Source organism: Ornithinimicrobium sp. CNJ-824, assembly GCF_001942405.1.
In the GTDB taxonomy this organism is placed as follows: domain Bacteria; phylum Actinomycetota; class Actinomycetes; order Actinomycetales; family Dermatophilaceae; genus Ornithinicoccus; species Ornithinicoccus kibberensis.
Map to the genome: position 1 here is coordinate 1 of NZ_MKKA01000014.1, position 56,431 is coordinate 56,431.

The 56,431-nt window shown below is 73.0% G+C and carries 48 protein-coding genes, 2 tRNA genes, 1 rRNA gene, 1 other RNA gene and 10 pseudogenes (1 of these 62 cut by a window edge); 30 read left to right on the forward strand and 32 right to left on the reverse strand.

Annotated features, from left to right (window positions below; genetic code table 11):
• From BJF81_RS07285 to pheS, 8 genes and pseudogenes are all read right to left on the reverse strand, one after another.
• Positions 1 to 147, reverse strand: a 16S ribosomal RNA gene (locus BJF81_RS07285); the annotation flags it as partial.
• Between the two features lie 392 nt (positions 148 to 539).
• Positions 540 to 1,814: a tyrosine--tRNA ligase gene (gene tyrS / locus BJF81_RS07290; RefSeq protein WP_075957781.1), complete on the reverse strand. Its 1,275-nt coding sequence runs from the start codon at positions 1,812 to 1,814 to the stop codon at positions 540 to 542.
• A gap of 89 nt (positions 1,815 to 1,903) precedes the next feature.
• Positions 1,904 to 2,556: pseudogene (locus BJF81_RS07295) on the reverse strand (DNA-3-methyladenine glycosylase).
• A 46-nt stretch (positions 2,557 to 2,602) separates the two neighbouring features.
• Complete coding sequence (argH, locus tag BJF81_RS07300) at positions 2,603 to 4,024, reverse strand: argininosuccinate lyase (RefSeq protein WP_143780720.1); 1,422 nt, start codon at positions 4,022 to 4,024, stop codon at positions 2,603 to 2,605.
• A gap of 52 nt (positions 4,025 to 4,076) precedes the next feature.
• Positions 4,077 to 4,589 (reverse strand): arginine repressor, encoded by a 513-nt coding sequence (argR, locus tag BJF81_RS07305; RefSeq protein ID WP_377465422.1) that lies wholly within the window; start codon positions 4,587 to 4,589, stop codon positions 4,077 to 4,079.
• A 117-nt stretch (positions 4,590 to 4,706) separates the two neighbouring features.
• The gene (locus BJF81_RS07310) at positions 4,707 to 5,486 is read right to left on the reverse strand and encodes an SDR family NAD(P)-dependent oxidoreductase (RefSeq protein ID WP_075957783.1); all 780 of its coding nucleotides are present in this window, start codon (positions 5,484 to 5,486) and stop codon (positions 4,707 to 4,709) included.
• Positions 5,487 to 5,508: 22 nt separating this feature from the next.
• Positions 5,509 to 8,064, reverse strand: a complete 2,556-nt coding sequence (pheT, locus tag BJF81_RS07315) for a phenylalanine--tRNA ligase subunit beta (RefSeq protein ID WP_075957784.1) — start codon at positions 8,062 to 8,064, stop codon at positions 5,509 to 5,511.
• Positions 8,064 to 9,157, reverse strand: a pseudogene (pheS, locus tag BJF81_RS07320) (phenylalanine--tRNA ligase subunit alpha). Before pheS ends, pheT begins: the two are co-directional and overlap by 1 nt.
• A 56-nt stretch (positions 9,158 to 9,213) precedes the next feature.
• Between pheS and BJF81_RS07325 the strand changes: the two are divergent.
• A complete protein-coding gene (locus BJF81_RS07325) occupies positions 9,214 to 10,080 on the forward strand; it encodes a DUF368 domain-containing protein (protein ID WP_075957785.1) in 867 nt (288 codons plus the stop codon).
• A gap of 1 nt (position 10,081) precedes the next feature.
• On the opposite strand, the gene BJF81_RS07330 is transcribed toward BJF81_RS07325, so the two are convergent.
• From BJF81_RS07330 to infC, 4 genes and pseudogenes are all read right to left on the reverse strand, one after another.
• Positions 10,082 to 10,894 carry a TrmH family RNA methyltransferase gene (locus tag BJF81_RS07330; protein WP_075957786.1) on the reverse strand — a complete coding sequence of 271 codons (813 nt, stop codon included), beginning with the start codon at positions 10,892 to 10,894 and terminating at the stop codon, positions 10,082 to 10,084.
• A gap of 29 nt (positions 10,895 to 10,923) precedes the next feature.
• Positions 10,924 to 11,309, reverse strand: a pseudogene (rplT, locus tag BJF81_RS07335) (50S ribosomal protein L20).
• Between the two features lie 46 nt (positions 11,310 to 11,355).
• Entirely contained in the window at positions 11,356 to 11,550 is a 195-nt protein-coding gene (gene rpmI / locus BJF81_RS07340; RefSeq protein WP_075957787.1) for a 50S ribosomal protein L35, read from the reverse strand.
• A 73-nt stretch (positions 11,551 to 11,623) separates the two neighbouring features.
• Positions 11,624 to 12,247 carry a translation initiation factor IF-3 gene (gene infC / locus BJF81_RS07345; RefSeq protein WP_075957827.1) on the reverse strand — a complete coding sequence of 208 codons (624 nt, stop codon included), beginning with the start codon at positions 12,245 to 12,247 and terminating at the stop codon, positions 11,624 to 11,626.
• A gap of 341 nt (positions 12,248 to 12,588) precedes the next feature.
• On the opposite strand from infC, the gene BJF81_RS07350 reads away from it, so the two are divergent.
• Together BJF81_RS07350 and BJF81_RS07355 are read left to right on the forward strand one after the other, a co-directional pair.
• On the forward strand, positions 12,589 to 13,101 hold the full coding sequence (locus BJF81_RS07350; RefSeq protein WP_075957788.1) for a Fur family transcriptional regulator: 513 nt from the start codon (positions 12,589 to 12,591) through the stop codon (positions 13,099 to 13,101).
• Positions 13,098 to 15,170 (forward strand): catalase, encoded by a 2,073-nt coding sequence (locus BJF81_RS07355; RefSeq protein WP_237770095.1) that lies wholly within the window; start codon positions 13,098 to 13,100, stop codon positions 15,168 to 15,170. The genes BJF81_RS07350 and BJF81_RS07355 overlap by 4 nt, the downstream gene beginning before the upstream one ends.
• On the opposite strand, the pseudogene BJF81_RS19360 reads toward BJF81_RS07355, so the two are convergent.
• The 6 genes and pseudogenes from BJF81_RS19360 to BJF81_RS19385 all read right to left on the reverse strand — a co-directional run.
• Positions 15,167 to 15,580, reverse strand: a pseudogene (locus tag BJF81_RS19360) (SseB family protein); the annotation flags it as partial. The gene BJF81_RS07355 and the pseudogene BJF81_RS19360 sit on opposite strands and share 4 nt — an antisense overlap.
• A complete protein-coding gene (locus tag BJF81_RS07365) occupies positions 15,577 to 16,332 on the reverse strand; it encodes a HisA/HisF-related TIM barrel protein (RefSeq protein ID WP_075957790.1) in 756 nt (251 codons plus the stop codon). The gene BJF81_RS07365 and the pseudogene BJF81_RS19360, both read right to left, overlap by 4 nt.
• Positions 16,329 to 17,000, reverse strand: a complete 672-nt coding sequence (locus BJF81_RS07370) for a hypothetical protein (protein WP_075957791.1) — start codon at positions 16,998 to 17,000, stop codon at positions 16,329 to 16,331. Before BJF81_RS07370 ends, BJF81_RS07365 begins: the two co-directional genes overlap by 4 nt.
• A gap of 9 nt (positions 17,001 to 17,009) precedes the next feature.
• Positions 17,010 to 17,612, reverse strand: coding sequence for a [protein-PII] uridylyltransferase family protein (locus tag BJF81_RS19365; RefSeq protein WP_237770099.1), 603 nt, complete (start codon positions 17,610 to 17,612; stop codon positions 17,010 to 17,012).
• 8 nt (positions 17,613 to 17,620) lie between these two features.
• Positions 17,621 to 18,270 (reverse strand): annotated as a pseudogene (locus BJF81_RS21445) (hypothetical protein).
• A 306-nt stretch (positions 18,271 to 18,576) separates the two neighbouring features.
• Positions 18,577 to 19,874: pseudogene (locus tag BJF81_RS19385) on the reverse strand ([protein-PII] uridylyltransferase family protein).
• Between BJF81_RS19385 and BJF81_RS19390 the strand changes: the two are divergent.
• The gene (locus tag BJF81_RS19390; RefSeq protein WP_237770101.1) at positions 19,755 to 20,231 is read left to right on the forward strand and encodes a hypothetical protein; all 477 of its coding nucleotides are present in this window, start codon (positions 19,755 to 19,757) and stop codon (positions 20,229 to 20,231) included. The pseudogene BJF81_RS19385 and the gene BJF81_RS19390 sit on opposite strands and share 120 nt — an antisense overlap.
• On the opposite strand, the gene BJF81_RS07395 is transcribed toward BJF81_RS19390, so the two are convergent.
• On the reverse strand, positions 20,191 to 21,519 hold the full coding sequence (locus tag BJF81_RS07395) for a glutamine synthetase family protein (protein ID WP_075957794.1): 1,329 nt from the start codon (positions 21,517 to 21,519) through the stop codon (positions 20,191 to 20,193). The genes BJF81_RS19390 and BJF81_RS07395 overlap by 41 nt on opposite strands.
• A 4-nt stretch (positions 21,520 to 21,523) precedes the next feature.
• Positions 21,524 to 21,871, reverse strand: a complete 348-nt coding sequence (locus tag BJF81_RS07400) for an MGMT family protein (RefSeq protein WP_075957795.1) — start codon at positions 21,869 to 21,871, stop codon at positions 21,524 to 21,526.
• A 40-nt stretch (positions 21,872 to 21,911) separates the two neighbouring features.
• On the opposite strand from BJF81_RS07400, the gene BJF81_RS07405 reads away from it, so the two are divergent.
• On the forward strand, positions 21,912 to 22,913 hold the full coding sequence (locus tag BJF81_RS07405) for a TIGR03557 family F420-dependent LLM class oxidoreductase (RefSeq protein WP_075957796.1): 1,002 nt from the start codon (positions 21,912 to 21,914) through the stop codon (positions 22,911 to 22,913).
• Positions 22,914 to 22,922: 9 nt separating this feature from the next.
• On the opposite strand, the gene BJF81_RS07410 is transcribed toward BJF81_RS07405, so the two are convergent.
• On the reverse strand, positions 22,923 to 23,156 hold the full coding sequence (locus BJF81_RS07410) for a hypothetical protein (RefSeq protein WP_075957797.1): 234 nt from the start codon (positions 23,154 to 23,156) through the stop codon (positions 22,923 to 22,925).
• Between the two features lie 87 nt (positions 23,157 to 23,243).
• Here BJF81_RS07410 and map point away from each other — a divergent pair, with 87 nt between their 5' ends.
• Together map and ppgK are read left to right on the forward strand one after the other, a co-directional pair.
• On the forward strand, positions 23,244 to 24,104 hold the full coding sequence (gene map, locus BJF81_RS07415; protein WP_075957798.1) for a type I methionyl aminopeptidase: 861 nt from the start codon (positions 23,244 to 23,246) through the stop codon (positions 24,102 to 24,104).
• A gap of 48 nt (positions 24,105 to 24,152) precedes the next feature.
• Positions 24,153 to 24,906, forward strand: a pseudogene (gene ppgK / locus BJF81_RS07420) (polyphosphate--glucose phosphotransferase).
• 57 nt (positions 24,907 to 24,963) lie between these two features.
• Here ppgK and BJF81_RS07425 read toward each other — a convergent pair.
• Positions 24,964 to 26,421: a GuaB1 family IMP dehydrogenase-related protein gene (locus BJF81_RS07425; RefSeq protein WP_075957799.1), complete on the reverse strand. Its 1,458-nt coding sequence runs from the start codon at positions 26,419 to 26,421 to the stop codon at positions 24,964 to 24,966.
• Positions 26,422 to 26,506: 85 nt separating this feature from the next.
• Here BJF81_RS07425 and BJF81_RS20315 point away from each other — a divergent pair.
• The 3 genes and pseudogenes from BJF81_RS20315 to rnpB form a co-directional block, all read left to right on the forward strand.
• Positions 26,507 to 26,590: pseudogene (locus BJF81_RS20315) on the forward strand (MBL fold metallo-hydrolase); the annotation flags it as partial.
• A 116-nt stretch (positions 26,591 to 26,706) separates the two neighbouring features.
• On the forward strand, positions 26,707 to 27,171 hold the full coding sequence (locus BJF81_RS07430) for an MBL fold metallo-hydrolase (RefSeq protein ID WP_269087319.1): 465 nt from the start codon (positions 26,707 to 26,709) through the stop codon (positions 27,169 to 27,171).
• 16 nt (positions 27,172 to 27,187) lie between these two features.
• Positions 27,188 to 27,567: RNase P RNA component class A (gene rnpB / locus BJF81_RS07435), an RNA gene on the forward strand.
• Between the two features lie 83 nt (positions 27,568 to 27,650).
• Here rnpB and BJF81_RS17945 read toward each other — a convergent pair.
• Together BJF81_RS17945 and BJF81_RS07440 are read right to left on the reverse strand one after the other, a co-directional pair.
• Positions 27,651 to 27,809 (reverse strand): hypothetical protein, encoded by a 159-nt coding sequence (locus tag BJF81_RS17945; RefSeq protein ID WP_158068633.1) that lies wholly within the window; start codon positions 27,807 to 27,809, stop codon positions 27,651 to 27,653.
• Positions 27,806 to 29,281 (reverse strand): RNB domain-containing ribonuclease, encoded by a 1,476-nt coding sequence (locus BJF81_RS07440; protein ID WP_075957800.1) that lies wholly within the window; start codon positions 29,279 to 29,281, stop codon positions 27,806 to 27,808. Before BJF81_RS07440 ends, BJF81_RS17945 begins: the two co-directional genes overlap by 4 nt.
• Positions 29,282 to 29,313: 32 nt before the next feature.
• On the opposite strand from BJF81_RS07440, the gene BJF81_RS07445 reads away from it, so the two are divergent.
• Positions 29,314 to 30,063, forward strand: a complete 750-nt coding sequence (locus tag BJF81_RS07445; protein WP_075957801.1) for a YaaA family protein — start codon at positions 29,314 to 29,316, stop codon at positions 30,061 to 30,063.
• Here the strand turns inward: BJF81_RS07445 and BJF81_RS07450 are convergent.
• From BJF81_RS07450 to BJF81_RS07475, 6 genes are all read right to left on the reverse strand, one after another.
• Positions 30,060 to 31,364: a histidine phosphatase family protein gene (locus BJF81_RS07450; protein WP_075957802.1), complete on the reverse strand. Its 1,305-nt coding sequence runs from the start codon at positions 31,362 to 31,364 to the stop codon at positions 30,060 to 30,062. The two genes, BJF81_RS07445 and BJF81_RS07450, sit on opposite strands and share 4 nt — an antisense overlap.
• On the reverse strand, positions 31,361 to 32,098 hold the full coding sequence (locus BJF81_RS07455) for a zinc ribbon domain-containing protein (RefSeq protein ID WP_075957803.1): 738 nt from the start codon (positions 32,096 to 32,098) through the stop codon (positions 31,361 to 31,363). Before BJF81_RS07455 ends, BJF81_RS07450 begins: the two co-directional genes overlap by 4 nt.
• A complete protein-coding gene (locus tag BJF81_RS07460; protein ID WP_075957804.1) occupies positions 32,095 to 33,033 on the reverse strand; it encodes a Nif3-like dinuclear metal center hexameric protein in 939 nt (312 codons plus the stop codon). Before BJF81_RS07460 ends, BJF81_RS07455 begins: the two co-directional genes overlap by 4 nt.
• A 1-nt stretch (position 33,034) precedes the next feature.
• A tRNA-Val gene (locus tag BJF81_RS07465) sits at positions 33,035 to 33,106 on the reverse strand.
• Positions 33,107 to 33,181: 75 nt separating this feature from the next.
• Positions 33,182 to 33,628, reverse strand: a complete 447-nt coding sequence (locus BJF81_RS07470) for a peroxiredoxin (protein WP_237770096.1) — start codon at positions 33,626 to 33,628, stop codon at positions 33,182 to 33,184.
• Between the two features lie 14 nt (positions 33,629 to 33,642).
• Complete coding sequence (locus BJF81_RS07475; protein WP_237770097.1) at positions 33,643 to 34,059, reverse strand: DUF3052 domain-containing protein; 417 nt, start codon at positions 34,057 to 34,059, stop codon at positions 33,643 to 33,645.
• A gap of 157 nt (positions 34,060 to 34,216) precedes the next feature.
• Here BJF81_RS07475 and aceE point away from each other — a divergent pair, with 157 nt between their 5' ends.
• The 7 genes and pseudogenes from aceE (at position 34,217) to BJF81_RS07510 (ending at position 43,362) form a co-directional block, all read left to right on the forward strand.
• Positions 34,217 to 36,976, forward strand: a complete 2,760-nt coding sequence (aceE, locus tag BJF81_RS07480) for a pyruvate dehydrogenase (acetyl-transferring), homodimeric type (RefSeq protein ID WP_075957807.1) — start codon at positions 34,217 to 34,219, stop codon at positions 36,974 to 36,976.
• An 86-nt stretch (positions 36,977 to 37,062) separates the two neighbouring features.
• Positions 37,063 to 38,244 (forward strand): PucR family transcriptional regulator, encoded by a 1,182-nt coding sequence (locus BJF81_RS07485; RefSeq protein WP_075957808.1) that lies wholly within the window; start codon positions 37,063 to 37,065, stop codon positions 38,242 to 38,244.
• A gap of 108 nt (positions 38,245 to 38,352) precedes the next feature.
• Positions 38,353 to 39,375 (forward strand): ACP S-malonyltransferase, encoded by a 1,023-nt coding sequence (locus BJF81_RS07490; protein ID WP_083664066.1) that lies wholly within the window; start codon positions 38,353 to 38,355, stop codon positions 39,373 to 39,375.
• Positions 39,372 to 40,420, forward strand: a pseudogene (locus tag BJF81_RS07495) (beta-ketoacyl-ACP synthase III). The gene BJF81_RS07490 and the pseudogene BJF81_RS07495 overlap by 4 nt, the downstream one beginning before the upstream one ends.
• Positions 40,421 to 40,537: 117 nt before the next feature.
• Positions 40,538 to 40,786, forward strand: coding sequence for an acyl carrier protein (locus BJF81_RS07500; RefSeq protein WP_075957810.1), 249 nt, complete (start codon positions 40,538 to 40,540; stop codon positions 40,784 to 40,786).
• 161 nt (positions 40,787 to 40,947) lie between these two features.
• Positions 40,948 to 42,208: pseudogene (fabF, locus tag BJF81_RS07505) on the forward strand (beta-ketoacyl-ACP synthase II).
• Between the two features lie 35 nt (positions 42,209 to 42,243).
• Positions 42,244 to 43,362 carry a glycosyltransferase gene (locus BJF81_RS07510; protein WP_075957811.1) on the forward strand — a complete coding sequence of 373 codons (1,119 nt, stop codon included), beginning with the start codon at positions 42,244 to 42,246 and terminating at the stop codon, positions 43,360 to 43,362.
• Positions 43,363 to 43,484: 122 nt separating this feature from the next.
• Here the strand turns inward: BJF81_RS07510 and BJF81_RS07515 are convergent, their stop codons facing one another.
• Entirely contained in the window at positions 43,485 to 44,000 is a 516-nt protein-coding gene (locus BJF81_RS07515) for a DUF3145 domain-containing protein (protein WP_075957812.1), read from the reverse strand.
• 406 nt (positions 44,001 to 44,406) lie between these two features.
• Between BJF81_RS07515 and BJF81_RS19395 the strand changes: the two genes are divergently transcribed.
• The 12 genes from BJF81_RS19395 (at position 44,407) to BJF81_RS07570 (ending at position 52,888) form a co-directional block, all read left to right on the forward strand.
• Positions 44,407 to 45,363, forward strand: coding sequence for a C40 family peptidase (locus BJF81_RS19395; RefSeq protein ID WP_075957813.1), 957 nt, complete (start codon positions 44,407 to 44,409; stop codon positions 45,361 to 45,363).
• A 172-nt stretch (positions 45,364 to 45,535) separates the two neighbouring features.
• Positions 45,536 to 45,916, forward strand: coding sequence for a CBS domain-containing protein (locus BJF81_RS07525; protein WP_342447100.1), 381 nt, complete (start codon positions 45,536 to 45,538; stop codon positions 45,914 to 45,916).
• 30 nt (positions 45,917 to 45,946) lie between these two features.
• Positions 45,947 to 46,020 (forward strand) — tRNA-Ile (locus tag BJF81_RS07530).
• Between the two features lie 75 nt (positions 46,021 to 46,095).
• Positions 46,096 to 46,869, forward strand: a complete 774-nt coding sequence (locus BJF81_RS07535; RefSeq protein ID WP_075957814.1) for an amino acid ABC transporter ATP-binding protein — start codon at positions 46,096 to 46,098, stop codon at positions 46,867 to 46,869.
• A 12-nt stretch (positions 46,870 to 46,881) separates the two neighbouring features.
• A complete protein-coding gene (locus tag BJF81_RS07540) occupies positions 46,882 to 47,802 on the forward strand; it encodes a glutamate ABC transporter substrate-binding protein (protein ID WP_075957815.1) in 921 nt (306 codons plus the stop codon).
• A gap of 89 nt (positions 47,803 to 47,891) precedes the next feature.
• On the forward strand, positions 47,892 to 48,380 hold the full coding sequence (locus BJF81_RS07545) for an ABC transporter permease subunit (protein ID WP_342447101.1): 489 nt from the start codon (positions 47,892 to 47,894) through the stop codon (positions 48,378 to 48,380).
• Positions 48,381 to 48,400: 20 nt separating this feature from the next.
• A complete protein-coding gene (locus BJF81_RS20920) occupies positions 48,401 to 48,571 on the forward strand; it encodes a hypothetical protein (protein ID WP_342447102.1) in 171 nt (56 codons plus the stop codon).
• Positions 48,568 to 49,509 carry an amino acid ABC transporter permease gene (locus BJF81_RS07550; RefSeq protein WP_075957816.1) on the forward strand — a complete coding sequence of 314 codons (942 nt, stop codon included), beginning with the start codon at positions 48,568 to 48,570 and terminating at the stop codon, positions 49,507 to 49,509. Before BJF81_RS20920 ends, BJF81_RS07550 begins: the two co-directional genes overlap by 4 nt.
• 171 nt (positions 49,510 to 49,680) lie before the next feature.
• Positions 49,681 to 50,982, forward strand: coding sequence for a tyrosine-type recombinase/integrase (locus BJF81_RS07555; RefSeq protein WP_143780721.1), 1,302 nt, complete (start codon positions 49,681 to 49,683; stop codon positions 50,980 to 50,982).
• A 501-nt stretch (positions 50,983 to 51,483) separates the two neighbouring features.
• Positions 51,484 to 52,254, forward strand: a complete 771-nt coding sequence (locus tag BJF81_RS07560; protein ID WP_143780722.1) for a hypothetical protein — start codon at positions 51,484 to 51,486, stop codon at positions 52,252 to 52,254.
• Between the two features lie 114 nt (positions 52,255 to 52,368).
• Positions 52,369 to 52,566: a hypothetical protein gene (locus BJF81_RS07565; protein ID WP_075957819.1), complete on the forward strand. Its 198-nt coding sequence runs from the start codon at positions 52,369 to 52,371 to the stop codon at positions 52,564 to 52,566.
• The gene (locus BJF81_RS07570) at positions 52,550 to 52,888 is read left to right on the forward strand and encodes a type II toxin-antitoxin system PemK/MazF family toxin (RefSeq protein WP_075957820.1); all 339 of its coding nucleotides are present in this window, start codon (positions 52,550 to 52,552) and stop codon (positions 52,886 to 52,888) included. The genes BJF81_RS07565 and BJF81_RS07570 overlap by 17 nt, the downstream gene beginning before the upstream one ends.
• A gap of 61 nt (positions 52,889 to 52,949) precedes the next feature.
• On the opposite strand, the gene mobF is transcribed toward BJF81_RS07570, so the two are convergent.
• A protein-coding gene (gene mobF, locus BJF81_RS07575) for a MobF family relaxase (RefSeq protein ID WP_143780723.1) crosses the window boundary here: on the reverse strand, positions 52,950 to 56,431 show its 3' portion. The gene runs 331 nt beyond the window's last position; 3,482 of the gene's 3,813 nt are visible here — the last part of the coding sequence; the start codon falls outside the window, past its right edge; the stop codon is at positions 52,950 to 52,952.

Genomic DNA, 56,431 nt, shown 5'->3' on the forward strand with positions numbered 1-56,431 from the left:
TTATCCCAGAGTGAAGGGCAGGTTACTCACGTGTTACTCACCCGTTCGCCACTAATCCACCCAGCAAGCTGGGCTTCATCGTTCGACTTGCATGTGTTAGGCACGCCGCCAGCGTTCGTCCTGAGCCAGGATCAAACTCTCCGATAAAAACCAAAACTCTTACCAAAGAATCCAGTTTCCTGACAAACAAACCACCACGCCCCACCGGGGGGCAGGAACGCGATGGCCAAACAAATACATGGCATCAATAAACTGACACGCTGTTGAGTTCTCAAGAATCGGACACACACCACCAGAAACCCACACAACCGTGCAAGCCTCATCCGGGGCAACCTCTCCAGGTTATTCCCTCCATCGCTGCGGAGTCAACTCCGCGGGCGGTTCGAGACCGCCTGGTCGATGAGGGGTGCCGACCCGGGACCGGCCACCGTTCCCGGTGTCCGTGCCTCCCTGTCGGTGCGGCGAGAGATAACTTTAGGCACGTGGCCCGCGGAACACAAATCCGCAGGTCAGACGCCTGATCGTGGCGCGGTGGGACCTCAGGGCGTGGCTGGGCCGTCGCTGCGGCGGACCGCGGCGAGGTTCTTCCGGCCACGGCGCAGGAGCACGACCTCGCCGTGGAGGAAGTCCTGCTCCTGGAGGGTGCGCTCGACGTCCTCCACCTTGGCGTTGTTCAGGCTGACGCCACCCTCCGCCATCAGACGCCGGGCGGCGCCCCTGCTGTCCGCCAGGCCGGCGAGCACGAGCGCCTCCACGAGGCTGGCGCCCACGGGCACCTCGGCGCCGGGCAGCTCGGCCGTCGCGTCGCGCAGGGTGCCAGCGTCGACGGTGGCGGGATCCCCCCGGCCGAACAGGACCCGGCTGGCGGCCTCGACCTGAGCGGTGGCCGCCTGCCCGTGCACGAGGGTGGTGACGTCGGCGGCGAGGGCGCGCTGGGCCTCACGCAGGTGCGGACGTTCCCTGGCGGCGACCTCCAGCTCGGCGACCTCCGCCTCGTCACGGTCGGTGAACACCCGCAGGAGCTTGCCCACCTCGCTGTCCGCCACGTTGATCCAGTACTGGTAGAACGCGTAGGGGCTGGTCATGTCGGCCGCGAGCCAGACCGCGTTGCCGGCGGACTTGCCGTACTTCTCGCCGTTCTCGTCGGTGATGAGCGGTGTGGTCAGCACGTGGGCCGTCCCGCCCTCCGCCCGGTGGATGAGGTCAACGCCGGCCGTGAGGTTTCCCCACTGGTCCTGCCCGCCCGTCTGCAGGGTGCAGCCGTGCTCGCGGTAGAGGTGCAGGTAGTCCAGCGCCTGCAGCAGCTGGTAGCTGAACTCGGTGTAGGAGATGCCCTCCTGGCTCTCGAGCCGGGCGGCGATCGCCTCCTTGCGGATCATCTGGTTGACCCGGAAGTGCTTGCCCACGTCGCGGAGGAAGTCGAGCGCGCTCATCGGGGCGGTCCAGTCCAGGTTGTTGACCACGACCGCCGGGTTGTCCCCCTCGAAGTCCAGGAAGGGCCGGACCTGCTCACGGATCCGTTCCACGTAGTGGGCCGTCGTCTCCTTGGTCTTGAGCACCCGCTCGGACGTGGGCCTCGGATCGCCGATGAGGCCCGTGGAACCGCCCACCAGGCACAGGACGCGGTGCCCGGCCCGCTGCAGGTGGCGCAGGACGATCAGCTGCACGAGGTTGCCGAAGTGCAGGCTGGGGGCGGTGGGGTCGAAGCCGCAGTACACCGTCAGGGTGTCGTCGAGCGCCTCGCGGAGGCCGGCCTCGTCGGTGGTCTGGGCCACCAGCCCCCGCCACTGCAGCTCGTCGAGGATGTTGGTCACGCTCGCAGGTCCTTCCGGTGGGGTGTATGCGGTGTCCCTGACGGCGGCACAGGGTCGGGCAGGTGTCATGGGACGGGTGCGGGCCCAGCCTACGTGCGGGGCGGGTCGGTCCCGGCCCGGCCGGGACGCCGTCGGGCCGTCCCGGGACGGTACGCGGACACGGTCGGGTCCCCGTCGATCCAGAAGCGCCACGGATGCAGCCGTCCGTCGCCGCCCTCCCCCGAGACCCCCACCCGTGGGCCCTGACGCACGGTCCCGACCTCGCCGTCCGCGACCCGCAGCTCCACCGGGCTGGCGGCATCGAGCAGGTCCAGGCCGTCGTGCTCGCGCCCCAGGCCGAGCGCGGAGGCAGCCGAGCCGGTCCGCGGGCCAGGTCCCGGGCCGGGTGCGGCCGGGCCCGGCCCGCGTCGCGTCGGGCGCGCGCGGACTCCATACCCGCGACGACCTCCCCGGCCCGCAGCAGCACCGCGCTCGCCTCCCCGTCGGGGCCGCACACCACGTTGCAGCACCAGTGCATCCCGTAGGAGAAGTAGACGTAGAGGTGCCCGGGCGGGCCGAACATCACCTGGGTGCGTGGCGTGGGGCCGCGGAAGGCGTGCGAGCCCGGGTCGCGGGTGCCCGCGTAGGCCTCGACCTCGGTGAGCCGGACCGTCACCCCGCCGGCGCTGACGTGGGCCCCGAGCAGGGCGGGCGCGACCTGCAGGACCGGTCCTGCCAGCCAGTCGCGGCGCGGCTGCACCATCGGGGGCAGGGGCGGACGCGCACCCGGCGCTCCTGCCCCGACGTGCTCAGTCACGCACCTGCGGAACGTCCTGGACCCAGTGCCGGTGCCGCGCAACCTGCTTGAGCAGATGGGCGTGCTGCTCGCTGACCCGGGCCGGGGCGGTGCCCCCGTGGGCGTTGCGGGAGGCCAGCGACCCCGCGACGGTGAGCACCCCGCGCACCTGCGGGTCGAGGTGCGGGCTGATCGCCGCGAGGTCCTCGTCGGAGAGCTCCTCCAGGCCGATGCCGCGCTCCTCGCACACCCGGACGCAGCCGCCCGCGACCTCGTGGGCGACGCGGAAGGGAACTCCTTGGCGCACCAGCCACTCGGCCACGTCGGTGGCGAGGGAGAACCCCTGGGGGGCGAGCTGCGCCAGCCGGTCGGTGTCGAAGGTCAGGGTGGCCACCATCCCGGCGACGGCGGGGAGCAGGACCTCGAGGGTGTCGACCGCGTCGAAGACCGGTTCCTTGTCCTCCTGCAGGTCGCGGTTGTAGGCCAGCGGCAGCCCCTTGAGGGTGGCCATCAGCCCGGCGAGGTCGCCGATCAGCCGGCCGGCCTTCCCCCGGGCCAGCTCGGCCACGTCCGGGTTCTTCTTCTGCGGCATGATGCTGGACCCGGTCGAGAAGGCGTCGTCGAGGGTGACGAAGCCGAACTCGGCGGTGGCCCAGAGGATGACCTCCTCGGCGATGCGCGACAGGTCGACCGACACCATGGCCGCCACGAAGGAGAACTCCGCGGCGAAGTCCCGGGAGGCCGTGCCGTCGATCGAGTTCTCGCTGGGCCGGTCCATGCCCAGGTCGTGGGCGATCGACTCCGGGTCCAGCCCCAGCGAGGACCCGGCCAGCGCCCCGGACCCGTAGGGGGACACGGCCGCCCTGACGTCCCAGTCGGCCCAGCGGTCCACGTCGCGCAGCAGGGCCCACGCGTGCGCCTGCAGGTGGTGGGCCAGCAGCACCGGCTGCGCGTGCTGCAGGTGCGTGCGGCCCGGCATGGCCGTCGTGGGGTGGGCCGCAGCCTGGTCGAGGAGCGCCTGGACGACGTCGAGCACCTTGGCCGAGAGCAGGCGGGCCTGGTCCCGCAGGTACATCCGGAACTGGGTGGCGACCTGGTCGTTGCGGGAACGGCCCGCCCGCAGCCGCCCGCCCACGTCGGGCCCGATCCGTTCGATCAGCCCGCGCTCGAGCGCGGTGTGCACGTCCTCGTCGTCCGGCGCCGGGACGAACTCCCCGGACCGCACGTCCTCGCCGAGCTGCCGCAGTCCGCCGAGCATGACGCCCAGGTGCTCGTCCGAGAGCAGCCCGGCCCGGTGCAGGACCCGGGCATGGGCACGGGACCCCGCCAGGTCGTACGGCGCCAGGCGCCAGTCGAAGTGCGTGCTCTTGCTGAGCGCCGCCAGGGCGTCGCTGGGGCCGCCGGTGAAGCGACCTCCCCACAGGCTTGCCGTCATGGCCCCATCCTCCCCCATGACCGCCCGTGCCCGCCCGGCCCCCCGCGGCACGTCATGGGCCGACGTCCCCCAGGTCGGCGATCGAGAGCAGCCGCTCGGCGGTCTCCGGCCCGCCGTCCGGAGCCGTGGTGATGACCAGGATGGTGTCGTCGCCGGCGATGGTGCCGAGCACGTCGGGGTCGTCGCTGCGGTCGATCGCCGCCGCGAGGTACTGGGCGGCTCCCGGAGGCGTCCGCAGGACGACCTGGTTGCCGACCGCGCGGGCGCTCACGAGCAGCTCCTGCAGGAGACGGACCAGGCGGGCCGAGACCTGCTGGGCGTCCTGAGCGGGGCGGGGCGTGGTGTCCCCGCCCTCGCCGGGCACGGCGTACACGAGCTGCCGGCCGCGGCGCACCTTGACCGCCCCCAGGTCGACGAGGTCACGCGACAGCGTCGCCTGGGTCACGTGGATGGCGTCCTCGGCCAGGAGGTCCAGCAGCTGCGCCTGCGACCCCACCGCGTGCCGTTCGAGCAGGTCAGCGATCCGCTGGTGCCGGGCCGCCCGCGTCATCGGAATGCTGGTCACGGCGTGACTATACAAGAGCATGCATGAGTATGCGCTCACTCGCCGCCGTGCCGTCGTCGGCCGTGCGGTCGTGGGCCATGTGCCGGTGGCACCGTGCCGCCGTGGGCCGTGCGGGCGTCAGCCGCGGAGGGGATCGTCCTCGCCCCATGGGCGCAGGCGGAGCATCCGCTCCCCCTCGCCCAGGCCCGCCCGGGAACGTGCGCGCAGCAGGTCGAGGTCGTCCGTGCCCGCCCGCAGGAAGCGGCCGCTGAACCCGTCGAGCTCGCCGTGGGCGATCGCCAGGACCAGCGCCTTGACGTCCTCCGGGTCGGTCCAGTCGGTACGCCCCTGGTGCATCCGCATCGAGTGCGTCATGTCGGACTCGATCACCCCCGGCGCGAGGTCGAACGCACGCACCCCGTGCTCCGCGCCGGCCAGCGCGACGCCGCCCGTCAGCCTGGCGAGGGCTGACTTGGAGGCGTGGTAGGAGGTCAGCACGTCGCTCTCACGGGTCCCCGAGCCGGAGTTGAGGTTGACGACGCGCCCTCCCCCGCCGGCGATCATGTGCGGCACCACCGCGCGCATGAGCAGGAACGGTCCCTTGACGTTGGTGACCATGACCTGCCACCACTCGTCGACGTCGGCCTCCCACAAGGGCTGCTCGGTCTCGACCAGGCCCGCGTTGTTGACGAGCAGGTCGATCCGTCCGTGGCGGTCCACCACCTGACGGACCGCCTCCTCGACGGCCGCGGCGTCGGTGACGTCGCACGCCAGCCCCTCGGCCCCGTCGGTCACCTGGCCCGAGCGGGAGAGGCCGACGACCGTCCAGCCGTCGTCGAGCAGCGCGGCGACGATGTGCGCACCGATGCCGCGCGAGGCACCGGTGACGAGGGCGACGTGGGCGGGGGGAGCGCTCATGCAGCCCAGCCTAGTCGGCGGGTCAGCGCTGGGCGGCGCCGTGGTCCTGCGTGGCGCGGGCCACGGCGGCGTCGCGGGCGGTGTTGACCTCCTCGGTGGTCAGGGTGCGGTCCGGGGCCCGGAAGTGCATCCGGAAGGCCAGCGACTGCTGGTCCGGCCCGACCTGGTCGCCGACGTAGACGTCGAACAGCTCGATGGCCTCGAGCAGGTCCCCCGCTCCGGCGCGCAGCGACTCCTCCACGTCGCCGTACCGGGTCGACAGGGGGACCACCAGTGCTACGTCGGAGGCGGCAGTGGGGTGGGTCGACAGCGGGCGCGCCTGGGTGCGGTGGTCGCTGGCCCGCAGGAGCACCTCCAGGTCGAGCTCGGCGGCGGCGGTCCGGTCGGGCAGTCCGAGGCGCTGGACCACCTTGGGGTGCAGCTCGCCGGCCCAGCCGACGGTCGTGCCGTCGGCGAGCGTGAGCTCCACGCAGCGCCCGGGGTGGAAGGGTGCCCGGTCGGCCGGCCTGCGCCGGACGGGGACACCGAGGGTGTCCGCGACCGCGTGCGCCCAGGCTGCGACGTCGGTCACGTCGACGTGCCGGCCGCTGCCCCACCAGCCGGCACGGTCGGCCTGGCCGGCGGCCATGAGCGCCACGTGCCACGGCTGCGCCGGGACGGCCGCGCGGATCGTCGCGAGGGTCTCCTCGTCCGGGCGTGCACCGACACCGGGCACCGGGGCCTTGGCCGCGTGGTCGGGGAGCGTGACCGTGTCGATCTCGAAGAGCGCCACGTCGCGGCTCCCGCGGGAGACGTTGCGGCGCAAGGACTCGGGCAGGGTCTGCAGCAGCTCGGTCCGCATCAGCGGTGCCTCGTCGGAGAGCGGGTTGGCGAGGCGCAGCGCCGCGCGGCGCGGGTCGTCGGCCGGCAGGGCGAGCTCCTCGAACCTGCTCTCGCCGACGAAGGGGTAGGTCAGCACCTCCTGCAGGCCGGATCCGGCCAGGGCCGCCGCCACGGCCCGGCGGGAACGCTGCGCGTGGGTGAGGCCGCGCCCGCCGGTGGCCCGCGGCACGACGGAGGGGATCTTGTCGTAGCCGTCGATCCGGGCGACCTCCTCCACCAGCGTGGGCGCGTCGGTCAGGTCGGGCCGCCAGGTGGGCGGGACGACCGTCAGCATGCCCTCGCCCTCGGCCCGGACGTCGCAGCCGATCGCCTCGAGCAGCTCGACGACCCGCGCGGCCGGGTAGTCCACCCCGACGTAGCGCGTCGGCAGGTCCACCTCCATCCGGATCGGCGCCATGCCCGTGGTCGGGCGCTCGTCACGGTCGGTGATCGCCGGGTCGGCGGTGCCACCCCCGTGCTCGACGAGCAGGTCGACGGCGAGCTGGGCCGCCGCCGCGGCCACCGCCGGGTCGACCCCGCGCTCGAACCGCTTTGCCGCCTCGCTCGAGAGGCGGTGGCGCCGCGAGGTGCGGGCGACGGTGCGGGGGTCGAAATGGGCCGACTCGATGAGCACGTCGGTGGTCGTCCCGGGCGTCACCTCGCCGTCCTCGCCGCCCATCACGCCGGCCAGGGCCAGGATGCGCTCCCCGTCGGGGCCGCAGGTGATGAGCAGGTCCTCGGGGTCCAGCTCGCGGTCGACGTCGTCGAGCGTGCGCAGCCGCTCACCCGCCCGCGCCCGGCGGACCACGATCGGGCTGTCCAGCGTGGCCAGGTCGAAGGCGTGCAGCGGCTGGCCCAGCGCGAGCATGACGTAGTTGGTGACGTCGACGGCCAGGCCGATCGGGCGCATGCCGGCCTCGGTCAGGCGGCGGGCCATCCACTCCGGCGTCTGCCGGGTCAGGTCGAGTCCCCGCACGACCCGGGCCACGTAGCGGTCGCAGCCGGGCACCTCGCCGTGGGGGCGGTGCTCGTCGCGCAGCTCCACGGCATACCCGTCCCCCGTCGCCGGGTCGACCGGCAGGTCGGCGGGGTCACGGTATGCCGCGCCCGTCGCGTGGGAGTACTCCCGGGCGATGCCGCGGATGCTGAAGCAGTAGCCGCGGTCGGGGGTGACGTTGACCTCGACGACCTCGCGGTCCAGGCCGAGGACCCCGACGAGGTCGTCGCCGGGCGTCAGCCCCAGCTGCTCGACCTGCTCGTGGCCGAGCAGACGTGGGAGCACGATGATGCCCTCGTGGTCGTCGCCGATGCCCAGCTCGCGGACCGAGCAGATCATCCCGGCGGACACGTGGCCGTAGGTCTTGCGGGCGGAGATGGTCATCGGACCCTGCAGGGTCGGCAGCACGCCTCCGGGCAGGATGACCGCCACCAGGTCGCCGACCTCGAAGTTGTGCGCGCCGCACACGATACCCTGGGGCTCGCCGGTGCCGTTGGCGTCCGCGACGTCCACCTGGCACCAGTTGATCGTCCTGCCGTTCTTCTGCGGCTCCGGGTGCTTCTCCAGCACGCGGCCCACGACGAGCGGGCCGCCGACGCCGCTGGTGTGCAGGCCCTCCTCCTCGAGGCCCACGGAGACCAGGGCCGCGGCGATCTGCTCGCCGGTGACGTCCTGCGGCAGCTCGACGTACTCGCCCAGCCAGTCGACCGGAACCCGCATCAGATCTCCATCCCGAACTGCGCGTTGAAGCGCACGTCTCCCTCGATCAGCTCCCGCATGTCGGTGATGCCGTGGCGGAACATCGCGGTCCGCTCCACGCCCATCCCGAAGGCGAAGCCTGGTAGCGCTCCGGGTCCACGCCGCAGGCCCGCAGGACGTTGTGGTTGACCATGCCGCAGCCCCCCCACTCGATCCAGCCCGTGCCGCCGCACGTCCGGCACCCGGTGTCCTCCCCGCGGCAGACGAAGCAGCGGAAGTCCATCTCGGCGCTGGGCTCGGTGAACGGGAAGTAGGCCGGGCGCAGGCGGCTGACGATGCCGGGGCCGAACATCGCCTCGGCGAGCCGGTCGAGCGTGCCCTTGAGGTGGGCCATCGTCAGCCCCTCGTCGACGGCCAGCCCCTCGAGCTGGTGGAAGACGGGGGTATGGGTGGCGTCCAGCTCGTCGGTGCGGAAGGTCTTGCCGGGCACGGCCACGTAGAGCGGCACGCCCCGCTCGAGCAGGGACCGCGCCTGGACCGGCGAGGTGTGCGTGCGCAGGACCAGGCCGGCGTCGGCCGGGTCGACGAAGAAGGTGTCCTGCATCTGCCGTGCCGGGTGGTCCTTGTCGAAGTTGAGCGCGTCGAAGTTGAACCACTCGGCCTCCACGCCGGGCCCCTCGGCGATCTCCCACCCCATGCCGACCATGGCGTCGGCCATCCGTTCCGCGGTGACCGTCAGCACGTGCCGGCGGCCCAGCGGGCGGCGGGCGGGCACGGCCGTGAGGTCCATCGCCTCCTCGACGAGGATCCGCTCGTCCCGCTCGGCCTCCAGCTCGGCCTGCCGTGCGGTCAGCGCGGCGTTGACGCGGCCGCGCGCCTGCCCGACCCGCTTGCCGGCCTCGGCCTTGGCGCTGGGCGGAAGGGCGCCGATCTCGCGGTTGGCCAGGGCGAGCGGGGAGCGCTCCCCGGCGTGCGCCAGCCGGGCGGCCTTCAGGGCGTCGAGGGAGTCGGCGGCCTCGATCGCCGCGAGCGCGTCGGCGACGGCCTGGTCGACCGCCTCCGGCGCGAGGGCGGCGACCTCGACGGGGTCGTAGCTGGTGTTGGGTCCGGACACCTGCGCAAGTGTAGGCGGCGGCACGACGACCCCCGACGAGCGCCTAGTCTGACGCCATGCCCCCCGTGACGACCTCGATCCTGCATGCGGCCCGCGGGGCGCTCGTCGGCGCCGCCGAGGTGGTGCCCGGCATCAGCGGCGGGACCGTCATGCTCATCGTCGGCATCTACGAGCGGCTGGTCACCTCCGCCGGGCACTTCGTGGGCGGGCTGCGGCTGCTGCCGACCGACCGGCCCGCGGCCCGGGCCGAGCTGGCCCGGGTGCGCTGGGACGTCGTGCTGCCGGTGGTCGCGGGCATGGTGCCGGCGGCGTTGCTCACCGCCGCGCTCGTGGCGCCGGTCGCCGAGCGGCACCCGGTGCCCACGCTGGGGCTGTTCCTGGGGATGAGCGCGGCCGCCGTGCTGGTGCCGGCGACCATCGTCGGGCGCGCCTGGTCGTGGCGCTACGTCGCGCTGGCGGCCGTGGTGGCCGTGGCGGCCGCCGTCCTGGTCGGCCTGCCTCCCCAGCACCTGCCGACGCACCCCGCCGTCGTCTTCGCGGCCGCCGCGGTCGCCGTCTGCGCCCTGGCGCTGCCCGGCCTCTCGGGCTCGTTCCTCCTGCTGACCCTGGGCCTGTACGAACCCACCCTGGCCGCCCTCAACGAACGCGACCTGGGCTACCTGCTCGTCTTCGGGGCGGGTGCGGCCGTCGGCCTGGCGTCCTTCCTCCGCCTGCTCCAGCGGTTGCTCGAGCACCACCACGTGCCCACCCTCGTCGTGCTCACGGGTGTGATCCTGGGGGCCTTGCGCGCGCTGTGGCCCTGGCAGGACGAGGACCGAGGACTGCTGGCGCCCGACGGACAGGTGGGGGTCACGCTCGCCCTGGCCGCCCTGGGTGCCCTCGCCGTGCTGGTCCTGGCGCTCCTGGGCCGCCGGTCGGGCTGACTCAGACGGCGCCGGTGGCCACCGAGGAGGCGTGCAGGCACACGGTCGCCGCCATCGCCAGGTTGAGCGACTCGGCCCGGCGGATCGGCACCGACACCGCGGCGTCGCACCCCGCGAGCACGTCGGGAGGAAGGCCCCAGGCCTCGTTGCCCATCACCCAGGCGTGCGGGCCGGTGAGGTCGACGTCCGGCAACCGGGTCTGCCCCGACCCGTCGGCCGCGAGCAGGCGGATGCCCCGGGCGCGGCAGGCCTGCAGCACCTCCTGGACGGGGGTGCCCACGCTCACCGGCAGGTGGAAGAGCGAGCCCGCGGTGGACCTCACCACCTTGGGGTTGTAGACGTCGACCGAGGCCGCGCTGACGACGACGGCCGCGGCGCCGAAGGCGTCCGCGGCCCGCAGCACCGTGCCCGCGTTGCCCGGGTCACGCACGTGCGCGAGCACCACGACGAACCCCTGCTCCCCGACCGCCGCCAGCGCCTGCTCCAGCGGGACGTCGACCCGCCGGGCCACCGCCAGCAGCCCCTGAGGGTGCTCGGTCCCCGCCATGACGCCCAGGACGTCCGCGGTGCACTCCCGCACGGCCACCCCGAGGCGCACCGCCTGCTCGACGAGGTCGGCGTGGCGGTCCAGGGCCGCGGGGGTGACGTAGAGGACCTCGGCCGCGCCCGCGGCATACCCGAGCAGCTCGCGCACGGCCTGCGGCCCCTCGACGAGGAAGCGCCCCTGCCGGTCGCGGGCAGCACGACGCCCCAGCGCCGTGACCTGCCGGACGCGCTCGCTGCGGGTGCTGCTCAGCGGCGGGAGGCCGGTCACGGGGCTGGGGCGGACGTGGGGTGTGCCGGTCAGGCGGCCGAGTCGGCCTTCTCGCCCTCGGCGGGGACGTTGGCCCTGGCCAGGTCGACGAGCGCGACGAAGGCGGCCTCGTCGTGCACGGCCAGCTCGGCCAGCATGCGGCGGTCGACCTCGATCCCGGCGGCCTTGAGGCCCTGGATGAACCGGTTGTAGGTCATCCCGTTGGCGCGGGCGCGGCGTTGATCCGCTGGATCCACAGGCGACGGAAGTCACCCTTGCGCTTGCGCCGGTCGTTGTAGGAGTAGACCAGCGAGTGGGTGACCTGCTCCTTGGCCTTGCGGTAGAGCCGGCTGCGCTGTCCGCGGTAGCCGCTGGCGCGGTCCAGGACGACCCGACGCTTCTTGTGGGCGTTGACCGCCCGCTTCACGCGTGCCACGTGATGTCTCCTTGTGTGTGCTGGGAGGTGCGGAAGGTGCTGCGGCTCAGAGGCCGAGCATCTTCTTCACCTTGCGGACGTCGGACGGGGCGACCAGCTTGTCGTTCACGAGACGACGGGCCGCCTTGGAGCTGCGCTCCTGGAACTTGTGGACGTGGCGGGCCCGCTGGTGCATGACCTTGCCGGTCCCGGTCACCCGGAAGCGCTTCTTGGCGCCGCTGTGGGTCTTCATCTTCGGCATGGGCCGATCTCCTTCGTGCGTGGGCCCGCTGCTGCCGCGGGCGTGGTGGTGCGCAGGTGGACGCCGGGGCGTCTCAGGCCTGCTCGGTCTGGGTGGTGCCCGCCTCGGACGCGGCGGGAGCCTCGCCCCCCGGCTCGCCGGTGCGCGACCGCTCGGCCTCGCGGCGCTTCTCCTGACGGACGACCGTCTTCTTCTTGGTCGGCCCGAGCACCATGACCATGTTGCGGCCGTCCTGGCGCGGGGCGCTCTCGACGAAGCCCAGCTCGGCGACGTCCTCGGCCAACCGCTGCAGGAGCCGGAAGCCCAGCTCCGGTCGGGACTGCTCCCGGCCGCGGAACATGATGGTCACCTTGACCTTGTCGCCCCCCTTGAGGAAGCGGACGACGTGGCCCTTCTTGGTGCCGTAGTCGTGGTCGTCGATCTTGGGACGGAGCTTGATCTCCTTGATGACCGTGTTGACCTGGTTCTTCCGGGACTCCCGGGCCTTCATGGCGGTCTCGTACTTGTACTTGCCGAAGTCCATGAGCTTGGCGACCGGGGGACGTGCCTCGGGGGCCACCTCGACCAGGTCGAGGTCCGCCTCGGCGGCCAGCCGCAGCGCGTCCTCGACGCGCACGATGCCGACCTGCTCCCCGTTCGGTCCCACCAGCCGGACCTCGGGAACACGGATCCGGTCGTTGATGCGAGGCTCGCTGATGTGCTTGCTCCTTCGTCCGTCATGACGACCAGGCACCAGAAAGGCCTCCTGGCACCAGGTGCGCAAGAGGCCTGTCCACGGGTCCGTCCGGTCGCGGAAGCGCCGGTGGGTATGCCGTGGACGAACCACGTCAAGCCCGTGCACCGAGGTGGTGCGGACCCGGACCCGGCGACCCGGAGGTCGACGCGGGTGGGGACGGAAAGGCCCCTCTTGCACGTCGGACGCGCGGACGTCCGACTGGTCGATCCATCATGCTAGCAGATCTGCGTCCCCGCCCCGGGCGTCGGAAAGCGGCGCGGCCTGAACTTGAACGATTCAAGGAAACGTGGTCCGATGGGCCCATGCCGACCGCCCCGATGGACCTGCTGCGCTCGGCCGGTCTGCGGGTCACCGGCCCCAGGGTCGCCGTGCTGGAGGTCCTCGCCGAGCACCCCCACGCCGACGCCGCCCAGGTGCTCGAGCGGGTCCGTGGCGGGTCCGCCGACGGGGCCCCCGGCGTGTCGGTGCAGGGGGTCTACGACGTCCTCTCCACGCTCGACGGGGCCGGGGTCCTGCGTCGGATCCAGCCGGCCCACTCGGTCGCCCGCTACGAGATCGACGGCGGGGACAACCACCACCACGTCGTCTGCCGCGGCTGCGGCCGTCTGCACGACGTTCCCTGCGCGACGGGCAGCGTCCCCTGCCTGGACCCCGCCGGCCCGCAGTCCCTCGGGTTCCTCGTCGACGAGGCCGAGGTCATCTACTGGGGCCTGTGCCCTTCCTGCCGCACGGACGGGGACCACTCCCCCGGCGGCGGGGCGGGGCCCTCCACCCGGAACACCCCGACCATCCACCACTCGAAGGAGAACGCATGAGCGAGACCCAGCACGGGTTCGTCAACCAGCTCCACCACGAGCAGCACCCCAGCACCACGGGGTCCACGACCACCGCGGGCGTGCCCTCGGGCTCGGACCGCAACTCGTTGTCCGTCGGCGCCGACGGACCGCTGCTCCTGCACGACGTGAGCCTCATCGAGACGCTGGCCCACTTCGACCGCGAGAAGGTGCCGGAGAGGCTGCCCCACGCCAAGGGTTCGGGTGCGTTCGGCCGGTTCGTCGTCACCGAGGACGTCTCCCGCTGGACCAAGGCCGCCGCCTTCCAGCAGGGCGCGGAGTCCGAGGCGCTCGTCCGCTTCTCCACCGTCGCCGGCGAGCAGGGCTCCCCCGACACCTGGCGGGACGTGCGTGGCTTCGCCGTGCGCCTCTACACCAGCGAGGGCAACCACGACGTGGTGGGCAACAACACGCCCATCTTCTTCGTGCGCGACCCGATGAAGTTCCCCCACTTCATCCGCAGCCAGCGGCGCCTGCCCGACAGCGGCCTGCGGTCGAACAACATGCAGTGGGACTTCTGGACCTCCACCCCCGAGTCGGCCCACCAGGTCACCTACCTCATGGGCGACCGTGGCCTGCCCAAGACCTGGCGGCACATGAACGGCTACTCCTCGCACACCTACATGTGGGTCAACGCCGAGGGCGAGCGCTTCTTCGTCAAGTACCACTGGCACAGCGAGCAGGGCGTGGAGAACCTGACGAACGAGGAGGCCGGGCAGCTGGCCGGCGAGGACGCGGACTTCCACCGCCGCGACCTGTTCGACGCGATCGAGCGGGGGGACCACCCCTCCTGGACGCTGTCGATGCAGATCATGCCGTACGAGGAGGCCAAGACCTACCGGATCAACCCGTTCGACCTCACCAAGGTGTGGCCGCACGCGGACTACCCGCTCGTGAAGGTCGGCACCCTGACGCTGGACCGCAACCCGGTCAACTTCCACGCCGAGATCGAGCAGGCCGCCTTCTCCCCGTCGAACCAGGTCCCCGGGACCGGGGTCTCCCCCGACAAGATGCTCCTGGCGCGCGTCTTCTCCTACCCGGACGCCCAGCGTCACCGCATCGGGGCCAACTTCCAGCACCTGCCGGTCAACCAGCCCCAGGTGCAGACCAACGCCTACCAGTTCGACGGCCCGATGGCCTTCCTGCACTCGGGCAACCAGCCCACCTACGCCCCCAACTCCTACGACCGCCCCTGGTCGGACGAGACCGGGCCGGTGGAGAACGGCTGGGAGGCCGACGGCGAGCTGGTGCGCTCGGCCTACACCCTGCGCGCGGACGACGACGACTTCACCCAGCCCGGCATCCTCGTCCGCGAGGTGTACAGCGAGGAGCAGCGCCAGCGTCTGGTGGAGACCGTGGTCGGCTCCCTCATGCCGGACGACGTGCGCGAGCCCGTGCTCTCCCGCGTCTTCGAGTACTGGCGCAACGTCGACGAGAACATCGGTCGTCGCGTCGAGGAGGCCTACCGGGCCGCCAAGGGTGACCAGGTCCCCGGCGCCGGCCCCAAGGACGAGGACTCCGGGACGCCCGACGCCGAGGGCGTGCGGCCCGAGCGTCCGCCTCCGCCCAGCCGGGGCACGCCGCCGACAGCTGAGCGGCACCGCACCCGGCCGTCGACGGGCGCGTCGCTCCTGCCAGGAGCGGCGCGCCCGTCGTGCGCGTCCGGACCTCAGGTCCGTCCCAGCCGGAAGGCCACGGCGTCGATCCGGGCCCGGGCCTCACCGTCGGCGGCGATCCGCTCGCCCACCCCGGTGACGAGCCGACGGATCTCCTCCTGCCCCAGGCCGGGGGCGAGCGTCAGCTCGACCTGCAGGGCCCCGTCGGGACCGGCGGTGCACCGGTGGTCCACCACCGCCTCCTGGTCCGCCACGGCCGCGGCGACGGCGCGGAGCACCTGGTCGTCCTCGTGCGCGGGAACCCACGGCCGCCCCATGGCCAGGGCCCACACCATGGACGGCCGGAGCAGGTATGCCGCGCTCCCCGGCGGGGAGGGCAGGTCCAGGGGGATGACCGAGCACCCTTCCTGCACGGCCGCCAGGGCGGCGCGCTGAGCGGTCACCGGCACCGGGCGGGCGTCGGCGTTCCACGCCGTCAGGGCCGCCACGGAGGTGAAGGCCGGCAGGGCGCGGGCGCCGTCGGGGGCGACGAGCGTCACCGACGCCATGTCGATGCGGGTGTCGACCGGGACGCCCGAGGAGTCGTCGATCTCCCCCGGCACGGCCACGACGGGCACGATGAGCCGCGCCTGTGCCACGGCGGCGACGAGCTCGGCCGGGTCGAGCGGCGGCCCGCCCCCGCCGTCGCCGGCCCGCCGGTGGGCCTGGAGCAGGACGGCCAGTCCCTCGTCGGCGGTGCCGTCGTCCTGGTCGAAACCGGTGCCCGTCAGGGTGCGTCCCTGCCACGGCACCCCGGCGCTGTCGGAGCCCTCCTGCGGGTCGTGGCTGCTGAACCGGTGGGTCATGCGACGGCCTCCTTGGCCTGGGAGAGGGTGAAGGCGCCGTGGTAGAGGGCGGACCCCAGGACCGCCCCCGCGGCGCCGGCGGCGCGGAGTGCGCGCAGGTCGTCGAGCTCGGCCACCCCTCCGGAGGCGACCACGGGCGCGAGGGAGCCCAGGTGGGCCACGACCCGGCGGACCAGACCGACGTCCACCCCCGTACGGCGTCCGTCGCGTCCGGCGTCCGCGAGCACGATCGCACCCGGGGGTGCCGGGCGCAGGGTCTCGACGAGGACGTCGAGGACCTCCGGCAGGGGCCCCAGGTCCACGCCCGACCCGCGGGCGACCACCCGGTCCCCGACGACGTCCACCCCGACCGCGACCCGCGCGCCGTGCTCGGCGACAAGGGCCTGGAGCGCGGCCGGGTCACGGAGTGCGGCCGCCGCCAGGTTGACCCGCCACGCCCCGGTCGCCAGGGCCTCCAGGGCCGCCCCGGGACCGTCGAGCCCCCCGGAGAGCTGGGTCGGGACGGGAAGGGCGTGGACGAGCCCGGCAAGGTAGGTCAGGTCCGAGCCCCGGCCGAAGGCACGGTCCAGGTCGACGACGTGGATGCGGTCGGCCCCCTCCATGACCCATCGCCGTGCGACGGCGAGCGGGTCCGCGGGTCCCCCGTCGACGACCTGGACGGCCCGGCGGCCGGACACGTCCACGGCGGGCAGCAGCTGGAACGGGCTCCCCGCGCCACCCGGTGCCGGGCTTCCCGCGAGGGCGCCGGTCACTCCAGGACCCCGAGCTCCCGCCGCAGCCGGACGGAGTCGGCGACGGCGTCCTCGAACCACGACACCTGTCGGGCCGACGGGTCGTGCCGCGTGGCACCGGGCAGCTCGGCGGCCCGCACCGGGTCCTGGAGAAGGCGTGGACCGGGCAGGCCGAGCGTGGCCATCACGGCCTGCAGCATCGTCATCGGACGTGGCCCGGTCTCGTGCAGCAGGTCGACCAGCTCCTCCCGGGTCCGCGCGGGACAGCCGGCCAGCCGCACGATCTCCCCCGGGCCGGCCAGGTCGAGACCAGGGGGCCGCACCAGACCCACCCCCGGCTCCCACACCACCCACCCCGGGCCCCGCCGGCGACCGGCGGCATGGACCGTGATCACGGCGCGTCCGCCGGTCTCGGAGAAGCCCAGCGCCGGTCCGGTCCTGGCGGGCACGGGGCGACCGACGAGCAGGAGCGCACCGTCGTCGTACGGCGGCCCCGTGGGGGGACCGGCCGCCGCGACGGCGACGGTCCACCGCCCGACGGGGGCCACGACGAGCGGCACCACGGACCGGGAGACCCAGCCGGCCACCCGCTCCCGCGGCCCGCGCAGGAGCAGGAGCGCCGTCGGTGGGGGGACCGACGCCGGACCTGCTGCGCGGTCGTCCGTCGGACGCGTGCTGGGCGTGGTCACCCGGACATCCTACGAACGCCCCCGGCCGGTGTCCCGCCCCCCGCTCCTGGGTCCCCTGGTGGGGCGGGGGAACCGGGCGGCCGACGGTGGCGGCCCGTCCGCCGCCCGGGAGAACCCGGCGGCCCTGCCCGGCAGGCCCCGGTCCCGGTGCGTGGTCGCCGGCCCTCGGCCTCCGTGCGCCGGCGGTGCGTCCCCGTAGAACAACCGGTCGACGACCTGGCGGGCGTGCCGCGCGGTGCGCCGCCACTCCTCGGCCAGCTCGGACCCGTGCCCGGGTGGCCGCCCCATCACCCGTGACATGCCCTCCGCGTCCCGCAAGGCGCTGGGGACGGAGTCGACCGGCCGGCCCCGCCACATCACGCCGGCGTCGCGCAGCTGGGAAGCCGTCTCCCAGGCGCGCGCCAGCACGACCTGGTCCTCCTGGTCGAGCAGGCCGGCACCCACCGCCGCGTCCAGGGCCTCCACGGTGCTCGTCGTGCGCAGCCCGTCGTGCTCGTGCGCGTGCTGCAGCTGCAGCAGCTGCACGACCCACTCCACGTCGGACAGGCCGCCGCGGCCGAGCTTGAGGTGGGCGCGCGGGTCCGCCCCCCTCGGCAGGCGCTCAGACTCCATCCGTGCCTTCAGCCGACGGATCTCCCGCACCGCCTCGGGCGCGATCCCGCCCGCGGGCCAGCGCAGCGGCTCGACCAGCTCGGTGAAGCACGGGCCAGGTCCGGGTCCCCCGCGACCGGACGGGCCCGCAGCAGCGCCTGCGACTCCCACCCCGCCGACCAACGTGCGTAGTAGGTGGCATAGCTCTCCAGGCTGCGCACCAGGGTCCGGACCGCCCCTCCGGCCGCAGGTCGGCGTCGAGCTCGAGCACGGGGTCGGGACCGGAACGGTCGGACAGTCCCGACCGGAGCTCGCCCACCACGTCCGCCGCCTGGCGGTTCGCCCGTTCCGCGTCCGCACCCGGGCGGGGCCGGTGCACGAAGAGCACGTCGGCGTCGCTGGCGTATCCCAGCTCCCTCCCGCCGAGCCGCCCCATCCCGACGACGAGCAGGTCGGTGACCAGCTCCCCGTCCCGCTCCCGGACCGTGCGGAGGGCGACGTCGAGCGCCCCGCGCAGCGTCGCCTCGGTGACGTCGGTGAGGGCACGGCGCACCTGCGTCCCCGACCAGCCTCCGACCAGGTCCCCCAGCACGACGCGGACGAGCTCGCGGGCCCGCACCGTGCGGACGGCGAGGACCGCCCCGGCCGGGTCGTCCCGGCGGGTCGCGGCAGCGGCCATGCGGGCCAGCAGGGCCTCCTGGTCGGGCACCTGCAAGCTCCGGGGTCCCCGAGCAGGGCCACCGTCTCGGCGACCGCAGCAGGAGGTCCACGGCGTAGCGGCTGGTCGACAGCACCCGGGCCAGGCGCTCGGCGGCCGTCCCCTCGTCCCGCAGCATCCCCAGGTACCAGTGGGTCGTGCCCAGCGCGTCGCTGATCCGTCGGAAGGCCAGCAGCCCGGCGTCCGGGTCGGCACCGTCGGCGAACCAGGCCAGCATCACCGGGAGCAGGTGGCGCTGGATGGTGGCCCGCCGGCTGACCCCTTCCGTCAAGGTGCCGAGGTGGCGCAGGGCTCCGTCCGGGTCCCGGAAGCCGAGTGCGGAGAGCCGCTCCCGGGCCGCCTCCGGGGACAGCCGGACCTCGTCGGTGGACAACCGGGCCACGGCGCCCAGCAGCGGGCGGTAGAAGAGCCGTTCGTGCAGCCGGCGCACGTCCCGCTGCACCGCTCGCCACCGCTGGACCACCGCACGGTCGGCCTCCCCCCGCTCGCCGAGCGACCGACCCAGGCGGCGCAGCTCGCGTCCGCCGTCGGCATGACGTGGGTCCGCCGCATCCGGTGGAGCTGGAGGCGGTGCTCCAGCGCCCGCAGCAACCGGTAGGCTCGTCGAGGACCCGGGCGTCGTCACGGCCCACGTACCCTCCGTCCCGGAGGGCGGCCAGGGCCTCCAGGGTGGTCCTCGAGCGCAACGACTCGTCGGTGCGGCCGTGCACGAGCTGCAGCAGCTGGACGCTGAACTCGATGTCCCGCAGCCCACCCGGTCCCAGCTTCAGCTCCCGGTCCCCGTCCCCGGCACGCACAGAACGCTCGACGCGGCGTCGCATCGCCTGCACGTCGTCGACGAAGTTCTCCCGCCCCGAGGCCCCCCACACCAGCGGCTCGACCAGCTCGGACCAGCGCCTGGCCAGCTCCTCGTCGCCGGCGACGTGCCGGGCCTTGAGCAGCGCCTGGAACTCCCAGGTCTTGGCCCAGCGCTGGTAGTACTCCTGGTGGGAGTGCAGCGAACGGACGAGCGGACCGTTCTTGCCCTCGGGACGCAGGGCGGCGTCCACGGGCCACAGCGACCCCTCGGAGGTGGACTGCCCGCAGATGCGCATGACCGCGCTGGACAGGATCGCCCCCACCGCCAGCGCCCGGTCCTCCGGCGTCCCGTCCCGGGGTGCGGCCAGGAAGATGACGTCGAGGTCGCTGATGTAGTTCAGCTCGCACCCGCCGGTCTTGCCCATGGCCACGACCGCGAGCTCACAGCCCTCCTCCCCCTCCGTCTCCGCCCGGGCCAGCAGCAGCGCCCCGCGGAGGGCGGCCCCGGCGAGCTCGGCCAGCCAGGCGGCCACGGTCGGGACGAGCTCGACCGGGTCCTCGCTGGTCAGGTCCTGGGTGGCCACCCGCAGGAGCTGCCGCCGGTAGGCGACCCGCAGCGCCTCCGCCCCGTCCCGCCCGGACGCACCGTGGACCGACTCCTCGACCGCGGACGGGTCGGGGTCCTGACCGTCGACCACGTCGGGCAGGTGCTCCGGATGGCGGACCAGGTGGTCGGCCAGGGCACCGCTGCCGCCCAGGAGCGCCAGCAGGCGCCGACGCCGCGTCCCGGTGTCCCGCACGACGGGCAGCACCGGCTCGTCGGTCCGGGACCCGTCGGCCGCGGTGGTGCGCGGATCGAGCAGGCGGACCAGACCCAGCAGGGCGGCGTCAGGGTCGGCCACCCGGGAGAGGTCGGCCAGCAGTGCCGCCACGTCGAACCCGGGCCCGGCCCGTCCGACGACCTCGGCGAGCAGCCTCCGGACCGGCGGGTGTCCGCCACCCCGGCGCGCGCCAGCTCGGCCGCCGTCACCTGCCCGTCGTCCTCCCCCGGCGGGCCGCCTCGTCGCCGCACGGGTCCGGACCTCACAGGTGGAGCAGGTAGCGGTCGAGCTCGAAGCGGGTGACCTGGGAGCGGTACTCGCCCCACTCCTGCCACTTGTTGCGCAGGTAGAAGTCGAACACCTGCTCCCCCAGGACCTCGGCCACCAGGTCCGAGTCCTCCATGACGGCCACGGCCTCGCCCAGGCTCTGCGGCAGCGGGTCGATCCCGAGCGCCCGTCGCTCCCCGTCGGTCAGGGCCCACACGTCGTCCTCCGCCTCGGGCGGGAGGTCGTAGCCCTCCTTGATGCCGCGCAGCCCGGAGGCGAGGATCACCGCATACGTGAGGTAGGGGTTGCACGCGGCGTCGATCGAGCGGACCTCGATCCGGCGGGAGTGGCCCTTGCCGATGGAGTACATCGGCACCCGGGCCAGGGCCGAGCGGTTGTTGTGCCCCCAGCACACGTAGGCGGGGGCCTCGCCGCCGCCCCAGAGCCGCTTGTAGGAGTTCACCCACTGGTTGGTCACCGCGCAGATCTCGCGGCTGTGCGCCAGCACCCCGGCCATGAACCGACGCCCCGTGGTCGACAGCTCGTAGGAGGCCCCGGGCTCGTAGAAGGCGTTGGCGTCCCCCTCGAACAGGGAGACGTGCGTGTGCATCCCGGAGCCGGGGTGCAGCGCCAGTGGCTTGGGCATGAAGGTGGCGAAGGCCTTCTCGTGGAGGGCGACCTCCCGGACCACGGTGCGGAAGGTCATGATGTTGTCGGCCATGGACAGCGCGTCGGCGTAGCGCAGGTCGATCTCCTGCTGGCCGGGGCCACCCTCGTGGTGGCTGAACTCCACCGAGATGCCCATCTGCTCGAGCATCTCGATCGCCCCCCGGCGGAAGTCGTGCCCGTCGCCCCGGGCGACGTGGTCGAAGTATCCCGCCTGGTCGACGGGCACCGGCCCGACCGCGGGTTCGTAGGGCTCCTTGAACAGGTAGAACTCGATCTCCGGGTGGGTGTAGAAGGTGAACCCCTCCTGACCGGCCGCGTCGAGGGCCCTACGCAGGATGTGGCGCGAGTCGGTGGGGGCCGGGGTGCCGTCGGGCATGTGGATGTCGCAGAACATCCTGGCGGTCCGTTCCCGCCAGGGCAGCACCTGGAAGGTGTCGGCGTCGGGCTGGACGACCATGTCGGCCTCGTAGACGCGGGTGAAGCCCTCGATGACGCTGCCGTCGATGCCGATGCCCTCGGTGAAGGCCTGCTCCAGCTCCGCTGGCGCCACGGCCACGGACTTCAGCGTGCCCAGGATGTCGGTGAACCAGAGCCGGACGAACCGGATGTCCCGCTCCTCGATGGTCCGGAGGACGTACTCCTGCTGGCGGTTCATGGCCTCATCCTGCCGCATCGTCGAGGTCGGCGGTGGCCCGCCCGTGGTCCTCGGCGAGCCGGTCGAGGTCCGCCCGGTGGGCCCCGATCCGGCAGCCCCGCCCGTCGGGGTGCAGCCCGATGCCCTCCTGCTCCCAGCGTGGCCGGGCCCGGGCCAGCAGGTCGGGGCGCAGGCGGCCGGCGCGGTCGGTCACCCGCCACCACGGGACGGACCCGCCCCACCGGGCCAGGACCGCACCCACCTGACGGGGGCCGGTGCCCACGAGGGCCGCGAGGTCCCCGTAGCTGACGACCCGTCCGGGAGGCACCTGCTCGACGGCCCGGAGGACGCGTTCGACGAGAAGGTCGTCCATCCGCCGGACCCTACCCGGACGCGGCGCCTACGCTGCAGCCATGAGCACCCCCACCATCGGCTACGCCGCCATGCTCGAGCAGTTCCACCCCACGGAGGCCGTGCGGCTCACCGCCCTGGCGGAGAAGCACGGCTTCTCCGGCTGCATGGCCGCCGACCACTTCCAGCCCTGGGTCCCGGCGCAGGGGCAGTCCGCCTTCGTGTGGAACGTGCTCACGGCCGTCGGCGAGCGCACCCGGGGCGACCTGGGCCCGGGGGTCGTCTGCCCGAGCTTCCGGTGGCACCCGGCCATGGTGGCCCAGGCGGCGGCAACCCTCGAGGCGATGTACCCCGGCCGGACCTGGCTGGGGCTGGGCGTCGGGGAGGCGCTCAACGAGCACGTCGTGGGCGGCTACTGGCCGGAGGCCGGTGAGCGGTCCCGCCGGCTGTTCGAGGCGGTGGACCTGATCGCCCAGCTCTTCGCGGCGTCCCGGGAGGGCAGGGACACGCGCTGGTCGGGCGAGCACTTCCGGATGGAGACCACGCGCCTGTGGACGATGCCCGAGCAGGCACCTCCCATCCTCGTGGCCACGGCGGGGCCGGTGAACGCCCGTCGCACCGGCCGGCACGCCGACGGGATCATCACCGTCGGGGCCCCGCACGAGAAGGTCGGGATGCTGCTGGACCGCTTCGCCCAGGGCGCCCGCGACGCCGGCAAGGACCCCGACGGCATGACGAAGGTCCTCCAGCTGCACCTGTCCTGGGCGCCGACGGACGAGGAGGCCCTGGCCAACGCCCTCACCGAGTGGCCCAACGGCGGGATGGCCTTCCCCAAGGCCGACATCCGCTCCCCCCACGAGCTGGCCCAGATGGCCCGGCTCGTGCGGCCCGAGGACTTCGCCGGGCGGATGGTCATCTCCAGCGACCCGGACGTGCACCGGGCGACCGTGCAGGGCTACCTCGACCACGGGTTCGACCGCGTCTACCTCCACAACGTGGGCCGCAACCAGCGGGAGTGGATCGAGGTGTTCGGGCGCGAGGTGCTGCCCGCCCTGCGGCGGTGAGGCGACCGCTCAGCCGTTGAGCGGGTTGGCGTCCCAGTCACGGGCCTGCGGGTCACCCGTGCGCCACGCGTCCTCGGCGGCCTCCTCCTCGTCCCAGCGGGCGGTCCGTTCGGCGGCGATCTCCAACGCCCGGGAGGCCTCCTCCTCGGTCTCGTAGGGGCCCAGGAGGTCGTGGCTGCGCGCCCGCTCCGGGTCGTCGGCCGCCTCCACCTGCCGTGTGCGCGTGTTGAACCAGTACTGCATACCGACTCCTCTCCGGTGCACCCCCGCAGGGGCGCAGCCGTCTGCTCGACCGTGGGCACCCGTGGCGGGGCACCTACACTCGACCCTATGCCGACCAGCATCCCCCTCGCCCCCGGGAAGATCAGCCCGCGCCGCCCGGTCCCGGCCGGCATCGCCCGCCCCGAGTACGTCGACCGGCCGGCACCGGCGCCGTTCCGCGGCACGGAGGTCAAGGACGAGGAGACCGTCGAGCGGATGCGGCACGCCGGGCGCATCGCCGCCCAGGCGCTGCAGCTGTGCGGCGAGATGGTCCGCCCGGGCGTGACGACCGACGAGATCGACCGCGCCGGGCACGAGTTCCTGCTCGACCACGGGGCCTACCCCTCGACGCTGGGCTACCGCGGGTTCCCCAAGTCGCTGTGCACGTCGGTCAACGAGGTCGTCTGCCACGGCATCCCGGACGACCGCGAGCTGCAGGACGGCGACATCTGCAACATCGACGTGACCGCCTACGTCGGGGGGGTCCACGGCGACAACAACGCCACCTTCCTCTGCGGCGAGGTGGCCGAGGAGACACGACTGCTCGTGGAGCGCACCCAGGAGGCCCTCATGCGGGGCATCCGCGCAGCCCGGCCCGGCCGGGAGATCAACGTCATCGGCCGGGTCATCGAGAGCTACGCGCGGCGGTTCGGCTACGGGGTGGTCCGCGACTTCACCGGTCACGGCGTCGGCGAGGCCTTCCACTCCGGCCTGGTGATCCCGCACTACGACGCCGCCCCCGACTACGACACCCTCATCGAGCCCGGGATGACCTTCACCATCGAGCCGATGCTCAACCTCGGCACCCACGAGTGGGTCGAGTGGGACGACGGCTGGACCGTCCTGACGGCCGACGGCCGCCCCTCCGCCCAGTTCGAGCACACCATCCTCGTCACCGAGGACGGACCGGAGATCCTCACCCTGCCCTGACGACCGGGTCACCCACCCCTCCCAGCCCCCTTCGGAAGGACCAACACCATGGGCCAGCACATCCTCGGAGTCGACATCGGCGGCAGCGGCATCAAGGGCGCTCCCGTCGACCTGGACAAGGCGCCTTCGCCGACGACCGCGTCCGCATCGACACCCCCGACGACGCGACCCCGGAGGCGGTGGCGGACATCGTGGCCGAGATCATCGAGGAGTTCGACGACATCGACGAGGAGAGCCCGGTCGGCATCACGGTGCCGGCGGTGGTGCACCACGGCGTGGTGCGGACGGCGGCGAACATCGACAGCAGCTGGATCGGCACCGACGCGACGCGTTGTTCACCCGTCGGCTGGACCGGCCGGTGCACGTGGTCAACGACGCGGACGCCGCGGGGGTCGCCGAGATGCACTTCGGGGCGGGCCGGGGCAACGACGGCGTCGTGCTGCTCACCACGCTGGGCACCGGGATCGGCTCGGCGCTGTTCCGTGGCGGCGAGCTGCTCCCGAACACCGAGCTGGGGCACCTCGAGCTCGACGGGCACGACGCCGAGACCCGGGCCGCCAGCAGCGCCCGCGAGCAGGAGGACCTGTCGTGGGAGGAGTGGGCCGAACGGCTGCAGCGCTACTACTCGCACGTGGAGAACCTGCTGTGGCCCGATCTCATCATCGTCGGCGGGGGGGTCTCGAAGAAGGCCCACAAGTTCCTGCCGCTGCTCCACCTGCGCGCCCCGATCGTGGCGGCCGAGCTGCGCAACGACGCCGGCATCATCGGCGCCGCCTGGCACACCCGGCACCTGGAGGAGTAGGGCGGCGGTCCTCCCCGCCACGAGCGCGTCCTCCCGGGCGGCACCAGGTGCGACCGTCTACCAGGACGTGTGGCGGGGTCTGCCCTCCTCGAACCCGGCCGCGCCCTGTACCCCGACGACCGACCGCGTGTGGAACTCCCCGATCGTGCGCGCGCCGGCGTAGGTAAAGGCGCTGCGGACGCCGGAGACGATGCGGTCGACGACGTCCTCGACCCCGGGCCGCAGGGGGTCGAGGAACATCCGTCCGGAGGAGATGCCCTCCTCGAACAGCGCCGAGCGGGCGCGGTCGAAGGCCGAGAGGTCCTTCGTGCGCTGCCGCACCGCCCGTGCGGAGGCCATCCCGAAGGACTCCTTGTAGGCGCGCCCCTCGGCGTCGCGCATGAGGTCGCCGGGCGACTCCAGGGTGCCCGCGAACCAGGACCCCACCATGACCGAGGCCGCCCCGCCGGCGAGCGCCAGCGCCACGTCCCGGGGGTGCTTGACCCCGCCGTCCGCCCACACGTGGATCCCGCTCTCGCGGGCCGCCTCGGCGCACTCCACGACCGCGGAGAACTGCGGCCTGCCCACCCCGGTCATCATCCGGGTGGTGCACATGGCGCCGGGTCCCACCCCCACCTTGACGATGTCGGCCCCGGCGGCGGCCAGGTCGTGGACCCCGGCCCGGGAGACGACGTTGCCGGCCACGACGGGGACCCGCACGCCGGTCCGGGCGGCGTGCTCGTCGCGGACCGCGACGACCTGCGGGAGCGCGTCGAGCATCTTCTCCTGGTGACCGTGGGCGGTGTCCACCACGAGCACGTCGACGCCGATGCCGAGCAGCTCGGTCGCCTTGGCGGGCACGTCCCCGTTGATGCCCACCGCGGCCCCGATGCAGAGCCGGCCGTCACGGTCGACCGCCGGGGTGTAGATCGCCGACCGCAGCAGCCCGGTGCGCGTGACGATCCCGCGCAGCAGGCCGCCGGCCACCACCGGTGCCAGACCGGCCCGGGTCCGTTCGAGCTCGTCGAAGGCGACCCGCAGGTCGACCCCGTCCTCGAGGACCACCCGTGGCTCCTGCATGACCTCGGCGACGGAGGAGAACCGGTCGACGTCCTCGCAGTCGCCCTCGGTCACCACACCGACGGGACGGCCCGCCTCCACGACGACCGCGGCGCGGTGCGCCCGCTTGCCCATGACGGACAGCAGCTGGGCGACCGGGGCGGAGCGCTCGATGACGATGGGGGTCTCGTAGACCGGGTGGCTGCCCTTGACCCGCTCGACGGTGCGCCGCACCTCGGGCAGCGGGATGTCCTGCGGCAGCACGGCCGTGCCGCCCCGCCGGGCGACCGTCTCGGCCATCCGTCGGCCGGAGACGGCGGTCATGTTGGCCACGACCACCGGAATCGTCGTCCCCACGCGGTCCGGGGTGGTCAGGTCGACGTCGAGCCGGGAGGTGACCGCCGAGCGGGAGGGCACCATGAACACGTCGTCGTAGGTCAGCTCGTGCGTCGGCCGCATGCCGTTGAGGAACTCCACGGGGACCCAGCGTACGCACCCCTGGCGTCGGTCCTCCGACCGTCCTAGCGTGGGGGTGACATCCACCCGAGACGGAAGGCGCATCATGCAGCTGACGCACCTGGGCCACGCGTGCCTGCTCGTCGAGGAGGGCGGGCAGCGGATCCTCGTCGACCCGGGCTCCTTCTCCGACCTCGACGGGCTGCGCGGCCTGACCGCCGTGGTCGTGACCCACCAGCACCCGGACCACCTCGACCCCCGTCGCGGGCCGGACCTGCTGCGGGCCAACCCCGACGCCGGGTGCTCGTGGAGGCGCAGACCGCCGACCTGCTCGTGCGCGAGGGGCTGGAGGGCCGGGTGGAGCGCCTCGAGCCGGGCGGCCAGGTGGACCTCGACCCGGTCCTCGTGCGCCCGGTGGGGAAGCAGCACGCCGTCATCCACCCGTGGGTGGAACGCATCGGCAACACCGGGGTGGTGCTGGAGGCCGAAGGTGCTCCCGTGCTGTTCCACCCCGGGGACGCCCTGGACGCCGAGCCCGGGCCGGTCGACGTGCTGGCCGTCCCGGTCAACGCGCCCTGGGGAAAGGTCGCCGAGACCCTGCAGTTCGTCCGCCGGATCGCACCGCGACGGGGCGTGGTCCCCATCCACGACGGGCTGCTCAACGACACCGGCCGGTCGATGTACCTCGGGCACGTCGCAGACTTCGGCGCCGACGGCGGGGTCGAGGTGCTCGACCTGCGGGGGGCGGGCGCGACGACGCTGGGGCGGTAGACTGGGTGGTCGAGGATGAGTCGGCCAGGCGGCCGCGTCGGACCCCCGGGTCCGCCGAGGAACGTCCGGGCTCCACAGGGCACGGTGGTGGCTAACGGCCACCCGGGGCGACCCGCGGGACAGTGCCACAGAAAGTAGACCGCCCACCGGTCCGCCGGTGGGTCAGGGTGAAAGGGTGGTGTAAGAGACCACCAGCACGCCAGGCGACTGGCGTGGCTCGGTAAACCCCACCGGGAGCAAGACCAGACAGTGCGTGCTCGAGGGCTGCCCGCCCGAGCGCACGGGTAGGTCGCTGGAGGCGGTCGGCAACGGCCGTCGTAGATGGATGGCCGCCACCTCCGCAGGGCCGGCGACGGCGCGGAGGGACAGAACCCGGCGTACCGGTCGGCTCATCCTCGCCCCCTGCCCACCCCCGGGACGCACGGAAGGCGCCGCCGGCCTCGGCCGGCGGCGCCTCCGGGACGTCGTGGGCGGGCCGGTCAGAAGAGCGCGCCGGAGACCAGGTCGACGAGCACGAAGACCGCCGTGAAGGCGGCGACCCCGATCGGGATGACCGACAGGACCTTGTTCATCGACCGGGTGTCGGGAGAACCCGTCGGCAACGAGTCGGAGGTCGGGGCGGGCGCACGGAAACTCATGCGGGCGATTCTGCCACACCGGCGGACGCCGCCCCGCCGACCACCCGCAGGTCGACCTGCCCGGAGAGCACGTCGGTGCCGACCACCTCGACCCGGACCTCGGCGCCGGGCTCGGCGCTCCCCTCGGCGAACTCGCTCACCGGCGGGTCGACCAGCTGGACCACGGGGTCGCCACGTCGGCCCACGTCCACCACGACGGCGTCGAAGGTCCCCCCGACGTGGTCGGCCAGGACGGCCGCCTCGACCGCCGACAGGCAGGCCCGCTCGACCGAGCGGGTCCGCCGGTCCGCCTCGGCCATGAGGTCGGGCAGGACCGGCATCGCCGCAGCGGCCCAGCCGGGCACCTCCCGGCCGTGGACGAGCGCCTCGCACACGGCCAGGGAGAACCGGTCGACGAGACGGCGGAGGGGCGCCGTGGTGTGCGTGTAGGGGGCGGCGATGGCCGCCTGGACGACGTCCTCCTCCGCCGGGGCCACGCCGTCCAGCACCGTGTAGCCGGCCCCGCGGAACAGGCTGGTGGCGGCGTTGACGACGGCCAGGTGGGCAGGGTCGTCACGGTCCAGGGTCCGCAGGAACCGTCCGTAGCTGAGCTCCTCCGGCCAGGGCACCCCCAGGGCCTGTGCCTCCCGACGGAAGCGGGCCACGCTGCCCTCGTCGGGTGCGGGCATCGTGCGGAGGATCCCCGTGCCCGCCTCGAGCATGATCTGGGCCGCGACCATCCCGGTGAGCAGCGAGATCTGGGCGTTCCAGTCCTCCGCGGCCAGGAGGGGACGCAGCCTGAGGTGGTAGTGGCCCGCGTCGTCGACCTCCACGTCCTGCTCCGGCATCGGCAGGCTGGCACCGCCCCGGTCGTCCTCGCGCCGGACCCGGAGCTCGCCCACCTCCTTGAGCAGACGCAGGGTGGGCTCGGCCGTCCCGCCGTCCACCAGGCCCTGCACCTCCTCGTAGGTGTAGCGCCGCACGGACCGCACCATCGCGCGGTAGAGGTCGGCGTGGTCCCGCTCCCCCTCCGGCGTCAGGTGCATGTCCCACACGTAGGCGGGCCTCACCTGGTCGGGGAGCAGGCTGGCGGCGTCCTCGCTCAGCTGCGGGGGGTGCAGGGGCACGCGCACGTCGGGGCAGTAGACCGTCATGCCCCGTCGACGCACCTCCTCGTCGAGGGCACCCCCCTCCCGGAGGAACGCCGGGACGTCGGCGATCGCGTAGCGCACCCGGTAGCCCTCACCGGCGCGTTCGATGTGCATCGCCTGGTCGAGGTCCATCGAGCCGGGAGGGTCGATCGTGACGAAGGGGACCTGCGTCTCGTCCCGCTCCGGCAGGTCCGGGTCGGCCACGGCCCGCTCGACCTCGGCGAGCACCTCGGGGGGGAAGCCGGTCGGGAGGTCCTGCTCGGCCCGGGCCCGCGCGAAGGCCCGTTCGAGCAGCTGGGTGTGCTCACCGGTGCCGGTGAGCCGTGTCGCACGCTGAACCATGCCGTCACCCTACGTGGCCTACCCTGCCTGTCGTGCTGATCCTCCTGCCCCCGTCCGAGTCCAAGGCGACCCGGGACCGCGGGGCACCCGCGCGACCGCATACCCTCGCCTTCCCCGAGCTGGCCCCCGCCCGCGCGGAGGTCGCCAAGGCCCTGACGACGGTGAGCGCACGCCCGGACGCGGCGTCGCTGCTCGGGGTCGGGCCGGCCGTCGCCGGCGAGGTCGGGCGCAACCTGCGCCTGGCGGACGCGCCCGCGCTGCCGGCCCGGGAGCTCTACACCGGGGTGCTCTACGACGCTCTGGACCTCGCCTCCCTGGACGCCGCGTCCGCCCGTCGGGCCGCCCGCCGGATCGTCGTGGTGTCGGCGCTCTACGGCGCGGTGCGACCCACCGACCGGCTGGCCCCCTACCGCCTCTCCATGGGGGTGCCGCTGCCAGGGCCGGGGCCCCTGGCCACGTTCTGGCGCCCCCACCTGGGACCGGTGCTCGCCTCGGCGGCCGGCCGCGGCCTGGTCGTGGACTGCCGGTCCAGCACGTATGCCGCCGCCTGGGCCCCGGCGGGCGAGCTCGGCCGCCGGTGGGTCCAGGTGCGGGTGCCGGGTGCGACCCACATGGCCAAGCACACCCGGGGGCTGGTGGCCCGGGCCCTGTGCCGCACCCCCGAGGACCCCCGACGCCCGGAGGCGCTCGTCGAGCTCCTCGAGGAGGAGTTCGAGGTCGCCCTGCACGAGCCGGGGCGGGCCGGGAGGCCCTGGACGATGGACGTCGTCCACCGAGGCTAGGCCGGGGGGCCCTCCAGGGAGCTGTCGAGGATGCGCACCTGCGCCTCCAGCTGGGCGAGGTCCTCGGCGAAGGCGGGGTCGTAGAGGTGGTGGGTGTCGTTGACGAACTCCACCTGGACACCGCCGTCGGCCCAGACCTCGACCGCCGTCAGGGACGTGGGCGCCGTGGCGACCGACCAGGCCCGGGAGTGGTCGATGCCCAGCAGCCGGCCGAGCACCGACATCAGGACCCCCCGGTGGGTCGCGACCACTACCGTCCCCCCGCGGGAGATCGCCCGACCCAGCGCCGCGCCCACCCGTCGGTCGAGCTCGCGACGGGTCTCCCCGCCGGGAGGGGCGAAGTCGAGGTCGTGCCGGAGGCGGGCCAGGTCCGCGGCGCTGTCCCGGACGAGGTCGGGCATGGCCCGACCGTCCCAGGAGCCGAACCCCTGCTCGTCCCAGTCCGCATCCTCCTCGCGGGCCACGCCCAGGTGGTCGGCGACGACCTGCCCCGTCTGCCGGGCCCGCCGCAGCGACGACGAGACCACCGTGACGCGCCCCGGGTCCGAGCGGTCCAGCAGACGCCGCACGGCGACGGCGGCGGCCCTGGCCTGCGCCAGCCCGGTGGCGTTGAGGGCGGGGTCGGCGCCTCCGCGTCCGTCGAGCCGGTGGCCCTGGGTGAAGTCGGTCACCCCGTGCCGCACCAGGACCAGCCGGGTCTGCCCCTCGAGGGTCGGCACGGTCTCGTCGGAGACGAACACGTCGGTGAGCGGCACGCGGGCGTCGCCGAAGACCTGCCCCGTGCCGGGCCCTGCCGCGGCGGGCGTCTCCTCCGCCGTCCCGGGTCCGTCCGAGCCCGCGCGCTCGCGCGCGAGGTCGCGGTGGACCGTCCGGCCGTCCATCGCGACGTTGGACAGCGCGTCGGCCGCCCCGTTGCGCTCGCGGGGGATCCAGGTGAACCGGACCGAACCACCTGCGGTCTGGATGCGGTCGACGAGGGCGCGGGCCTGGAGGGCCAGCCGGCGCATGTCCTCGTGCTTGATCTTCCACCGTCCGCACATCTGCTCCACGACCAGCTTGGAGTCCATCCGGACCTCCACGGCCGCGTCGGTGGCCAGGCCCAGGTCGAGCACGGCCTCCAGGCCCGCCACGAGGCCGCTGTACTCGGCGACGTTGTTGGAGGCCGTCCCCAGGGGCAGGGCCCGCTCGGCGAGCAGCTCGCCGGTCCGTGCGTCCTTGACCAGCGCCCCGTAGCCGGCCACCCCCGGGTTGCCCCGGGACCCACCGTCGGCCTCGACCAGCAGGGCGGGACGAAGGCTCACAGGCCGGACTCCTCGGTCCGGACGAGGATCCGGCCGCACTCCTCGCAGCGCAGGACCTCGTCCTCGGGGGCGTTGCGGATCCGGGAGAGGTCGACCGCGTTGAGGTCGAGCCGGCAGCCGCCGCACCGACGCTGCACCAGCGGGGCGGCACCGGTGCCGCTGTGCGCCCGTACCCGGTCGTAGAGGGCGAGCAGCTCGGCGGACAGGTCGGCCACGATCCCGGGACGACCCTCGGCGACCTGCTCCCTCTCGGCCCCGATGCGGGCGGCCTTCTCGTCGCGCTGCACCCTCAGCGCCGCCAGCTTCTCGGCGTGGGTGGCGTGCTCCCGCACGGCCCGGTCGGCGGCCGCCTGGGCCGCCTCGACACGTTCCATGACCTCGAGCTGCTCGTCCTCCAGCACCTCCTGACGCCGGGCGAGCGAGGCGAGCTCGTGCTGCAGCCCCTGCAGCGACTTGGACGTGCCGCTGCCCTCGTCGAGGCGCGCCTGGTCGCGCGCGGCCCGGTCCCGCACCTGCTGGACCGCCGCCTCGGCCCGGGCCACCTCGCGCTGCAGGTCGGAGACCGCCGTCTCGGTGCGCACCACCTCGGCCTTCAGGTCCGCCTCGGCCGACTCGAGCCGGGCGATGTCCGTCAGCTCCGGCAGCGTGCGCAGCTGGTGGTCCAGCTGGGTGAGCCTGGTGTCGAGGTCGAGCAGGTCCAGGAGTCGGGACTGCATCTGCGGGCTGGCCTTCACGGCATACCTCCGGGTCGGGGGGCGGACGGACCGGTGGGCGGGTGGTCCTCCGCCGGTGGACGTGCGCCCACGACGAAGTCCCAGGGGTCGGTGCGCACGGTGGACAGGGAGAGGCTCACGCTACCGCCGAGCCGCTCGGCGAGCAGATCGCGGACGAGCGGCAGCCACAGCCACTCGCTGGCCCAGTGCCCGGCGTCGACGAGGTAGGGGGTGCCCGTCCCCGGCTCCGCACCGCGGCCGCGGGCGTCGGCCCGGGCCTCCTCGCGCGCCTCCAGGGCAGGGTGGTGACGCAGGTCGGCCGTGACGTAGACGTCGGCGCCGCAGGCCCTGGCGGCAGCCAGGGCGGAGTCGCCCGCCCCGCCCAGCACGGCGACCCGGCGCACGACCGCGCCGGGAGGGCCGGCGACCCGCACCCCTCCGGCCGTCGGCGGCATCGCGGCGTGCAGCCGGGTGGCCAGGTCGGCCAGGGTCGTCGGCCGCGGCAGGTCCCCCACCCGGCCGAGGTCCTGCCCCTCCACGACCTGCAGGGGCTGCGTGAGGTCCAGACCGCAGGCGCGCGCCAGGGCGTGACCCACGCCGAGGTCGGCCACGTCGGCGTTGGTGTGCGAGCAGTAGAGGGCGACGTCGTTGACGACGAGGTCGGTGATGGTGGCGCCCTTGGCCGTGCTCGTGGCCACGGAGTGGATCCCCCGCAGGAGCAGCGGGTGGTGGGTCAGGACCAGGTCCGCCCCGGTCGCGACCGCCTCCGCGACGACCTCCAGCGTCGGGTCGACCGCCAGCAGCACGTGCCGCACCCGCTGGTCCGGGTCGCCCGCGACCAGCCCCACGCGGTCCCACGACTGGGCGGTGTCGGGGGGGTAGAGCCGCTCCAGGACGGACACCACCTCGTGGAGCGGCAGCCCGTCCGGTCCTGCGGTCTCTCTGCTGTTGTCCACGTGGGCCCGGCCGGCTCGAACCGACGACCTACGCGGTGTAAACGCGGCGCTCTACCAGCTGAGCTACAGGCCCCTTGGGGCGACCATTGTGCCAGCCCCGCGGGACCCCCGGCGTACACGGCGCACCGACGGCCTCCTCGCCTCTGAGCTACAGCCCGCGGACCGCCTCGTGCAGCAGCCCGATCGGCCGCTCCTCGCCCGGGCCGTGGACCAGGCTCCAGGTGACCACCCGGTCGGGGTCCACCAGGAAGGTGCCTCGCGTCGCCGCGCCGGTGCCCTCGTCGAGCACCCCGTAGGAACGGGCGGCGCGACCGTGCGGCCAGAAGTCCGACAGCAGCGGGAAGCGGTAGCCCTCCTGGGCGGCCCACGCGCGCAGCGAGGAGGTGGGGTCGCACGATACGCCCACGACCTGCACCCGGTCGTTGACGAACTCGTCGATGTTGAGCTGGATCTCGAGCAGCTCCCCGGTGCAGATGGAGGAGAAGGCGAACGGGAAGAACACCACCAGCAGGTGCCGGTCGGCCACGAGCTCCGGCAGCAGCCGCCGTTCCCCGTGCTGGTCGGGCAGGTCCAGCTCGGGCGCGCGGTCGCCCACCCGGGGGACGGTCGTCACCGACGACCCACGAGCCGCTGACCCACCCAGGAGCCCAGGGGCACCGCTCCCGAGGCCGACAGCGAGCACGTGGTGCAGGCCTCCTGCACCTCGTGCGCGGCCACCCGGTCCGGGCGCCCCGCCCCGGGTGTGAGCAGGGCGATGAACCCGCCGTCCTCCAGCGTCGTGAGGGCGTCGACGAGCTCGTCGGCCAGGTCGCCGTCGCCGTCGCGCCACCACAGCAGGACGACGTCGACGACCCCGTCGTAGTCCTCCCCCTCGAGCGGCCCCTCCACGAGGGCCTCGACGGCCGCCCGCAGGTCCTCCTCGACGTCGTCGTCGTCGCCGTACTCCACCACGATCTGGCCGGGGGCGAAGCCCAGCCGTCGGGCGGGCCCGACGAGCGGGCCTGCGTCCGTGCCGATCTCGTTCACGTTCCTCTCACCGTCCATGGTGGGGACTACACAACTAGAGGGTGGGCCGGATGTAAAGGCGGCGCCCCAAGGTTCCCGGGCCGGTGCGGACCGACCGGACGTCCGGTCGCCCCGGCGTGACAGACTGGCACCGTCACCACGACGGAAAGGTTGCCCCATGTCTTTCGAGCGTCCAGTCGGCCCGATCCTCAACGGGTTGCCGAGCCAGGTCCCGGACACGGACCCCGACGAGACCCAGGAGTGGCTCGAGTCGCTCGACGCCGCGATCGAGGCCGGCGGCCGGGGCCGCGCCCGCTACCTCATGCTCCGCATGCTCGAGCGCGCCCGCGACTCCCAGGTGGGTCTGCCGTCGCTGACGACGACCGACTACATCAACACGATCCCGCCCGAGCGCGAGCCGTGGTTCCCCGGCGACGAGGACATGGAACGGCGCTACCGGGCCTGGATCCGGTGGAACGCGGCCGTCATGGTCCACCGGGCCCAGCACCCCGAGATCTCCGTCGGTGGCCACATCTCGACCTACGCCTCGATCTCCACGCTGTGGGAGGTCGGCTTCAACCACTTCTGGCGCGGCCGTGACCACGAGGGCGGCGGCGACCAGATCTTCTTCCAGGGCCACGCCTCCCCCGGCATCTACGCCCGGGCCTTCCTCGAGGGGCGGCTCTCGGAGAAGGACCTGGACGGGTTCCGGCAGGAGAAGAGCCGCGGGCTCGACGAGGACGTCCAGCCGCTTCCGTCCTACCCGCACCCGCGCAGCATGCCCGAGTTCTGGCAGTTCCCCACCGTCTCCATGGGCCTGGGGCCGATGAACGCGATCTACCAGGCCGCGTTCAACAAGTACCTGCACAACCGCGGCCTGAAGGACACCAGCCAGCAGCACGTGTGGGCCTTCCTCGGCGACGGCGAGATGGACGAGCCGGAGTCGCGCGGCCTGCTCCAGGTGGCGGCCAACGACGAGCTCGACAACCTCACCTTCGTCGTGAACTGCAACCTGCAGCGGCTGGACGGGCCGGTGCGCGGCAACGGCAAGATCGTCCAGGAGCTGGAGAGCTTCTTCCGCGGTGCCGGCTGGAACGTCATCAAGGTGCTGTGGGGCCGCGGCTGGGACGAGCTCATCGCCAAGGACACCTCCGGGGCCCTGGTCAACCTGATGAACTCCACCCCGGACGGCGACTTCCAGACCTTCCGCGCCAACGACGGGGCCTTCATCCGCGACCACTTCTTCGGCCGGGACCCCCGCACCAAGGAGATGGTCAAGGACTGGTCCGACGAGGACGTCTGGTGGAAGCTCAAGCGAGGTGGGCACGACTACCGCAAGGTCTACGCCGCCTACGCCGCCGCGCTGCGGCACACCGGCCAGCCGACGGTCATCCTGGCCCACACGATCAAGGGCTACAGCCTGGGCACGCACTTCGCGGGGCGCAACGCGACCCACCAGATGAAGAAGATGACCCTCGACGACCTCAAGGGCTTCCGCGACAGCCTGCGGATCCCGATCTCCGACGAGCAGCTCGAGGCCGATCCGTACAAGCCGCCGTACTACCACCCCGGTCAGGACGACGAGGCGATCCGCTACATGCAGGAGCGCCGCAAGGAGCTGGGCGGCTACCTGCCCAAGCGGGAGCCCGCCAAGGCCGGCGAGCTGAAGCTGCCGGACACCAAGGTCTACGACGTCGCCAAGAAGGGCTCCGGCAAGCAGAACGTCGCCACCACGATGGCGCTGGTGCGCATCTTCAAGGAGTGGATGCGCGACAAGGAGTTCGGCAAGCACCTGGTGCCGATCATCCCCGACGAGGCGCGCACGTTCGGCATGGACAGCTTCTTCCCCACGGCGAAGATCTACAACGTCCACGGCCAGAACTACACCTCGGTGGACGCCGACCTGATGCTGGCCTACAAGGAGTCGACGAGCGGCCAGATCTGGCACGTGGGGATCAACGAGGGGGGATCGGTGGCGGCCTTCACCGCGGCCGGCACCTCCTACGACACCCACTCGGTGCCGATGGTGCCCTTCTACATCTTCTACTCGATGTTCGGCTTCCAGCGCACCGGCGACGGCATCTGGGCCGCCGCCGACCAGCTGGTGCGCGGCTTCATGATCGGGGCGACCGCCGGCCGGACCACGCTGACCGGCGAGGGGCTGCAGCACGCCGACGGCCACTCCCCCCTGCTGGCGTCCACCAACCCGGCCTGCGTCTCCTACGACCCCGCCTACGCCTACGAGATGGCGCACATCCTGCCCGACGCCCTCGAGCGGATGTACGGCGAGAACGCCAAGGACGTCTTCTACTACCTCACCGTCTACAACGAGCCGATGCGCCAGCCGGCCCAGCCGGAGGACGTGGACACCGAGGGCATCGTCAAGGGGATGCACCGCATCAAGGCGGCGGAGTCCGGCGACGAGGGCCGTCGTGTCCAGCTGCTGGCCTCCGGCGTGGGGGTGCCGTGGGCGCTGGAGGCCGAGGAGCTCCTCCGGGAGGACTGGGGCGTGCACGCCGACGTCTGGTCGGTCACCTCCTGGTCCGAGCTGCGCCGGGAGGCGATGGCCTGCGACGAGGACGCCTTCCTCCACCCCGACCAGGAGCGGCGGGTGCCCTACGTGACCCGGCGGCTGTCGGAGGGCAGCGGCCCGATCGTCGCGACGAGCGACTACATGCGGGCCGTGCAGGACCAGATCGCCCCGTGGGTGCCCGAGGACTACCACGCCCTGGGCGCCGACGGCTTCGGGTTCGCCGACACCCGTGCGGCGGCGCGCCGGTTCTTCCACATCGACGGTCCGTCGATGGCGGTCAAGGCCCTGCAGATGCTCGCCGACCGCGGGGAGCTCGACCCCCAGGTGCCCCGGGAGGCGGCCGAGCGCTACCGGCTGCTCGACGTCAACGCCGGCACCTCCGGCAACGTGGGCGGGGACGCCTGAGAACGGCACCTTCGCACGCCCGGGCGGGGCGGCCGGTGCGACTGCCGGCCGCCCCGCCCCGTGCGTGCGGTCACTAGGCTGGACCGGTGCACCCCTCCCCGCCTCCGGGCTCGACCGGTCGCCCCGAGCCCCTGCAGCGACGCGCAGGAGAGCTGGCGACCCGGGTCACGCGGAGGATGGCCGAGGAGCACGACTGGTTCACGGCGCTGAGCCCCGACGACCGCTCCTGGGTCGGTCTGATCGCCCAGGGGGGGATCACCAACCTGCTCACCTGGTATGCCGCTGGAGCCCCCGAGCGCAGCGTCTCGGGGGACCCGTTCGCCGCAGCCCCCCGTGCCCTGGCCCAGACCATCTCCCTGCGGCAGGCCCTGGACCTGACCCGGACGGCGGTGGCGACCGTCGAGGACGCCGTCGACGACCTGGTGGGGGCGGAGGAACGCCCCCGCCTGCGGGAGGCGGTGCTGCGCTACTCGCGGGACGTGGCGTTCGCCGCGGCCACGGTGTACGCGAGGGCCGCGGAGCAGCGGGGCGGCTGGGACGCGCGGCTGGAGTCCCTGGTCGTCCACGCGATCGTGCGGGGCGAGGCCGACGACACCCTGGCCTCCCGGGCCGCCGAGCTGGGCTGGGAGGACGTGACCGGGGTGGCCGTCGTCGTCGGGTCCCTGCCCGAGGGCGGGTCCGGACCTGCCCTCGACGGGGTCCGGTCCGCGGCGCAGCGGGCGGGACGGCACGTGCTCACCGCGGCCCTGGGACGCCGGCTGGTGTGCGTGCTCGGCGGGACGGACGACCCCCTGTCCGACGCCAATGTCCTCGCGCCGCTCCTCGGGCGCGGCCCCGTCGTCGTCGGCCCGCGGGTCCCCCACCTGTTCGCGGCCGGCCGCAGCGTGCGCGCCGCCCTCTCGGCCTGCGACGCCGCGCCCGGCTGGCGGGAGGCCCCCCGGCCCGTGGGCGCCGACGACCTGCTCCCCGAGCGCGCCCTGCTGGGCGAGCAGCCCGCCCGCCGGATGCTCAGCGACCGGGTCTACCGTCCGTTGCGGGACCACCCCTCCCCTCTGCTGGAGACCGTCCAGGCCTACCTGGACCACGGCCGCGCCCTCGAGGCCACCGCCCGGTCGCTCTTCCTGCACCCCAACACGGTCAGGTACCGCCTGCGAAGGGTGGCGGACGTCGTCGCCCTCGATCCCCACGACCCCCGGGACGCCTGGGTGCTGCAGGTCGCGCTCGCCCTGGGGCGGATGACGGGTCGGGACCGCCGGCCCGCCCACTGAGACCACGACCGGCACCACCGTCTTTGGAGGATTCCTCCAAGGGCACTCCCTGGTTCTCGTCGAGAACCCTGAGGCCGATCCGGGTCCTCGGCGGGCAGAGTGGGGGTCGTGCTCGTCATCGTCGCGCCCGGACAGGGCTCCCAGGCCCCTGGCTTCCTCTCCCCCTGGCTGGAGCTTCCCGGCCTCGTGGACCGGCTCGGCCGGCTCTCGGAGGTCGCCGGGACCGACCTGGTGGCTCACGGCACCGTCTCGGACGCGGAGACCATCAAGGACACGGCCGTGGCCCAGCCCCTCATCGTCGGCTCCGGGCTGGTCTGCCTGTCGGCGCTGGGAACGGCGGCCACGACCGAGGGCGCCCCGCTGCTCGACCTGGTCGGCGCGACGGCCGGCCATTCCGTCGGGGAGATCACGGCGGCGGCGATCGCGGGGGTGCTCACCGACGACGAGGCGACGGCTTTCGTCCGCGAGCGGGGACTGGGCATGGCCGAGGCCTCGGCCGCCGCGGCGACCGGCATGAGCGCCGTCGTCGGCGGCGAGCCCGTCGAGGTGCTCTCGACCCTGGAGTCCCTCGGTCTGACGGCGGCCAACAACAACGGTGCCGGCCAGGTCGTGGCCGCCGGCACGCTGGACCAGCTCTCCGCCCTCTCCGACGCCCCGCCCGCACGGGCCCGGGTCATCCCCCTCCAGGTTGCCGGGGCCTTCCACACGCGGCACATGCAGCCGGCGGTGGAGCGGCTGAGCAGGCACGCGCGCGAGCTCGCCCCGATGGACCCGTCGCTGCCGCTGCTGTCGAACGCCGACGGCCGCGTGGTGGACGACGGGCAGGAGGTGCTCCGCCGGCTGGTGCAGCAGGTCTCCAGCCCGGTGCGCTGGGACCTGACGATGGAGACGTTCGTCTCGATGGGCGTCACCGGTCTGATCGAGCTCCCCCCGGCCGGCACCCTGGTCGGTCTGGCCAAGCGCGGCCTGCGCGGGGTGGAGACCCTCGCCCTGCGCACCCCCGACGACCTCGACGAGGCCCGCCGCATGGTCCGCGACCACGGCCGGCCCCGGGACGCCGTCGCGACGGACGGATCCGCCCACCCCCCCACCCAGTCGCCGCGGCTGCACCCTCAGGAGGACACCCCGTGACCCCTACCCGTCCCGGTCGTCCCGTCCCCACGCTGACGAGCCCGCAGACCCTCCGGCACGCCCGGATCCTCGGCCTGGGCGGCTACCGCCCCGAGCGCGTGGTGACCAACGAGGAGATCTGCCGCTACATCGACTCCTCGGACGAGTGGATCCAGCAGCGGTCCGGCATCGTCACCCGCCGGTTCGCCCGGCCGGACGAGACGGTGGTCGACATGGCCGAGGCCGCCTCGCGGCAGGCCATCGACCGGGCCGGGATCGACCCGGGACAGATCGGCGCGGTCATCATGGCCACGGTCACCCACCCCTACCAGACGCCGGCCGCCGCGCCCGAGCTCGGCCACCGCCTCGGGATCCCCGACCCGGCCGCCTTCGACATCTCGGCCGCCTGCGCCGGCTACTGCCACGGCATCTCGCTGGCCAACGACATGGTGCGCGCCGGGACGGTCGACCACGTCCTCGTCGTGGGGGTGGAGAAGCTGTCCGACTTCACGGACAAGCACGACCGGGGTTCGGCGTTCATCTTCGGCGATGGGGCGGGGGCCGCGGTCGTGGGGGTCTCCGACACGCCCGGCATCGGGCCCACCCTGTGGGGCAGCCTGGGCGACAAGACCGACGTGATCACCCAGCGCGAGCCCTGGACCGAGCTGCGCCCGGCGATGGAGGACCCCTCCCACCACGGGGAGATCGCCTGGCCCTCCTTCGTCATGCAGGGGCAGACCGTCTTCCGGTGGGCGGTGTTCTCCATGGCCCAGGTCGCGATCGACACGGTGGCTGCGGCCCGGATCACCACCGAGGACCTGGACGCCTTCGTCCCCCATCAGGCCAACATGCGCATCACCGACGCATGATCAAGGCGCTCAAGCTGCCCGCCCACGTGCCGGTGGCGCGGGACATCGCCGAGACCGGCAACACCTCAGCGGCCTCGATCCCGCTGGCCATGTCGCGGATGCTCGACGAGGGGGAGGCACCGCACGGTGGCCTCGCCCTCCAGATCGGCTTCGGCGCGGGCCTGGTCTACGCCGCCCAGGTCGTGGTGATGCCATGACCGCCACCCCTGGCCGGACCGGCGCGACGACGTCGCCGGGGACCGGCCTCAGGACCTGACCACCCGAGGCCCGGCGGGACGCACCCGGGTCATCCCCTCACCGAAGGAGCAGCACACATGGCCATGAGCGAGCAGGAGATCCTGGCGGGTCTCGCGGAGATCGTCAACGAGGAGACCGGGCTGGAGCAGGAGGAGGTCCAGATGGACAAGTCCTTCACCGAGGACCTGGACATCGACTCCCTGTCGATGATGACCATCGTGGTCAACGCCGAGGACAAGTTCGGCGTCCGGATCCCCGACGACGAGGTCAAGAACCTCACCCACGTGCGCGACGCCGTCACCTACATCGCCAACAACCAGGGCTGAGCCTGCCGGTCCCGGCGCGACCCGACAGGTCGCGCCGGGACGGCGCGGCACCCGTCGCTCAGGTCCTCCCCGGACCGGGCCGGAGCCCGCACCCCAGCCCACCCCATACCCCGTCCTGTCGGCGGCCCCGCCGCCGCGAACCTGCCCCGGAGGCCGTGCAGATGTCCCCCAGCCCCAGCCCGACCCCCCGCCGCGTCGTCGTGACCGGCCTGGGCGCCACCACCCCCGTCGGCGGCACCGCCCCCGCCACCTGGGACGCGGTCCTGGCGGGCCGGTCCGGCGCCCGTCCCATCCCCCAGGAGTGGGTCGCCGAGCACGAGCTGCCGGTCACCTTCGCGGCGCAGATCCACACCCCGCCGAGCGAGGTGATGCGCAAGGTCGAGGTCCGCCGCAACGACCCCTCGGGGCAGTACGCCCTCCTCGCGTCCAGGGAGGCCTGGGCCGACGCGGGCAGCCCCGAGATCGAGCCCGAACGTCTCGGCGTGGCGGTCGGTTCCGGGATCGGCGGCGTCTGGACCCTGCTCGACCAGTGGGAGAACCTGCGCACCCGCGGGCCCCGCCGGGTGTTCCCGCTCACCGTCCCCATGCTCATGCCCAACGGGCCGGCCGCGGCGGTCTCCCTCGACCTGTCCGCGCGGGCCGGGGCGCACTGCCCCGTCAGCGCCTGCGCCTCGGGCGCGGAGGGGATGGGGCTGGCCTTCTCGATGATCCGCAGCGGACGCGCGGACATGATGGTCGCCGGGGGGACCGAGGCCGCCATCCACCCGCTCCCCATCGCCGCGTTCGCGGCGATGACCGCCCTGTCCTCGCGCAACGACGACCCCGAGCGGGCCTCCCGCCCCTACGACGTGGACCGCGACGGGTTCGTCATGGCCGAGGGTGCAGCCGTCATGGTCCTCGAGGCCGAGGAGCACGCGCTGGCCCGCGGCGCCCGCATCTACGCAGAGCTCGTCGCGTCGGCATGTCCAGCGACGCCTACCACATCACCGCCGGCGAGCCCGACGCGCCGGGGCCGCCCGCGCCATGGCCGAGGCGGTGGCCGACGCCGACCTGTCCATGGGCGACATCGGCCACATCAACGCCCACGCCACCTCCACGCCCGTGGGGGACGCCGCCGAGGCGCGCGCCATCCGGCGGGCTTTCGGCGACCACGCGGACCGCATCCCGGTCACCGCCACCAAGTCGATGACCGGGCACCTGCTGGGCGCGGCCGGGGCACTGGAGGCGGTCCTGACCGTGCAGACCCTGCATCAGCGTCAGGTGCCGGCCACGATCAACCTGGACCGGCAGGACCCCCAGATCGACCTGGACGTGGTCACCGGGGCCCCCCGTGCCCTGCCCGAGGGTGACCTGGCCGCGGTCAACAACTCCTTCGGCTTCGGCGGCGTCAACGTGGCGCTGGCCTTCCGCAGCCGCGGGTGAGGGTCCGGCCGCGGGCCGGGTAGGCTCGCCGTCCCATGCACATCCTCCGCGTCGCCAACTTCGTCAGCCCGACGTCCGGTGGCATCAAGACCGCCCTGCGGGCGTGGGGGGAGCACTACCGGGAGCTGGGCCATGAGGCCTCGCTGATCATCCCCGGACCCGGTCCGGAGATCAGCCAGGAGGCCCAGGGGACCGTCTACCGGGTGCCGGCCACCCCGGTGCCGGGCACCGGATACTCCCTGATGTTCGAGCGCCGGGCGCTGTCGCGACTGATGGATGCGGTGGCACCGGACGCGCTGGAGGTGTCCGACCGGTCGACGACCCGATGGATGGGTCGCTGGGCCCGGCGTCGGGGTGTGGGGTCGGTGATGATCAGCCACGAGCACATGACCGGGATCCTGGTGCGCCGCACCCCGATCCCGGAGGGCGCGGCCGTCCGGGCCGCCGACCTGATCAACAGGCGCAGCGCGCACGACTACGACGCCATCGTCTGCCCGAGCCGGTTCGCGGCGGAGGAGTTCCACCGGAACGGCATCGACGCCCGGGTCGTCCCCCTGGGCGTCGACCTGGACACCTTCCGCCCGAGCCGGGACCTCGCCACCTACCGGCCGCCCGGCCCCGGGGAGCCCCTCCGGCTGGTCCACTGCGGGCGCCTCTCCCCGGAGAAGCGGCCGGCGCTGTCCGTGGAGACCGTGCGGGAGCTGGTCAGGCGCGGGCACGACGTGGAGATGACCGTCTTCGGCCACGGGCCCATGCGGGAGGAGCTCATCGAGCGGGCCCGCGACCTGCCCGTCGTCTTCCACGCCTACATCACCGACCGGGCGGAGCTGGCCGCCCGGATGGGGACGGCCGACGTGGCCGTGGCCCCCGGGCCGCTGGAGACCTTCGGCCTGGCCGCCCTGGAGGTCCTCGCCTGCGGCGTGCCCGCCGTGTGCCCGGACGAGGGTGCGCTCCAGGAGGTGGTCGGGGACGCCGGCGTGGTGGCCCCGTCCACCCCCGCGGCCTTCGCCGACGGCGTCGAGACGCTGCTCACCCGGCCCGGGGCCGCCCCCCGCGCCCGCGCTCAGGCCGAGCGGTTCAACTGGCGCGCGTCCGCCCAGGCCATGCTGGCCGTGCACGCCGAGGTCGCCGCGAGCCGTCCGCGCCCGGCCTGACCCTGCTGCCCCCGGGCCTCACAGGCGGCCCTGGGCGAGCAGGTAGGTGCGCGGCGGACCGTCGTAGGGACGACGTCCCCTCGGACCCGCGGGGCCGCGGACCCACAGGACCCGCGGCCGTCTCAGCCGACCTTGTGCAACCAGGTGACGGGGGCTCCCTCGCCGGCGTGCCGGTAGACCTCGAGCTCGTCGTCCCAGGCGGAACCCAGGACACGGTCGAGCTCGGCCGCGAGCACGGCCGCGTTGCCCGCAGCCTGCTCGACGACCGTGCGCAACCGGTCCTCGTTGACGACGACGTCGCCGTTGGCGGACAGCCGCGCCTGGTGGATGCCGAGGGAGGGCGTGTGCGTCCACCGCATCCCGTCGCTGCCGCGGCTGGCTTCCTCGACGACCTCGTACCGCAGGCCGTCCCAGCCGCGCATCGCACTCGCGATGAGGGCACCGGTGCCCGCCTCACCGGTCCACGAGAACTCGGTGCGCACCAGCCCGGACTCGACCGGTTGGGGCACCCAGTCCAGGCTGACCCGCGTGTCGAGGACCCCCTCCAGGGCCCAGTTGATGTGCGGGCACAGCGCAAGTGGCGCGGAGTGGACGAACACCACTCCGCGGGTCATGACTCGGGGCATGACGACGGACATCCTGGCCTCCTGTGTGGTGAGGGACGTCTTCCCCAACGCCTCGTCACACGCCGGCCACCGGCATCGGACCCACCGTACGGTTATTCGTCACATTGTGCTCTGTCGTCACTCCAGTATCAAGTGCGGCCGGTCACGACTCACCCAGCCCGGACGGCAGAGGTGATGGACGTCACGGACAGTGCGCTGACCAGCACAGATGCCGAGATGGACGGCTCGAACGGCAGGACGATCCACACGACACGCCGCAGGGACTTGGCCATTTCGTGATCTTTTCGTAACCTGATTCAGGCGCACCTGTCCCCGACCCTCCGGTACGCCCCCGCCCTGACCATGGCGCCCAGGTCCTCCCTGTGCCTGCGTGCCCCGCACAACGAGGTCGTGCCCCCCGCACGGCCCCGGAGGTTCTATGAAGTTCACCGGCAAGCACCGCCTCTCCAGCACCGCACCGCGCAGCAGCGCCGCCGCACTGATGATCGGCGGCCTCGTGGCCGGCACGGTCGCCACGGCGGGCGCGGTCACCCTCAAGCAGGACCCCGGGACGTCGGACGACGTCGCCGCGGCCGTCACCGGTGACCTGGTCGGCGCCGTCCGCGACGCCGAGGCTCCGCCCGCCCCTTCCGAGGAGGCCGCCCAGCTGGCGAGCCTGCGCAGCGCGTCGCTCTCCGAGCTGCGTGACCAGGGCGCCGCGGACCGCAGCGAGGCCCGGGAGGCGCCCGAGGACGCCGCCACCGTGAGCACCCTGCTCGGCGACTCCGGCTTCTCGGCCCGTACGGTCGAGGTGGCCCCCGCCGAGGAGAGCCAGGAGCCCGCCCAGGACGCCCCGGTCCAGGAGGAGGCTGCTCCGGCCCAGGAGCAGCCGGCCCCCGTGCAGGAGCCGGCCCCCGTGCAGGAGCCGACCGCCCCCGCCCGGCAGGCGGAGCCCGAGCCCGAGCCGGTGCAGCAGACCCAGGTCCAGGCCGCCCCCGCGCAGCAGGCCGAGCCCGAGCCGGTGCAGCAGACCCAGCCCGTGCAGCAGGCGGCCCCCGCGCCGGTCGGCGGCTCCCTCCTCGGTATTGCGGCCAGCTACGTTGGTTACCCCTACGTGCTGTACGGCACCCCGCCGCAGGCCTTCGACTGCTCCGCCTACACCTGGTGGGTGTTCAAGCAGGCTGGTATCGACATCCCCCGCACCGTCGCCGGGCAGGAGGCCGCCGTCACCCGCGTGTCCAACCCTCAGCCCGGCGACCTCGTCTTCTACTACGACTTCTACCACGTCGGCATCTACGCCGGGAACGGCATGACGTACGAAGCCATGAACCCCAGCACCGACGTCCGCTACGGCCCCCTCATCACCTCCAACGTCTGGTACGGCCGCATCGGCTGACCGACCGCCGCTCCGCGAGGACCCCCCGACCGACCAGGTCGGGGGTCCTCGTGCGTCCCGGCCGGACCCGAGGGGAGGCGGGATGCGCGGTCGGTGCCGGGCACCCGGCGGCTGCTGCGTGCTAACGTCGAGCATGCGCGTCTCCGACTGATCAGGAAGAGGCTCCTCGGTGGTGACCCTCCCGCCGACGGCCACGGTGGCCGACCTGCTGGAGACCCTCGACGAGCACCGCATCGGCGCCGTCGTGGTCGTCGACGAGGGCGGCGCCGTCACCGGGATCGCCTCCGAGCGGGACGTCGTCCACCACCTCCGAGGTGGAAGCGGCACCCACTCCCCCGTCACCGAGCTCATGACTGCCGAGGTCCACACCTGCACCGCAGGTGACGACCTCGTGCAGCTGGCGACCGTCATGACCGAGCGCCGGCTGCGGCATCTTCCGGTCGTCGAGGATGGCCGGCTCCGGGGCATCGTCTCCATCGGCGACGTGGTCAAGGCCCGCCTGGACGCCCTCGAGGCCGAGCGGGACATGCTCGAGGACTACCTGCGCCGGTGAGCGTGCCGGCCCGGTTAGGATCGTCGTCCCGGGCCAGTAGCTCAGCCGGTCAGAGCAGCGGACTCATAATCCGTCGGTCGTCGGTTCAAGCCCGACCTGGCCCACCCAAGGTCACAAGTCGGTGACACTGTCCCTTCAACCGGTGACGCCGCAGGTCACCTGCCGTTAGTGTGCCCGACATGACGGACACCCCCTCCCCGGCCGGACGGGCGCCCGGTGCGCCGCTGGTCGTCCTGACGGACGTGAACAAGCACTTCGGTGACCTGCACGTCCTCCAGGACATCAACCTCACGGTGCACGAGGGTGAGGTCGTGGTCGTGATCGGGCCCTCGGGGTCGGGCAAGTCGACCCTGTGCCGCACCATCAACCGGCTGGAGACCTACGAGTCGGGCACGATCACGATCGACGGCCAGGACCTGCCCCAGGAGGGCAAGGCGCTCGCCCGGCTGCGGGCCGACGTCGGCATGGTGTTCCAGTCCTTCAACCTCTTCTCCCACAAGACCATCCTGGAGAACGTCACGCTCGGTCCCATCAAGGTCCGGGGCCTGAAGCCGAAGGAGGCCGAGAAGCAGGCCATGGCGCTGCTCGAGCGCGTCGGGGTCGCGCACCAGGCCAAGAAGTATCCCGCACAGCTCTCGGGCGGCCAGCAGCAGCGCGTGGCCATCGCCCGCTCCCTGGCGATGGAGCCACGGGTCATGCTCTTCGACGAGCCGACCTCGGCCCTCGACCCCGAGATGATCAACGAGGTCCTCGACGTCATGGTCTCGTTGGCCAAGAGCGGCATGACCATGATCGTGGTCACCCACGAGATGGGCTTCGCCCGCAAGGCCGCCGACCGTGTGGTCTTCATGTCCGACGGCGCGATCGTCGAGGAGAACACCCCCGAGGAGTTCTTCACCAACCCCCAGTCACCCCGTGCCAAGGACTTCCTCGGCAAGATCCTCACCCACTGAAGGAGAACCACCGTGAAGAAGCACTCCCCCTTCCGCATCGCCGCCGTCCTTGCGGCCTCGGCCCTCGTGCTCAGCGCCTGCGGCGACGACACCGGCACCGAGGACGCCGGTGACGGCGGCACCGCCGCCGAGGACACCGCCGACGACGACAGCGGCACCGGCGAGGGCACCGAGGACGACGCGGCCGCCGGGGGCTCGGGCGAGGGCCTGACCATCGGCATCAAGTTCGACCAGCCCGGCCTCGGACTGCAGGAGGGCGACGAGTACTCCGGCATGGACGTCGACGTCGCCATCGCCGTCGCCGAGGCCCTCGGGGTCGCCGAGGAGGACATCACCTGGCGTGAGGCACCCACGCCGCAGCGTGAGAACCTCCTGACCACCAACCAGGTCGACATGATCTTCGCGACCTACTCGATCACCGACGCCCGCAAGGAGGAGGTCCAGTTCGCCGGGCCCTACTTCGTCGCCGGGCAGGACCTGCTCGTCGCGGCGGACAGCGACATCGAGGGTCTGGACGACCTGGACGGCAAGCTGCTGTGCTCCGTCACCGGGTCGACCTCGGCGACGAACGTCCAGGAGGAGGTCCCCGGCGTCCAGCTGCAGGAGTACGGCACGTACTCCGAGTGCGTCGAGCAGCTGGCCAACGGCACCATCGACGCCCTCACCACCGACGACACCATCCTGGCGGGGTATGCCGCCCAGGACCAGTACGCCGGTCAGCTGCGGGTCGTGGGCGCGCCCTTCAGCGAGGAGCACTACGGCGTCGGTCTGAACAAGGACTCCGAGCGCTGCGAGGAGATCAACGAGATCCTCCAGGGCTTCTGGGACGACGGCACGATGGAGGGCATCATCGAGGACAACCTCGGTGCCGCCGACTACACGGCCAACCCGGACCTGAACCCGCCGTCGGAGATCGGCGGCCACTGCGGCTGAGCCGCGCTGACCCCCCTCCTCCCGGCCGCACCCCGGGCGACCGCCCACGGGTGCGGCCGGACCCCGTCCGCCCCAGCCGAAGGATCTCGATGCTCGAGCTGATCAACGACTTCAACGTCCTGGCGGCCTTCTGGATGACCATCCGGCTGGCCCTGTGGTCCTCGATCTTCGCCCTGCTCATCGGCACGGTCGTGGCCATCATGCGGCTCTCGCCCGTCGGCGTGCTCCAGCGGGCGGGGGCGGCCTACGTGACCCTGCTGCGGAACACTCCCCTGACCCTGATCATCATCTTCTGCAGCCTCGGCCTGTGGGGCCAGCTCGGGATCGAGCCGGCCTCCCGTGAGTCGGACACCTTCATCGCCGACCTCAACTTCCGCCTGGCCGTCATCGGCCTGGCCTTCTACCACGCCGCGTTCGTCACCGAGGCGATCCGCAGCGGGGTCAACACCATCCCGGTGGGTCAGGCCGAGGCGGCCCGCTCGATCGGGCTCACGTTCTCCCAGAACCTGCGCCACATCATCCTGCCGCAGGCCTTCCGAGGGGCGATCACGCCCCTGGCAACGTCCTCATCGCGCTGATCAAGAACACCACCGTCGCCGTGGCGATCGGCGTGGCCGAGGCCGCCTACGCGCTGCGGAACATGATCGAGTTCCGCCCCGACGTCATCCTGCTGAACTTCTTCCTCATCGCCATCGGCTTCGTCATCCTCACGCTGCCCACCGGACTTGCCGTCAGCTACTTCTCCCAGAAGCTGGTGGTGCGGCGATGAGCGCACAGCAGGTCCTCTTCGACGCACCTGGTCCTCGGGCGGTCCGGCTCTACCGGATCATGGCACTGGTTGGCACCGTCGTCGTGCTCGGTGTGCTCGGCTGGATCGGCTGGCGGATGTGGGACCGCGGACAGCTCACGGCGGACAAGTGGATGCCGTTCCTGGAGTGGAGGACCTGGCAGAACTACTACCTGCCCGGCTTCTGGGACACCGCCCGGGCGGCCCTGACCGCCATCGTCGTGTCGATGTCGCTCGCCCTCGTGCTGGCCATGGGCCGCATGTCCGACCTGGCCCCCCTGCGCTGGGTGACGACGGTCTTCGTCGAGTTCTTCCGGGCCGTGCCCGTGCTGATCATGATGATCTTCACGTTCTTCTTCCTGTCCCGTCAGGGCTGGTTCCCCGACGAGCTCAACCCGTTCATCGCCACCGTGACGGGCCTGGTGCTCTACAACTCCTCGGTGCTGTGCGAGGTCATCCGCAACGGGGTGGGCTCCCTGCCCAACGGGCAGCGGGAGGCCGGGCTGTCGATCGGGCTGAGCTCGTCCCAGACCCGCCGCATCATCCTCATCCCCCAGGCGTTGACCGCGATGCTGCCGACCCTGGTCAGCCAGATCATCGTCATCGTCAAGGACACGGCGTTGGGCTACATCATCCTCTACCCCGAGCTGCTGACCCGGGCCCGCCAGCTGGGGTCGGCCGAGGCGAACGTGGTGCCGGCCTACCTCGTCGCCGCAGCCCTGTTCATCCTCATCAACTACGGTCTGGGCCGGGCCGCCGAGGCCATCGAGAACCGCCAGCGCCGACGCTCGCGCAGCGCGGCCAAGGCCGGGCAAGGCAGCGCGACGATGGGCGATGCGTCGGGAGTGGCCGCCGGCGTGGGCATGCACGGCAAGATCGGCACCGGCAGCACCTCGGGAACGGCCGAGGACGGCTACTGAGGGCCGGGGACGGCGCGACAGCCCGAGACGACGAAGGGCCCGGCACCATCTCGGTGCCGGGCCCTTCGTCGTGGGTGCTCCCCCGGTTGGACTCGAACCAACATGCAGGATTGTTGGACTCGCGTAGACACAAGCGGACATACGTGCCTCTGACCTGCAAAAACAGCAGAATTGCTGCGGCTCCAACTGTCCGCCGAAGGCCCATCAAAGGACACTTTTTGCCGTACGATCCGATGCATGAACGATGCAAGATCGCCCCGCCGGCGCTTCGGGCAGGTGACGCGGATGCGATCGGGACGCTGGCAGGCGCGCTTCACGGTCCCGCTCGGGCACCCCTCCGGACGCGGCGGCCAGACGGTCACGGCACCCCACACCTTTGAACCCACCACCTACGGCAAGGAGGCTGCCGGGGACTGGCTCCGCGACGAGGAGCGGCGCCTCAACGCCGACGGGGCAGCGTGGGTCACCCTCGCCGAGCTCGCCGAGGCCGAGCGAGCACGGGTCGAGCGCGAGGCCGTTGTCACGTTCGGCGAGTACTCCGCCGTCTGGCTCCGCACGCGCCGAACCAAGAACGGTCCCCTGCAGGAGTCAACCCGTCGCGGCTACCGGATCTGGCTGGACAAGTACCTCCTGCCAACCCTCGGGCACCTCCCCCTCGACCAGATCACCCCGACGGTCGTGCTCCGCTGGTACGAGGACGTTCTCCCCCACGACAAGCCGAAGACGACGCGCGAGTGCTACGCCCTCGGCTCGGCCATCATGCGGACGGCGACGGCCGCAGACGGCGTGCTCGCGGGAGCTGTGAACCCGTTCAAGATCGACGGTGCCGGTTCCATCGGCGGGCGCTCCCGCGCCCGGACAGAAGTGATCGACGACCAGGACCTGAGGCTGATCATGTCGACCATCCGGCCAGAGTGGCGGGCGATGGTCGCGCTCGCCCTCGGTTGCGGGCTGCGGTTCGGAGAGATCGTCGCGCTCCGCCAGTCCGATATCGACCTGCGGGCGACACCGCCCGTCGTGCGGGTCAACCGCGCCGTCGGCACCGGCCCAGGTGGTCGTCGCTACGAGAAGGGCCCCAAGAGCAAGGCGGGAGCACGCGACCAGCGCATGCCCGTCGCCGTCGTCGACGCTGTCACCGAACACCTGCGATCGTGCGGCACGGGCCGGGATGGGCTTCTCTTCCCTGCCCCGGATGGCGGTTGGCTGTCCGAGACGACGTTCCGGAAGGCCTCAGGCGGCTGGCTCGCTGTCCGCGAGGCGGTGGGTCGCCCCATCAGGTTTCACGACCTGCGTGCGACCGGCGCCACGCGGATGGCCCAGCGCGGGGCGCACATCGACGAGGTCAAGGTGTTCCTCGGGGACAGCTCGACCCAGGCGGCCGAGCGCTACGTCAGAGCCACGCAGAGCCGGATGGACGAGCTCACCGCGGCTGCGTTCGCAGCCGTCGACTTCCGGACTGCGGGCGAACGGTGACGGGAACGGACCGGTACGAGCTACGCACGGTGGGTGTCGGCCGGTCAATCGGGCCCCGGCTCGAGTCCCGGTGGCTGGAGCGGCCAGCCCTGAGGGCTGCACGTCGCCCGTCACCACCTGGCCGCCATCAACTTTTCCAGGGACGTAGCCAACTTCTCCAGGGACGTCACCGGACTTTCCCAGAGACGTCCTCGACTTTCCCAGAGACGTGGCCCTGACCTGCGGCGATGCTCGACAGGGGCGCTCAGGCGACGGCTGCCTGACAGAGGACCAGAGACGTGCCCCCGCCCAGGGAGAGACGTTGCTAGGGACGTTGGGGGGACGCACCGTGACCTGCGCAAACGCCCGCATCAGAGCCACGCGGGCATGCCCAGCAACCCACGGGACGACGCCGTCAGGGGCGCGGGCGTGAGCGCAGGGGGGACGCTTCCGGAGACGTAACCGGGAGCGCGCTCACGTCATCGTCTGGGCCACATCGACGCGGTGTGGAAGGAGACGACGATGAGCGTAGCGATCTGTCTTGGGGTGGACACCCACGAGCGACCGCCCATGCGGTGGGCGCGGGACCACTGGCATGACTGGGGCCGGACCGAACCGGGGCTGTTGGTCGTCTCGGACCTGCTCGACCTGCCGCGCCGGCTGGGGCAGACGGCACCGGAAGGGAGGGATGCGGTGCTGGCGGCACTCGCGCGCACGGCCGAGCACGACGTGGGAGCGGTCTCGGTGATCACGTGGCTCCTGGTCCCGGGAGCGGTGAACCTGGCTAGGCAGCTGGCCGACCTCTCCCCCGACATCGACGCTCTGGTCGCCGGACAGCTGTGGTTGACAGCTCGGTTCTACCGCGGCGACCCGCCGCGACGCGTCGCGGCCACGCTGCTGGCCCGGACCCGGCGCGAGGTGATGGCCGACCTCGGTGTCGGTGACGCGGCGCTGCGTCGCGACCGCATCTGGGCATCAGCGGTCCCGATGGGGACGGTCCCGGAGGCGCCCGACCTCGACACCGGGCCGGACCCCGAGCGCGAGCTGGCTGAGCTTCTCGAGGACGCTGCCGTCACGGGCGCTCTGACCCGCGAGGACCGAGCCCTGCTCCTGGACGTGGCCAGGGAGGCGGCCCGCCTCAACGTACCCGCGCGACGGGGCCGGGGTGGCTTGATGACCCCGTCGGTGGCCGAGCTCGTCGCCGAGGACTACGAAGCGTCGGCACGGACGGTCCGTCGCCGGACGGCCAGGGCCGTCGCCGGCCTCGAGGCGTTCCGCCGGTCGACCCCGTGACCCACCTCCGGCGTCAGCCAGTACGGGCGGCCAAGTCTCGGCGACGCGCTCCGCTAAGCGCTGGTCCGCCGACGGCTGTAGACGGATCCGTCTACACCGGGCTACGCTGGTCTCATGGGTGAGACGACGACGATCCGTATCAGTCGGGACACGCACGCACGGGTGACTCGGCTCGCGGCCGAGCGCCACGAGACGATCGACGAGACCGTGAGCAACGCGATCCGGGCGCTGCGTCAGGACGCGATGGGGCGCGACCTGGCGGCTGATCTCACGGCCGAGGAGAGCGCGTGGCTGGATGCTGACGCCGGGTGACGTCGTCGAGCTCGATCTCGGGATGCCCTCGGGCAGCGAGGCGGGACTTCGCCGCCCGGCCATCGTGGTGACCGCCTATCGGGTCTTGCGGGGGGAACCGAACGTCGTCCAGGTCGTTCCCCTGACCCGGACGCTCCGTCACAGCAGCACCGAGGTGGTCATCGATCCCGACGAGGGCAACCGGCTGGTGGCGCCCTCGTCGGCGCAGTGCCAGCATGTGCGCTCCGTCGCCACGACGCGCATTCACGAACGCACGGGAAATGTGGGCCCGGTCGTCCTCGGCGAGGTCCGCGAGACGCTTGCGTTGCTCATGGACCTGTGACTGGCCGCGCGGGACGGCTTCCGGTCGGGTCACCTTCAGCAACCCCACCGGCATCCGTGGCTCAGCGGCTGGGACCGTAAGGGGAGGGACCGGAGGGGGCAGGACTGCGATCCTCTGGCCGCATCCGCACCCGTTTCGGCTCGGTTCCGCGGGACGCCGGTGTGGCCTGTTGCTGGGGGTCGATCATGCGGAACCACAGTGCCGAGGTCGCCTCGTCGTCCGGTAGCGGGCCTTGGGCAGTCGCCTTCTCCAGCCGGTCAGGTACGTCGACGCCGGCACGGTGCAGCCGGTCCAGCCGCTGCGCCAGCTGCGGGGTGAACCAGTCCCGGTGTCCGACGTGCTCGATGATGAGACGCTCCCAGTGCCGCAGCGCGTCGGGCAGCTGGCCGGTGACCCTGCAGGCGAGGCCGCGTGCGTACCGGCCGGCCGCTCCCCCGCCGTCCAACGGTCCGACCGGGCGCGAGTCGGTGTGATTGACGCCTCTGGCGGCCCGCCACACGGTGAGATCGGCGAGGAGGTCAGGACTGATGTGGGGCGCGAGGGGCGCCGCCCACCGCTGGCCGGCAGTGCTTGCCTGGCGCACCTGGGCGGCCAGCGACTGGACCCGTTCGGCTCGGGCGGTGAGGTAGCCGGCCCAGACGGGATCGGCGCCCAGCCGCTTGGGGATGCCGGGCAGCCATGGGAGCGGGCCGCCTGCCGGTGCGCGGTTCAGACGTGAGAGCAGGACGGCGGCAGGCTCGTCGGCGTCGCCGAGCCCCCGGTAGGTGGACGCTTCCGTGAGGGCTCCGACGGCGTCGCGGCCGTCGGCCTGGGTGAGCATCAGGTGGGCCCGCAGGCTGGGCCAGGCCGGGGCGTGGGGCAGACCCGGGACCAAAGCCTCGGCGGCAGACTCCAGGTGATCGCCCCAGCCGGGGCCGAGGACCCTCTCGGCACCGGCCAGGACACCGTCCTCGTACCTTTCTGCCGCGTCGTGAAGCAGCGCCGCCGGGTCGGCCGCTCGTGCCCTCTCCGTGGTCGCCGAGACCGCGGCACCGTCACGTGCCAGCACGCCCTGCAGGGTCTCGGTCGCCGTGGCCGGGCTGCTCGTCTCGATCAGCGGCAGGGTGTGCCCGTCTGCGTCGGTGGCCGACACGACGTGCACGTGGTTCTCGTGCCGGCCCCGGGTGAGCATGGTGTAGAGCAGCTGCCGGGACTCCTGCCCGGTGGCGATGCCGTGCATAGTGTCTGCGGTGAGCCCCTGGGCCGTGTGGACGGTCGCGGCGTATCCGAGCTCGACGTGCCCGGCGACGTAACTCCCCGGCAGCCTGGCCCGGAGCCCAGAGCTGAGGTGACGCACGCGAAGGGAGGGGCCATCCACCGCGGTCACGGTCCACCGGTCACCGTTCTTGACCCAGTCGCCCCTGCCGACGCCCAGCCGGCGGTCGTTGCGCCGGGTGATGACCACGTCCCCGGCGGACGCGCGGGTGCCGTCGGCCAGGGCCACCTCGCGGCCAGGCGGGCCGCTCGCCAGTCGCGCGGCGCGGGCGCGGGTGTTGAGGCTGGCCACGATCTCGCGGGTGGGCGCGAGCATGAGGCAGTCCCGCCCGGTCGCGCGGTCCCGGGACCAGGCGGTGAAGACGGCCTCGACGGTGGTGGCCAGGTCCCCGACGTGCACCCGGTCCCGGTCCAGGTAGAACCCGAGTGCGGAGTTGTCGCCGGCCCGCAACGCCAGGGACGCCTGCGCCTCGGCGGGGTCGGCGAACCGGACCACCTCGTCCAGGCGTTCGGCGCCGTGGGCGGTGGCGATGTCGCGCAGCGCTCCGCCGGCGCCGACGGCGGCGAGCTGCTGGTCGTCGCCGACGAGCCGGACCGAGGCCCCCCGGGCCAGGGCGTGCGTGATCACCCGGTCCAGGGTGAGCGTGTCCGCCATGCCCGCCTCGTCGACGACCACGAGGGTGTCCGCGCCGATCGCCTCGTCCAGCCACGACCGGGGTCCGTGGTCGAGTTCGTGGACGAGTTTGGCCAGCGTCTCGGACGGTATGCCCGTCGCCTCGGCGAGCACGCTCGCTGCGGCCGCCGAGGGCGCGAACCCGATCACTGGACCGACGTGGCCGCGCCAGGCGTCGGCGAGGACCCGCACGGCGGTGGTCTTGCCCGAGCCTGCCGGGGCCAGGACGAGCTGCACTCGACGACCGCTGCAGGCCAGCGCCAGCACCAGGTCCGCCTGCCCGCGGTTGAGGTCCCTCCCCCGCACGGACGCCTCGAGCACCGCGAGCTCAGCGTCCTCGCGGGTAAGTGCAGCACCGTCGCCTCGGCCGGCGGCAGCGGTGATCCGCTGCTCGGCCTGAAGGACCCGCAGGCTGGTGTAGTGGTCGCTGCCGGTGTGGCGGTACACGCTGGTGCCGTCGCTTCGCCGCAAGCCGTCCGGCTCGCCGATGGGGTCCAGGTCCGGGGTGAGGTTGACCGAGCGTGCGACCGTCGCCGCGTCGACGACCCGCCCGACGACGCCGGCGACCATGCTCGGGTGCAGGTCCAGGCCACGGACCTGGCGCTGCGCCTCGGCCTGCAGGTGCCAGACCTGCCAGGTTGCCCGCCGCGCCTCGACCTCGGCGACCACCCGCTGCGCCGCCTCCTGGACCCACCCTTCGGACACGTCCTGCGGCGGGCGGCTCGCCTGGCCCAGCACGGTCGCCACCATCTGCTGGATCCCCTCCGCCCCGAGGACTCCGGCCGCCTCGGCCCTCCACGTCTCGCGCTGGGCGGCCAGGGACCGCGGCTCGTGCTTGGCCGCCCGGGTCTCCAGGTTGGCCCGCTGGGCCAGGGCGATCTGCTCCATCGGTGTCGGCGGCCGCCCGTGCGCCTCGAGGAACTCCCGGGACAGCACCTCCTGCCGGGCGGTGATGTCACCCCGGCGCCGGGACCACAGCTCGCACAGCGCGCGGTCGACCCCCTCGACCTCCCGGACCGGCCGCTTGTCGCCGCTCCCTCCCGGCCGCTCGACGAAACGCAGACCCAGGGCAGCACGCAGGTGAGCCTCGACGGCGGTGTTGTAGACCTCCGACGCGGCGACGACATGCTGGTGCAGCACCCGCCCGTAGATCGAGAGCCACTTGCCCTCGAGCGTCTGCACCTTGTTGGCGACCGCGACGTGGGTATGCAGATCGGGGTCGCCGTCGCGGGAGTCACGGTGGGTGAAGGCCGCCGCGATCAGCCCCCTGGTCTCGACCTGGCGCGCCCCGTCCTTGCCCTCCCGCGTGTACAGCACCTGACGTTCGAGGAAGGCCAGCGCGTCCTGCACCGCGGCGTCATGCGCGTCCGCGACCGCCTGGGAGATCTCCGGTGGGGCGATGGCCCACAGTGTCGACACCGACTTCACCGGGCTGAACGTCAGGTCATACCCCGCCACGGCCGTCCGCTGCGGCCGTGAGTACCGAGCCACCGCCGAGGCCAGCTCCCGGGCATCACGCGGCTCCCTCCCGTGCTCGCGCGCGAAGTACTCCCGTGCCACCTCGCTGCGCGCCGCGGCGACCTGCGCCAGCTGCTTCGCCGGCCCGGTCGAGCCGT

Coding starts and splice junctions, on each gene's coding strand:
- BJF81_RS07550 (WP_075957816.1), top strand. CDS start 48,568: ATGAGCGCACAGCAGGTCCTCTTCGACGCACCTGGTCCTCGGGCGGTC.
- BJF81_RS07410 (WP_075957797.1), bottom strand. CDS start 23,156: ATGCAGTACTGGTTCAACACGCGCACACGGCAGGTGGAGGCGGCCGAC.
- argH (WP_143780720.1), bottom strand. CDS start 4,024: ATGACGGCAAGCCTGTGGGGAGGTCGCTTCACCGGCGGCCCCAGCGAC.
- BJF81_RS07350 (WP_075957788.1), top strand. CDS start 12,589: ATGCCGACCGCCCCGATGGACCTGCTGCGCTCGGCCGGTCTGCGGGTC.
- BJF81_RS07545 (WP_342447101.1), top strand. CDS start 47,892: ATGCTCGAGCTGATCAACGACTTCAACGTCCTGGCGGCCTTCTGGATG.
- BJF81_RS07395 (WP_075957794.1), bottom strand. CDS start 21,519: ATGAACCGCCAGCAGGAGTACGTCCTCCGGACCATCGAGGAGCGGGAC.
- BJF81_RS07355 (WP_237770095.1), top strand. CDS start 13,098: ATGAGCGAGACCCAGCACGGGTTCGTCAACCAGCTCCACCACGAGCAG.
- BJF81_RS07515 (WP_075957812.1), bottom strand. CDS start 44,000: ATGTCCGTCGTCATGCCCCGAGTCATGACCCGCGGAGTGGTGTTCGTC.
- BJF81_RS19395 (WP_075957813.1), top strand. CDS start 44,407: ATGAAGTTCACCGGCAAGCACCGCCTCTCCAGCACCGCACCGCGCAGC.
- pheT (WP_075957784.1), bottom strand. CDS start 8,064: ATGCGGGTTCCGGTCGACTGGCTGGGCGAGTACGTCGAGCTGCCGCAG.
- BJF81_RS07400 (WP_075957795.1), bottom strand. CDS start 21,871: ATGGACGACCTTCTCGTCGAACGCGTCCTCCGGGCCGTCGAGCAGGTG.
- BJF81_RS07535 (WP_075957814.1), top strand. CDS start 46,096: ATGACGGACACCCCCTCCCCGGCCGGACGGGCGCCCGGTGCGCCGCTG.
- BJF81_RS07510 (WP_075957811.1), top strand. CDS start 42,244: ATGCACATCCTCCGCGTCGCCAACTTCGTCAGCCCGACGTCCGGTGGC.
- rpmI (WP_075957787.1), bottom strand. CDS start 11,550: ATGCCGAAGATGAAGACCCACAGCGGCGCCAAGAAGCGCTTCCGGGTG.
- BJF81_RS07565 (WP_075957819.1), top strand. CDS start 52,369: ATGGGTGAGACGACGACGATCCGTATCAGTCGGGACACGCACGCACGG.
- BJF81_RS17945 (WP_158068633.1), bottom strand. CDS start 27,809: ATGAGTTTCCGTGCGCCCGCCCCGACCTCCGACTCGTTGCCGACGGGT.
- BJF81_RS07500 (WP_075957810.1), top strand. CDS start 40,538: ATGGCCATGAGCGAGCAGGAGATCCTGGCGGGTCTCGCGGAGATCGTC.
- BJF81_RS07440 (WP_075957800.1), bottom strand. CDS start 29,281: ATGGTTCAGCGTGCGACACGGCTCACCGGCACCGGTGAGCACACCCAG.
- BJF81_RS07560 (WP_143780722.1), top strand. CDS start 51,484: ATGAGCGTAGCGATCTGTCTTGGGGTGGACACCCACGAGCGACCGCCC.
- BJF81_RS07310 (WP_075957783.1), bottom strand. CDS start 5,486: ATGAGCGCTCCCCCCGCCCACGTCGCCCTCGTCACCGGTGCCTCGCGC.
- BJF81_RS07405 (WP_075957796.1), top strand. CDS start 21,912: ATGAGCACCCCCACCATCGGCTACGCCGCCATGCTCGAGCAGTTCCAC.
- map (WP_075957798.1), top strand. CDS start 23,244: ATGCCGACCAGCATCCCCCTCGCCCCCGGGAAGATCAGCCCGCGCCGC.
- BJF81_RS07325 (WP_075957785.1), top strand. CDS start 9,214: ATGCCCCCCGTGACGACCTCGATCCTGCATGCGGCCCGCGGGGCGCTC.
- BJF81_RS07570 (WP_075957820.1), top strand. CDS start 52,550: ATGCTGACGCCGGGTGACGTCGTCGAGCTCGATCTCGGGATGCCCTCG.
- aceE (WP_075957807.1), top strand. CDS start 34,217: ATGTCTTTCGAGCGTCCAGTCGGCCCGATCCTCAACGGGTTGCCGAGC.
- BJF81_RS19365 (WP_237770099.1), bottom strand. CDS start 17,612: ATGGAGTCTGAGCGCCTGCCGAGGGGGGCGGACCCGCGCGCCCACCTC.